This window comes from Amycolatopsis sp. NPDC039088 (assembly GCF_055598845.1).
In genome coordinates this window covers 55,612-113,282 of record NZ_JBVKAE010000006.1, presented here as the reverse complement: position 1 = coordinate 113,282, position 57,671 = coordinate 55,612, and the positions used below count along the sequence as shown (strand labels likewise).

48 protein-coding genes, 1 other RNA gene and 1 pseudogene (2 of these 50 only partly in view) are annotated in these 57,671 nt (G+C 68.6%); 15 read left to right on the top strand and 35 right to left on the bottom strand.

All coding sequences use genetic code 11. From position 1 onward, the window contains the following. The 3 genes from ACZ7KI_RS09850 to ACZ7KI_RS09840 all read right to left on the bottom strand — a co-directional run. On the bottom strand, positions 1-563 hold the beginning of the coding sequence (locus ACZ7KI_RS09850; protein ID WP_470272756.1) for an MFS transporter. It extends 700 nt beyond the left edge of the window; 563 of the gene's 1,263 nt are visible here — the first part of the coding sequence; its start codon is at positions 561-563; its stop codon lies beyond the left edge, outside the window. A 364-nt stretch (positions 564-927) separates the two neighbouring features. Beyond that, a complete protein-coding gene (locus ACZ7KI_RS09845) occupies positions 928-1,584 on the bottom strand; it encodes a hypothetical protein (protein WP_470272755.1) in 657 nt (218 codons plus the stop codon). A 131-nt stretch (positions 1,585-1,715) separates the two neighbouring features. Next, entirely contained in the window at positions 1,716-2,552 is an 837-nt protein-coding gene (locus ACZ7KI_RS09840; RefSeq protein WP_470272754.1) for an SDR family NAD(P)-dependent oxidoreductase, read from the bottom strand. Positions 2,553-2,703: 151 nt separating this feature from the next. Here ACZ7KI_RS09840 and ACZ7KI_RS09835 point away from each other — a divergent pair, with 151 nt between their 5' ends. Together ACZ7KI_RS09835 and ACZ7KI_RS09830 are read left to right on the top strand one after the other, a co-directional pair. Further along, positions 2,704-3,465, top strand: coding sequence for a trypsin-like serine peptidase (locus tag ACZ7KI_RS09835; protein WP_470272753.1), 762 nt, complete (start codon positions 2,704-2,706; stop codon positions 3,463-3,465). Between the two features lie 7 nt (positions 3,466-3,472). Next, positions 3,473-3,691 carry an RNA-binding S4 domain-containing protein gene (locus tag ACZ7KI_RS09830; RefSeq protein WP_005149665.1) on the top strand — a complete coding sequence of 73 codons (219 nt, stop codon included), beginning with the start codon at positions 3,473-3,475 and terminating at the stop codon, positions 3,689-3,691. Positions 3,692-4,643: 952 nt separating this feature from the next. On the opposite strand, the pseudogene ACZ7KI_RS09825 reads toward ACZ7KI_RS09830, so the two are convergent. The 5 genes and pseudogenes from ACZ7KI_RS09825 to ACZ7KI_RS09805 form a co-directional block, all read right to left on the bottom strand. Next, positions 4,644-5,560, bottom strand: a pseudogene (locus tag ACZ7KI_RS09825) (molybdenum cofactor biosynthesis protein MoaE). Then, positions 5,557-6,027, bottom strand: a complete 471-nt coding sequence (gene moaC / locus ACZ7KI_RS09820) for a cyclic pyranopterin monophosphate synthase MoaC (RefSeq protein ID WP_396563245.1) — start codon at positions 6,025-6,027, stop codon at positions 5,557-5,559. The pseudogene ACZ7KI_RS09825 and the gene moaC overlap by 4 nt, the downstream one beginning before the upstream one ends. Before the next feature lie 17 nt (positions 6,028-6,044). After that, on the bottom strand, positions 6,045-7,592 hold the full coding sequence (locus ACZ7KI_RS09815; protein ID WP_470272752.1) for an alpha/beta hydrolase: 1,548 nt from the start codon (positions 7,590-7,592) through the stop codon (positions 6,045-6,047). A gap of 150 nt (positions 7,593-7,742) precedes the next feature. Further along, positions 7,743-9,134, bottom strand: coding sequence for an NAD-dependent malic enzyme (locus tag ACZ7KI_RS09810; RefSeq protein WP_470272751.1), 1,392 nt, complete (start codon positions 9,132-9,134; stop codon positions 7,743-7,745). 101 nt (positions 9,135-9,235) lie between these two features. Beyond that, positions 9,236-9,418, bottom strand: a complete 183-nt coding sequence (locus ACZ7KI_RS09805; RefSeq protein ID WP_470224852.1) for a hypothetical protein — start codon at positions 9,416-9,418, stop codon at positions 9,236-9,238. 93 nt (positions 9,419-9,511) lie between these two features. Between ACZ7KI_RS09805 and ACZ7KI_RS09800 the strand changes: the two genes are divergently transcribed. Next, entirely contained in the window at positions 9,512-11,755 is a 2,244-nt protein-coding gene (locus ACZ7KI_RS09800) for a helicase-associated domain-containing protein (RefSeq protein ID WP_470272750.1), read from the top strand. Positions 11,756-12,039: 284 nt separating this feature from the next. On the opposite strand, the gene ACZ7KI_RS09795 is transcribed toward ACZ7KI_RS09800, so the two are convergent. The 7 genes from ACZ7KI_RS09795 to ACZ7KI_RS09765 form a co-directional block, all read right to left on the bottom strand. After that, the gene (locus ACZ7KI_RS09795; RefSeq protein ID WP_470272749.1) at positions 12,040-12,372 is read right to left on the bottom strand and encodes a hypothetical protein; all 333 of its coding nucleotides are present in this window, start codon (positions 12,370-12,372) and stop codon (positions 12,040-12,042) included. A gap of 467 nt (positions 12,373-12,839) precedes the next feature. After that, entirely contained in the window at positions 12,840-13,442 is a 603-nt protein-coding gene (locus tag ACZ7KI_RS09790; RefSeq protein ID WP_470272748.1) for a DUF742 domain-containing protein, read from the bottom strand. A 6-nt stretch (positions 13,443-13,448) separates the two neighbouring features. Then, a complete protein-coding gene (locus ACZ7KI_RS09785; RefSeq protein ID WP_037318050.1) occupies positions 13,449-13,871 on the bottom strand; it encodes a roadblock/LC7 domain-containing protein in 423 nt (140 codons plus the stop codon). Positions 13,872-14,287: 416 nt separating this feature from the next. Next, a complete protein-coding gene (locus ACZ7KI_RS09780; RefSeq protein WP_061985000.1) occupies positions 14,288-14,896 on the bottom strand; it encodes a GTP-binding protein in 609 nt (202 codons plus the stop codon). Beyond that, complete coding sequence (locus ACZ7KI_RS09775; RefSeq protein WP_470272747.1) at positions 14,877-15,656, bottom strand: DUF742 domain-containing protein; 780 nt, start codon at positions 15,654-15,656, stop codon at positions 14,877-14,879. Before ACZ7KI_RS09775 ends, ACZ7KI_RS09780 begins: the two co-directional genes overlap by 20 nt. 25 nt (positions 15,657-15,681) lie before the next feature. Then, complete coding sequence (locus ACZ7KI_RS09770) at positions 15,682-16,140, bottom strand: roadblock/LC7 domain-containing protein (RefSeq protein WP_470272910.1); 459 nt, start codon at positions 16,138-16,140, stop codon at positions 15,682-15,684. A 20-nt stretch (positions 16,141-16,160) separates the two neighbouring features. Continuing rightward, positions 16,161-19,277, bottom strand: coding sequence for a sensor histidine kinase (locus ACZ7KI_RS09765; RefSeq protein WP_470272909.1), 3,117 nt, complete (start codon positions 19,275-19,277; stop codon positions 16,161-16,163). A gap of 708 nt (positions 19,278-19,985) precedes the next feature. Here ACZ7KI_RS09765 and ACZ7KI_RS09760 point away from each other — a divergent pair. The 5 genes from ACZ7KI_RS09760 to ACZ7KI_RS09740 all read left to right on the top strand — a co-directional run bounded on the left by ACZ7KI_RS09760 (position 19,986) and on the right by ACZ7KI_RS09740 (position 24,681). Continuing rightward, positions 19,986-20,942 carry an ABC transporter substrate-binding protein gene (locus tag ACZ7KI_RS09760; RefSeq protein WP_470272908.1) on the top strand — a complete coding sequence of 319 codons (957 nt, stop codon included), beginning with the start codon at positions 19,986-19,988 and terminating at the stop codon, positions 20,940-20,942. A 246-nt stretch (positions 20,943-21,188) separates the two neighbouring features. Then, positions 21,189-22,193, top strand: a complete 1,005-nt coding sequence (locus ACZ7KI_RS09755) for an ABC transporter substrate-binding protein (RefSeq protein ID WP_470272746.1) — start codon at positions 21,189-21,191, stop codon at positions 22,191-22,193. Between the two features lie 8 nt (positions 22,194-22,201). Further along, on the top strand, positions 22,202-22,972 hold the full coding sequence (locus ACZ7KI_RS09750; RefSeq protein ID WP_465502378.1) for an ABC transporter permease: 771 nt from the start codon (positions 22,202-22,204) through the stop codon (positions 22,970-22,972). Continuing rightward, positions 22,969-23,802, top strand: coding sequence for an ABC transporter permease (locus tag ACZ7KI_RS09745; protein WP_470272745.1), 834 nt, complete (start codon positions 22,969-22,971; stop codon positions 23,800-23,802). The genes ACZ7KI_RS09750 and ACZ7KI_RS09745 overlap by 4 nt, the downstream gene beginning before the upstream one ends. A 24-nt stretch (positions 23,803-23,826) precedes the next feature. Then, complete coding sequence (locus tag ACZ7KI_RS09740) at positions 23,827-24,681, top strand: ABC transporter ATP-binding protein (protein WP_470272744.1); 855 nt, start codon at positions 23,827-23,829, stop codon at positions 24,679-24,681. Between the two features lie 366 nt (positions 24,682-25,047). Here the strand turns inward: ACZ7KI_RS09740 and mdlC are convergent, their stop codons facing one another. The 3 genes from mdlC to ACZ7KI_RS09725 form a co-directional block, all read right to left on the bottom strand. Beyond that, a complete protein-coding gene (mdlC, locus tag ACZ7KI_RS09735; RefSeq protein ID WP_470272743.1) occupies positions 25,048-26,631 on the bottom strand; it encodes a benzoylformate decarboxylase in 1,584 nt (527 codons plus the stop codon). Between the two features lie 90 nt (positions 26,632-26,721). Beyond that, complete coding sequence (locus tag ACZ7KI_RS09730) at positions 26,722-27,399, bottom strand: copper homeostasis protein CutC (protein ID WP_470272742.1); 678 nt, start codon at positions 27,397-27,399, stop codon at positions 26,722-26,724. A gap of 16 nt (positions 27,400-27,415) precedes the next feature. Further along, complete coding sequence (locus ACZ7KI_RS09725; protein WP_470272741.1) at positions 27,416-30,124, bottom strand: sensor histidine kinase; 2,709 nt, start codon at positions 30,122-30,124, stop codon at positions 27,416-27,418. 191 nt (positions 30,125-30,315) lie between these two features. Here ACZ7KI_RS09725 and ACZ7KI_RS09720 point away from each other — a divergent pair, with 191 nt between their 5' ends. Further along, positions 30,316-31,272: an ABC transporter substrate-binding protein gene (locus ACZ7KI_RS09720; RefSeq protein WP_470272740.1), complete on the top strand. Its 957-nt coding sequence runs from the start codon at positions 30,316-30,318 to the stop codon at positions 31,270-31,272. Here ACZ7KI_RS09720 and ACZ7KI_RS09715 read toward each other — a convergent pair. Then, a complete protein-coding gene (locus ACZ7KI_RS09715; protein WP_470272739.1) occupies positions 31,269-31,910 on the bottom strand; it encodes an LppU/SCO3897 family protein in 642 nt (213 codons plus the stop codon). The two genes, ACZ7KI_RS09720 and ACZ7KI_RS09715, sit on opposite strands and share 4 nt — an antisense overlap. Before the next feature lie 84 nt (positions 31,911-31,994). Between ACZ7KI_RS09715 and ACZ7KI_RS09710 the strand changes: the two genes are divergently transcribed. The 3 genes from ACZ7KI_RS09710 to ACZ7KI_RS09700 all read left to right on the top strand — a co-directional run bounded on the left by ACZ7KI_RS09710 (position 31,995) and on the right by ACZ7KI_RS09700 (position 35,392). Further along, entirely contained in the window at positions 31,995-33,641 is a 1,647-nt protein-coding gene (locus ACZ7KI_RS09710) for a DNA repair helicase XPB (RefSeq protein WP_470272907.1), read from the top strand. 127 nt (positions 33,642-33,768) lie between these two features. Continuing rightward, the gene (locus ACZ7KI_RS09705) at positions 33,769-34,524 is read left to right on the top strand and encodes a DUF4253 domain-containing protein (protein WP_470272738.1); all 756 of its coding nucleotides are present in this window, start codon (positions 33,769-33,771) and stop codon (positions 34,522-34,524) included. 52 nt (positions 34,525-34,576) lie between these two features. Then, entirely contained in the window at positions 34,577-35,392 is an 816-nt protein-coding gene (locus ACZ7KI_RS09700) for a DUF72 domain-containing protein (protein WP_470272737.1), read from the top strand. Between the two features lie 115 nt (positions 35,393-35,507). On the opposite strand, the gene ACZ7KI_RS09695 is transcribed toward ACZ7KI_RS09700, so the two are convergent. Continuing rightward, on the bottom strand, positions 35,508-38,339 hold the full coding sequence (locus tag ACZ7KI_RS09695; RefSeq protein ID WP_470272736.1) for an AfsR/SARP family transcriptional regulator: 2,832 nt from the start codon (positions 38,337-38,339) through the stop codon (positions 35,508-35,510). 66 nt (positions 38,340-38,405) lie between these two features. Between ACZ7KI_RS09695 and ACZ7KI_RS09690 the strand changes: the two genes are divergently transcribed. After that, entirely contained in the window at positions 38,406-39,350 is a 945-nt protein-coding gene (locus ACZ7KI_RS09690; protein WP_470272735.1) for an o-succinylbenzoate synthase, read from the top strand. Between the two features lie 59 nt (positions 39,351-39,409). On the opposite strand, the gene ACZ7KI_RS09685 is transcribed toward ACZ7KI_RS09690, so the two are convergent. The 3 genes from ACZ7KI_RS09685 to ACZ7KI_RS09675 form a co-directional block, all read right to left on the bottom strand. Continuing rightward, on the bottom strand, positions 39,410-40,318 hold the full coding sequence (locus tag ACZ7KI_RS09685) for a M23 family metallopeptidase (RefSeq protein WP_470272734.1): 909 nt from the start codon (positions 40,316-40,318) through the stop codon (positions 39,410-39,412). Between the two features lie 159 nt (positions 40,319-40,477). Beyond that, a complete protein-coding gene (locus ACZ7KI_RS09680) occupies positions 40,478-41,068 on the bottom strand; it encodes an RlpA-like double-psi beta-barrel domain-containing protein (RefSeq protein WP_470272733.1) in 591 nt (196 codons plus the stop codon). 78 nt (positions 41,069-41,146) lie between these two features. Further along, complete coding sequence (locus ACZ7KI_RS09675; protein WP_470272732.1) at positions 41,147-41,941, bottom strand: transporter substrate-binding domain-containing protein; 795 nt, start codon at positions 41,939-41,941, stop codon at positions 41,147-41,149. A 418-nt stretch (positions 41,942-42,359) separates the two neighbouring features. Here ACZ7KI_RS09675 and ACZ7KI_RS09670 point away from each other — a divergent pair, with 418 nt between their 5' ends. Both ACZ7KI_RS09670 and ACZ7KI_RS09665 read left to right on the top strand, forming a co-directional pair. Further along, positions 42,360-42,584 (top strand): PspC domain-containing protein, encoded by a 225-nt coding sequence (locus tag ACZ7KI_RS09670; RefSeq protein WP_061985027.1) that lies wholly within the window; start codon positions 42,360-42,362, stop codon positions 42,582-42,584. A gap of 219 nt (positions 42,585-42,803) precedes the next feature. Continuing rightward, positions 42,804-44,501: a hypothetical protein gene (locus ACZ7KI_RS09665; protein WP_470272731.1), complete on the top strand. Its 1,698-nt coding sequence runs from the start codon at positions 42,804-42,806 to the stop codon at positions 44,499-44,501. A 912-nt stretch (positions 44,502-45,413) separates the two neighbouring features. On the opposite strand, the gene ACZ7KI_RS09660 is transcribed toward ACZ7KI_RS09665, so the two are convergent. The 12 genes from ACZ7KI_RS09660 to ACZ7KI_RS09605 form a co-directional block, all read right to left on the bottom strand. Next, positions 45,414-45,611, bottom strand: coding sequence for a hypothetical protein (locus tag ACZ7KI_RS09660; RefSeq protein WP_061989146.1), 198 nt, complete (start codon positions 45,609-45,611; stop codon positions 45,414-45,416). 34 nt (positions 45,612-45,645) lie between these two features. Next, positions 45,646-46,770, bottom strand: a complete 1,125-nt coding sequence (locus ACZ7KI_RS09655; RefSeq protein ID WP_470272730.1) for a hypothetical protein — start codon at positions 46,768-46,770, stop codon at positions 45,646-45,648. A gap of 93 nt (positions 46,771-46,863) precedes the next feature. Next, positions 46,864-47,862, bottom strand: a complete 999-nt coding sequence (locus ACZ7KI_RS09650; protein ID WP_470272729.1) for a C40 family peptidase — start codon at positions 47,860-47,862, stop codon at positions 46,864-46,866. A 4-nt stretch (positions 47,863-47,866) separates the two neighbouring features. Next, complete coding sequence (locus ACZ7KI_RS09645) at positions 47,867-48,463, bottom strand: hypothetical protein (RefSeq protein ID WP_470272728.1); 597 nt, start codon at positions 48,461-48,463, stop codon at positions 47,867-47,869. Between the two features lie 3 nt (positions 48,464-48,466). Beyond that, positions 48,467-50,629, bottom strand: coding sequence for a magnesium transporter (locus tag ACZ7KI_RS09640; RefSeq protein WP_470272727.1), 2,163 nt, complete (start codon positions 50,627-50,629; stop codon positions 48,467-48,469). Further along, positions 50,626-53,589, bottom strand: coding sequence for an ATP-binding protein (locus tag ACZ7KI_RS09635; RefSeq protein WP_470272726.1), 2,964 nt, complete (start codon positions 53,587-53,589; stop codon positions 50,626-50,628). The genes ACZ7KI_RS09640 and ACZ7KI_RS09635 overlap by 4 nt, the downstream gene beginning before the upstream one ends. A 3-nt stretch (positions 53,590-53,592) precedes the next feature. Beyond that, entirely contained in the window at positions 53,593-54,069 is a 477-nt protein-coding gene (locus ACZ7KI_RS09630; RefSeq protein ID WP_074038315.1) for a hypothetical protein, read from the bottom strand. A 9-nt stretch (positions 54,070-54,078) separates the two neighbouring features. Then, on the bottom strand, positions 54,079-54,345 hold the full coding sequence (locus tag ACZ7KI_RS09625) for a hypothetical protein (RefSeq protein WP_005166545.1): 267 nt from the start codon (positions 54,343-54,345) through the stop codon (positions 54,079-54,081). A gap of 442 nt (positions 54,346-54,787) precedes the next feature. Then, the gene (locus tag ACZ7KI_RS09620) at positions 54,788-55,651 is read right to left on the bottom strand and encodes an SCO6745 family protein (protein WP_470272725.1); all 864 of its coding nucleotides are present in this window, start codon (positions 55,649-55,651) and stop codon (positions 54,788-54,790) included. A gap of 320 nt (positions 55,652-55,971) precedes the next feature. Next, positions 55,972-56,370: RNase P RNA component class A (rnpB, locus tag ACZ7KI_RS09615), an RNA gene on the bottom strand. 14 nt (positions 56,371-56,384) lie between these two features. Continuing rightward, complete coding sequence (locus ACZ7KI_RS09610) at positions 56,385-56,990, bottom strand: COG4315 family predicted lipoprotein (protein ID WP_470272724.1); 606 nt, start codon at positions 56,988-56,990, stop codon at positions 56,385-56,387. Continuing rightward, positions 56,911-57,671: the 3' portion of an NAD(P)/FAD-dependent oxidoreductase gene (locus ACZ7KI_RS09605; RefSeq protein WP_470272723.1), read on the bottom strand. Its footprint extends 523 nt past the window's final position; the window shows 761 of its 1,284 coding nt (coding positions 524-1,284); its start codon lies off the right edge, out of view; the stop codon is at positions 56,911-56,913. The genes ACZ7KI_RS09610 and ACZ7KI_RS09605 overlap by 80 nt, the downstream gene beginning before the upstream one ends.

Here is a 57,671-nt window from a genome sequence, read left to right as displayed (position 1 = left end):
GCCGAGACCACAAAGGTCACCGCGTCGATCACCAGTCCCCAGTAGGGCGTCACGAGCCCGATCACCAGTCCGCCACCGCCGAAGCCTGCCAGCTGTGCCGTTTGGATGGTGATCGTGCGCACCGCGAGCCCGGCGACGTACCGCTCGCCTTCGAGGACGTCCGGCAGCAACGCGAGCTGCGCCGCCCGGAACGGCCCGCCCGCCATCGTCAGGATCACCAGCAGCCCGGCCAGCACGAGCAGCGGTGTCCCGGGAACCGCCATCAGCGCGGCGATCGCCGCCCGCAGCAGATCGCAGACGATCATCACCGTCCGCCGCGAATACCGATCGGCCAGCCCGGCGAACAGGGTGCCGCCGATCAGCGTCGGCAGATACGTCAGGCCGTAGGTGAGCCCGGTCAGCCCCGCCGACGCCGTCCTTTCCCAGACCAGCACCGACAACGCGACCCTCGCCAGCTGGTCACCGGCCTGCGAAAGCGCCTCGGCCGCCCACAACGCACGGAACTCGCCGACCGCGAACGCGGCCTTGAACGCGGTACCCCGTGCGGAATCCCCCTTTTCCATGAGCCCCTCCCCTTGGCTCACGGTAGTCGATCAATTTCACTGTGTCAGCGTCCATCCGGCCCACGACGACGGTCAGTGTCCATTGTGGAGGATTGATTTCCGGGGTGCGCGCCGATCGGGTCGTGAGTGGCGATTCGGGTGAGAGCGAACCCTCTCTTAGGTACCTACTGGTGGCCTGCGGACTTGCTGGCGTGAGGTACATGATGGTCGCCCGCGACGGGTGAGGGGAACTTTGAGGGACTCTGGGTCCCTCAAGGAGTCCTTCACGGCCCGGCCGTCACCGGACCCACCCGCCGTAGGTACCTAAAACACCCTTGGTCAGAACCCGAAACCCCACTCACGACCAACCGGACCGCAAGAGGTCTCAGCGACCGGAACTGTAGGTCATCATCCCCTGCGCCATGCGCATCGCCAGCGAACTCGCCACGGTGGGATCCATCATGTTCCGCAGGTCCTCCGCGGCCTTGTCCGACGACCCGGTGTCGACGCGCGGCTGCTCCGACGCCTTCGGCTGGGCAGGCGGCAAGGCGACGACCTGTTCCTTCGCGGCCTTCTTCTTCGTCGTCGCGGGCACATGCTGCTTCACGGTGACCGGGACATAGACGGTCACCGGAGCCGGCTGCGGCGCGGGCTGCGCGGCGGGCGGCTGTGGCGCGGCCTGCTGAGTCGCCACGGCGGGCAGCGGCTGCTCGGACAGAGCGTCGTCTACCGGCGACGCGAGTGTGCTGATACCGGCGAGCCAGCCGATCGCGAGCAGCGCCACCCCGGCCCCGCCGACCAGCCACGACCTGGCCCGCCGATGGATGACGACGGCCTTGGGCCGCAGGTCCTTGTCGACGACCGGTTCACAGACCGGCGGCCGGATCGGCAGCGGCTCGGGCTCACTCGCGTTCTCCGGGCTGCGCCGCCGTTTCGGCAGGCTCGCCGCGATGATCCCCGTGCGGTCCAGCAATTCGACTGTCTCGACGGGCGCGCTGGAAGCGGCGTCGGCCGACGGACGGCGCTGGGCGGCGCGCGGCATGGGGACCTCCGGAAGGGGAATCACGAACGTGAGCATTGTGGTGCATTTCCGACGCCGCCGTAAGTAATGCACCCCGATCGAGTTATGCCCAGCCGTCCGGACCACGGAGGGTTACTCCGTTCAGAGGTCGCTCATTTCTGCACCCTCCGCATGCCCAACCGGCCCAGAAGTGCCAGCGGGCGCTGGTAAAAGGACCCGAGCACCCGGGGAATCGCGTCGATGACATAGGCGTCCGCGCCGATCAGGATGCGCGGCGTCCCCCGTTCGATACCACGCACGATGGTCTGCGCGGCCCGCTCCGGTGTCGTCCTCGCGATCTTTTCGAATCCCTCCGCGGCTTTGTCGAGGTTCTGCTCGGCGCCGCCTCGCGCGTCACGGGCGATATTCGTCTTGATGCCACCGGGATGCACGCAGCTGACCGCGACCGGATGCCGGGCGATCAGCATTTCCTGCCGTAGCGCCTCGGTGAACCCGCGCACCGCGAATTTCGCCGCGTTGTAGGCACTCTGCGTAGGCACGCCGATGAAGCCGAACACGCTCGAAAGATTGACGATGTGCCCGTCACCCGATGCGATCACATGCGGCAGAAAAGCCTTCGTGCCGTTGACCACACCGCCGAGATTGATCCCCATCAGCCAGTCGTAGTCGTCCCAGGTCATTTCCTCGACCGTCGCGCCGAGCGCGACCCCGGCGTTGTTCACCACGAGGTTGACACCCCCGAAATCGGCCGCGACCTCGTCGGCGTGCGCGAGAACGGCGTCACGGTCCGCGACGTCCAGTTCGTACGCTTTCGCGTCCGCTTTTCCGGAAGCGGTTTCACAGAGCGCGACGGTTTCGGCCGCGCGGAGGGCGTCGACGTCGGAAAGCGCCAACCTCGCCCCGCGCCCCGCCAGTTCGATCGCGAGCGCCCTGCCGATCCCCGAGCCCGCGCCCGTGATCACCGCGACCTTGTCCGTGAACGACTTCATGCCCGCTCCATCCCATCCCGCTCGACCGTTACCGGAAGTAACACATACTACGGCTGTGAGCTTGCTGTGCGTTGATCGATTCGGGCTGTGTTCATGGACCGCTTATGGTGATCTGTAACCGAGGCAGCCGTGGACGAGCGAAAGGAAGGCGATGCGCCGCGCCCTGTTGGTCGTGCTCTGTGTCGTTTTGACCGGTTGCTCCGCCGCGTCGGACCCCGGTGGCCCCGCGGCCGACGACGCCGCCGCGCCGGTGGAGGTCACCCCCGCCGCGCCGCGGTACAACCCGGCAATCGGCGCGCTCTTCCTCGACGGGTCGCACTTCTGCACGGCCAGCGTCGTCCACAGCGGCCCGGGCGATCTCCTGCTCACCGCGGCCCATTGCCTCCACGACGGCGAAGGCGGCGAATACGCGACGGGGATCTCGTTCGCGCCCGGCTATCACGACGGCGTCGCGCCTTACGGCTATTGGGAGGTCTCGGATCCGCAGGTCCCCGATGGCTGGGCCGATTCGTCCGATCCAGACCTCGATGTCGGGTTCGCGACCGCGCATCAGCCTGGCAACACGAAAACCCTCGAAAGCGTCACCGGCGCCAACACCCTGCTGGCGAGCGGCGGATTCGCCCACACCATCACGCTGACCGGTTATCCCGACGAGCGGGAAGCGCCGATCGTCTGCCACGGCGCCAGCAGCCAGGCCGACACCTACCAGATGCGCGTCGACTGCCCCGGCTTCACGACCGGCACCAGCGGCGGCCCGTGGGTGGTCGATCCCGACCCGGCGACCGAACTCGGCACGGTCGTCGGGGTGATCGGTGGCTACCTCTACGGCGGGGACGATCCGGACACGTCCTACAGCAGCTACTTCGACACCGACGTCGCCACCTTGTACCGGAAGATGGACGCACGGGGATGATCTCCCCATGAGCATCCACGACGTCCCGATCACCGGCGAGCCGATCCGCCTCGGCCAGTTCCTCAAACTGGCCAACCTGGCCGAAGACGGTTCACACGCCAAAGACCTCCTCGACGCCGAAGAGGTCACGGTCAACGGCGAGGTGGAGGTCCGGCGCGGCCGGCAGCTGACGAACGGCGACGTCGTGGAGGTCGGCGGCGAAGGCGGCCGCGTCGTCCTGGCCTAGCGGCCCTGCATTCGCGCCTTGAGTTCTTCTGCAGGTCTGGGCGTCCGTCCCGAGTGGTCGTCAAGTCCGTGAAGGACTCCTTTCCTACCGTGCGGGCAGGGGCCCGGCAAAGTCGTACAACTGCTGGTCCGTATCGCTCTTGGCGATCCGAAGGTCGTGCGCGGCTGCCTGATTCCGGGCTGGTCGGCGCACCCCGCGTGTCCACAAGGGACACCACCGCCGGACGCAATGCCCGATTTGAGTCGTGAGTGTTTTGTGTCGTTAGAACGAACCCTCTCTCACGTACCTACTCGTGGCCTGCGGGCTTGCTCGCGTGAAGTACATGATGGCCTCCTTGCTTGCGCCTGGCGCAGTGATGGGGGCCTTCATGTACTGGGTAGGCGTGAAGGACCCCTTTCCTCGGCTGAGCCCAGGTAAGGAGTCCTTCACGCGCCGCTGTTGTGACTGGTGGTGCTACTGGGGCTTGTGATGGCGTTCCGGGTCCGTGAAGGACTCCTTGGAGGACTTGCCTTTGTTTACCCACTGGTGTGGAGCTTGTGTGGGTTGCCGGTGTGGTCGGGTGGGGAAGATTCCGGCCGTTGGACGGCCGGAATCTTCCCCGCTCGGTCGCCGGTCCGCAGATCGGGAGGGACGCGAGCTTGATCAACGGAAGATCGGGGACGTTGAGTGTCCCGGATCTTCCGTTGATCAAGGTGTGAGACCGGGGCGACGACCACCACCCTCGTCCAGGTCAGAAGTAGGTACACAAATGCGGGTCCTCCTTGAGGGACCCAGAGTCCCTCAAGGAGTCCTTCACGGACCCAGCGCTACCCGGCTCACCCGCCGTAGGTAACCAAAACACCGTCGGCCAGAACGACACTCGCCACTCACGACCCCACGCCCCCAGAACTTCAGGATGGAAAGGCCCCTTCATTGCACGCGAGGGATGGGGCCCCAAGCGGGAGGAAGGGCGCTAAGGCGAGTTGACCCACTCGTCGCTGCCATCGGTGAAGTGCTGGTGCTTCCACACCGGCAGCCGGGCCTTGACCTCGTCCACCAGCTCCGAGCAGGCCGCGAAAGCCTGGCCGCGGTGCTCGGCGGCCACGGCGCAAGCCAGCGCGACGTCTCCGATCGCGAGCTCGCCCAGCCGATGACTGACCGCGACGGCCCGAACGCCGGTCCACTTCGCCGAGAGGTCCGCGACGACCTCCGCGAGCACCTCCGAAGCGGTGGGGTGTCCCTCGTAGGCGAGCCGTTCCACCGACCGCCCGCCGTCGTGGTCCCGCACGACCCCGCCGAAGGTGACGACGGCGCCCGCGGCCGCGTCGTCCACCAGCCGGGCGTGCTCCTCGACCGAAAGCGGCTCGTCGACCACCGCGACCCGTGCGACCCGAACGCTCATCGTGGTGCCTCCCGTGGGTGGTCGCCGCCCGCCAGCTGGTCGACGGCGTGGTCGAGGATCCCGTCCAGTACGCCCAGGCCGTCCTTGACGCCGCCGCGTGAGCCTGGGAGGTTCACCACCAGCGTCCGCCCGGCCACGCCGGCGACCCCGCGCGAGAGCACGGCCGTGGGCACAGCGGGCAATCCGGCGGCCCGGATCGCGTCCGCGACGCCGGGGAGCTCGTAGTCGAGGATCGCGCGTGTGACGTCCGGGGTGCGGTCGGTCGGCGAGATGCCGGTGCCGCCGGTCGTCACGATCACCTGGACCCTGGCCGCGACGGCCTCGCGCAAGGCCTCGCCGACGGGATCGCCGTCCTCGACGACGACGGGGTCCGGCACGTCCCAGCCCCGCTCGGCGAGCCAGGCCGTGATGACCGGACCGGTCTTGTCCTCGTAGACGCCCTTCGCGGCGCGATTGGACGCCACGATGACCCGCGCGGCCCGGCTCATGGCCGCTCCCAGGTCCCGGTCTTGCCGCCGTCCTTGCGGATCAGGCGGACGTCGTCGAGGGTCGCCGCGGGATCGACGGCCTTGATCATGTCGTGCAGGGTCAACCCGGCGACGGCGACGGCGGTCAGCGCCTCCATTTCGACGCCGGTCCGGTCGTTCGTCTTCGCGGTCGCGGTGATGTGCACGGCCGTCTCGGCGAGGGCGAATTCGACCTTCACCCCGGACAGCGCGATCTGGTGGCAGAGCGGGATCAGCTCGGGGACCTTCTTCGCGCCCATGATGCCCGCGATCCGCGCGGTGGCGAGGGCGTCGCCCTTGGGCAGGCCGTCCGTGGCCAGCAGGCCGAGCACCTCGGCCGTGGTGTGCACGGTGCCGCCGGCCAGCGCGGTGCGGGCGGTGGGCGTCTTGCCGGAAACGTCGACCATACGGGCGGCGCCCGTATGGTCGACGTGGCTGAGTTCACTCACGCTCAGCAGGTTAGTCCTCAGAACATCCGCTGCTTCGAGCGAACCTCGTCGAGTGCCTTCTCGCGGTCCTGCCGCTGTTGCGGTGACATCGAGTCGAACAGCCCGCCCTTGTCCACTCCGCAGGCCGTGTCGTGCGCCGGCCGCTTGCCTTCCACGAGGAACCGGTTGACGGCGTTGTTGCCGCAAGCGTTTTCGTCGGTCAGCCAGACCCCGTGCCCGCCCTCGTCCACGGTCACCATCCGCGCCCGGTCACCGAGCGCCCGGCGCATCTCCCTCGCACCGCTCAGCGGCGTCGCCGGGTCACGCAGGTTCTGCACCATCAGGATGTTCGACGGTCCCCGGTCGCCGATCCGCACCGGCGGCTCGATCGGCTCGGACGGCCAGAACGCGCAAGCCCAGATGTTCGCCCCTGCCGCGCCGAACATCGGGTACTTCACCCGATCCTTCGCGACATTGCGCTGATAGGTCGCGACGTCCTCCGGCCAGTTCGCGTCGTTGCAGACCACGTGCAGCTGCCCGGACAGCAGCTGCGCCACGTCGATCTGCGGTGCCTCGGCTGCCTGCTTCAAGACACCTTCGCCGTCGAGCCCCTGCCACTGCTGCGCGAGCAGGGGAAACGACCTCGTCGAGTACAGCGAGCCGAAGGTGCCGGCCCGGAACGTCGCGCCGTCGATCCCCGGCACCGCGCCGGTGTCGAGTTTGGCGGCCAGTTCGTAGAACTTCGCCGTCACCTGCTGCGGAGTACGGCCCAGTCCGTAACTGGCGTGCCGCGCCGCCGCCCATTTCGCGAAGTCCGGGAAGCGGTCCTCGAACCCCTCCGCCAGGCGACGCGAGGTGGCCGGATCGAGGCCGCCGGGGCCGGTCACGCTGTCGATCACGACGCGATCGGTCTGCTGTGGGAACAGCGTCGAGTACACGGCGCCGAGGTAGCTGCCGTACGAGACGCCGTAGTACGAGAGCTTCTTCTCGCCGAGGGCTTCCCGGATGCGGTCCATGTCGCGGGCGGTGTTGGCCGTGGTGATGTACGGCAGGTTCGCGGCGGTCTTCGACTCCCCGCACTGCTTCGCGATCCCGGCCACGTACGTCGCCCGCTCGGCCACCGCCGCCGCGTCACGCGCGTACGGCGGGACGTTGCTGGTCTGCTGCTCGGGTTTGAGATCGCAGGTGACCGGTGTGCTGCGGCCGATCCCGCGCGGGTCGAACCCGATGACGTCGTACGCGTCGAGCACACTCGACGGCATGCCCACCTTCCGCAACTCGGCGGGCATGGTCAGCCCCGGACCGCCGGGGCCGCCCGGGTTCGTCAGCATGATCCCGCGCCGCTTCGCCGGTTTGGTGCTGGCGAGCTTCGACACGGCGATGTCGATGGTGGCGCCGCCGGGGTTCCGGTAGTCGAGCGGGACCTTCAAGGTGCCGCATTCGACACCGGGCGCGGCCACGTCCTCCGGACACGGCCCCCAGTTGAAAGACGAAACCGCGGCGGACGCCGTGGCCGGTACGAGTACCGCCACGGTCACCGCCGCGGCCGTGAGTGTCCCGATTCTGCTCAGGACAGAGTGCTTCATGCCCAACCCCCGTCAAGATCGACTTCGTGGTCGAAATCGAGCCTATGAGCGGGCCAGGCGTGGAGTCGTCACCCTGAAGTCGGCCCCGGGGTCGGTCTCAGTGATGACTCCCGCACCCGAATGGAGCAAGGGACCTTTGGTATCGCTTGCTCAGCGCTCGGCTGCTTTTGCCGCCTTCTTGACGGCCTCGGCGACGGCGGGGGCGACGGCGCTGTCGAAGACGCTCGGCACGATGAACGACGCGTTGAGCTTGCCGTTGTCCACGACGTCCGCGATGGCGTCGGCCGCCGCGAGCAGCATCGAGTCGTCGATGTGGTGCGCGTGCGCGTCGAGCAGGCCGCGGAACACGCCGGGGAACGCGAGCACGTTGTTGATCTGGTTCGGGAAGTCGCTGCGGCCGGTGGCGACGACGGCGGCGTGCTTCTGCGCCTCCAGCGGGTCGATCTCCGGGTCCGGGTTCGCCAGCGCGAACACGACGGCGTCGGACTTCATGGTCGCGACCTGCTCGGCCCCGAACAGGTTCGGCGCGGAGACCCCGATGAACACGTCGGCGCCGACGAGCGCTTCGTGCAGGGTGCCCGCCTGCTGCTCCTTGTTGGTGTGCTCGGCGATCCAGGTGAGGTTCTCGTCGAGGTTGCCGCGCGCGGAGTGCACGATGCCGTCGATGTCGGCGGCCACGACGTCGCCGGGGTTCTTGCCCAGCAGCAGGCGGATGATCGCCGAACCGGCCGCGCCGACCCCGCTGACCACGATCTTGCAGTCCTCGATGTTCTTCCCGACCACGCGCAGCGCGTTGCGCAGCGCGGCGACCACGACGATCGCGGTGCCGTGCTGGTCGTCGTGGAACACCGGGATGTCGAGCTGGTCACGCAGGCGCTTCTCGATCTCGAAGCAGCGCGGCGCCGCGATGTCCTCGAGGTTGATGCCCGCGTAGACCGGGGCGATCGCCTTGACGATCTTGATGATCTCTTCGGTGTCCTGGGTGTCCAGGCACACCGGCCACGCGTCGACGTCGGCGAACTTCTTGAACAGCGCGGCCTTGCCCTCCATCACCGGGAGCGCGGCGGCCGGGCCGATGTTGCCCAGCCCCAGCACCGCCGAACCGTCGGTGACGACGGCGACGGTGTTGCGCTTGATGGTCAGGCGGCGCGCGTCCTCGGGGTTCGCGGCGATCGCCTGGCACACGCGGGCGACGCCGGGCGTGTACGCGCGGGAGAGGTCGTCACGGTTGCGGAGCGCGACCTTGGGGGTGACCTCGATCTTGCCGCCGAGGTGGATCAGGAACGTCCGGTCGGAGACCTTGCGGACCCGCACGCCCGGGAGCGAGTCCAGGGTCTGCGTGATGTCCTGCGCGTGATTCTCCGACAGGGCGTTGGCGCTGATGTCGACGACGATCGCGTCGGGGTGCGACTCGACGACGTCGAACGCGGTCAGCACGCCGCCGACCCGGCCGACGGCGGTCGTCAGATCACCCGCCGCGGTGGACGACGCGGGGGCCTCCACCCGGACGGTGATCGAATATCCGGGACCGGGAACCGGCATGGCACTACCCCCGCTGAGGAACGCTCGAATAGGTCGATCGAAAACCTACTCCCGTGACGACCGCCACGAAGCCCCGCAGGGGGTGACTGACCAGTAACTTCTTACCGGTTGATCTCGGTCTCGGGGTGCACGTAAGGCACGCTCTCGAGAGGAAAGGTCACGTCACCGAACGGGGACAGCGCACCCTGCCGGTCGGAAGCCAGCTCGGTGACGGGGTGCTCCCCGTCTTCACCGGGCCACGTCGGGTCGATTCCCGCGCGCTTCTTGTTCTCGCCCTTCGCCACAACGTCCTCCAGAGCATGCTCAAGCCGTTCTCGACGCACAGTCTGCCCGAACGCGGCTGCCGGTCCACCACCCGCCCGGTATCCTGGTCTTCTATGCCTGCGCCCTCCCTGGCGGACTGGCTGCGCCAGGAGTCCGACGACGCACTCGCCGCACTGCTGCGCACGCGTCGCGACCTGTCCACGCCACCACCGTCCGACACCATCGTGCTCGCCACCCGGGCCGGCACGCCGGGCTCCGTCGCGCGCGCCTGCGAAGACCTCGACACCTTCACCCTCGCCGTGCTCGACGCCCTGCTGCTGGCCGGAGCGGACACTGATCCGGTCACATCGGCCGAGGTCGCGCGGCTCGTGGGCACCGAGATCGACGAGGCGCTGACCCTGCTGCGCACCCGGGCGCTCGTCTGGGGCGAAGACGACGGACTGCGTGTCCCGCCGTCGGCCCGCGACGCGCTCGGACCGTTCCCCGCCGGGCTGGGCGCGTCGTCGTCCACGCTCGCCGGAACGGACATCGAGACCGCGCTCGCGGAGATCGGCGAGGACGAACGCGCCCTGCTGACGACGCTGGCCGCCGGGCCGCCGATCGGCCGCACCCGTGACGCCTCGGCCGACGTCCCGCTGGAGCGCGCGCAGAACCCGGTCCAGAAGCTGCTTGCCCGCGGGCTGCTGCTGCGCCGGGACGATCAGACCGTCGAACTGCCGCGCGAACTCGGGATCGCCCTGCGCGGCGGCTCGGTGTTCGACCCGGCGTCGCTGCGCGAACCGGCACTCCCCGTGCATCCGCACAATTTGTCTACAGTGGACGAGGCGGCGGCAGGCGAGGCGATGGAGTTCTTGCGCCAGACCGAAAACATGCTTCGCGCGTGGTCGGCGACGCCGCCGCCGGTGCTGAAGTCCGGCGGCCTCGGCGTCCGCGAACTGAAGAAGCTCGCCAAGGATCTCGACGCCGACGAGACCCGCGTGACCCTGCTGGCGGAGCTCGCGGTCGGCGCCGGGCTGGTCGCGGACAGCGAGACGACTTCACCGGAATGGGTGCCGACGACGCTCACGGACACGTGGCTCGCGTCACCGACGGCGCAGCGCTGGATGACGCTCGCGCAGGCTTGGCTCGAACTGCCCCGGCTGCCCGGCCTCGCCGGTGGGCGGGACGCGAAGGACAAGCCGATCGCGCCGCTTTCGGAAGACCTGCGACGGCCGCTGGCGCCGGTCTCGCGGCGGCGGATCCTCCTCGCCTTGGCCGCGCTGCCCGAAGGCGCCGGGGTGAAGAGCACCGACGAACTGGTCGCCGCGCTCGCCTGGCGCGCGCCGCGGCGGGGCGGGCGGCTGCGGGACGAGACCGTCCGCTGGACGATGGCCGAAGGGGCCGCCCTCGGCCTGATCGCGCTCGGCGGGCTCACGACGGCGACGCGGGCGCTGCTGGCCGAGGACCGGCCCGGCGCGGTCGAGGCGATGCTCGACGCGCTACCACGGCCGGTGGACCACGTCCTGGTCCAGGCCGACTTGACCGTCGTCGCGCCGGGGCCGCTGGAAGCCGAACTCGCGGCCGAGATGACCGCCGTCGCCGACATCGAATCGGCCGGGCACGCGACCGTCTACCGGATCACCGAGACCTCCGTGCGGCGCGCGCTCGACACCGGGCGGACCGCGGGCGAACTGCACCAGTTGTTCGCGTCACGGTCGGCGACGCCGGTCCCGCAGTCGCTGAGCTACCTGATCGACGACGTCGCCCGGCGGCACGGGCGGCTTCGCGGTGGCGCCGCCGAGTCGTTCCTGCGCTGTGACGACGCTTCGCTGCTCGCGGAGGTCATGGGCAGCCCGGTCGCGGCGGAGTACGGCCTGCGCATGATCGCGCCGACGGTACTCATCAGCGCGTACCCGCTTTCCGAGGTCCTCGACGCTCTTCGCGCCGCTGGGTTCGCTCCGGCCGCCGAAGGGCCCGATGGGCGCGTCATGGACATCAGGCCGTCTGGACGTCGGCTGCCCGCGAAGGCGCGTGCCGCGCGTCGCGCCCCTGGGGAACAGGCCGGGCTGACCGACGAACAGGTCGGCAAGATCGTCGCGCACGTCCGGGCCGGTGACGCCGCTTCGGCGCGTCGTCGCGGCGAGACGGTGCGCGCGCCGCAGGGCGGTGGCGCCGGGGACACCTCCGCGACGCTGGCGTTGCTGTCACAGGCGACCATGGAGCGTCGCGAGGTGTGGATCGGGTTCGTCGACTCACGCGGGACGTCGAGCCAGCGCGTGGTGCGGCCGATGCGGGTCGGGGGCGGGGTCCTCGAAGGGACCGACAACGAACGCTACCCACTGCACCGGATCACCTCGGCCGCCCTCGTCGAAGACTGACCCCGCCTTCAGACCTACGCATTTAGTCCTCTGAGTGCGGCCCTTGCACACGCGACGGCTGGGTCTATTCTGCGTTCGAAGCGTGACGTCGCGGACGCCGGGCGAGTCGCAAGGCCAGGTGCACCCGGGGCAGACCGGGACCCTGGCCTTACGCATGTTCAACAGTCGGTCTCGACCGCGATCTCACACACCCGGTCCTGGATCAGCCGTAGACATCCTGGTCGTCCGCACGCGGGCGAGTGACCACGCATTTAGTCCTCTGAATGCGGTCCTTGCACGCGCAACTAGACGAGCTGTTCAGTGCGGAGGTCTTTCAGCACCATCGACATGGCCTCGCCGTGAGTCGGCCAGTCCGGCGTTCCGATCCCGACCGAATGCAAGGCCGACCGAACAGCGGCATGACCTTCCGCGATGGCGTGGGAGAGGTCGTCGCCGGACACATCGGCCTCGATCTCCATCACCGCCCGCCCAGCGTCCGCGGAAACCGCGCTGTCGGCGAACCCGCCGAGGCATCGTTCCTGTTCGAGGAGCGCTCGCATCACTTTGTCGCAGTAATCGAAGAGATCACCGTCGCCGTCGGCGATGAATACCCAGTGCGCGTGAACCGTCACACTCATCGGGAACCCCCTTCGATCTCGTAGCAAGGCTGACGAAGCAACCAGGACACTGCGTTCTTCCCATAGTTGGCGCCGCTCGGCGTCAGGTGGATCCACCGCTGATGCTGCCCATAAGGGCAACGGACGGTGTAGTAGGTCGGCGGATCCAAGATCCTCCATCCTGCCCGATGGAAGTGTTCCAGAACAGCTTCCAGGTCCTTCCTAGGATGCTTTCTCCAGTACCCACCGACTACTCTCCTCGACCACGTTAACGCAGATCAGGAAGACCGGCGTCACGTTGAGATCCCGTTCACGGACGACCGAGGTGTCATCGGAGGCGGAGCGCATGTCATTACCCAAGGCAACTGACGTTGACTCTAAAGTAGTCAGCTGGTCTCGGGATTCCGCTGACGCATTTAGTCCTCTGGATGCGGTCGTTGCACCGCGCAAGGAACGCATTCAGAGGACTAAATGCGGAGGGGAAGGGGTCAGAGGGCGCGAAGGCCTTGAAGGACGCGTTCCATGAAGGCGCGCGAAGAGGAGTCCCCGAGGATCAGCTCCGTCTGGTGGATCAGCACCAGTCCCGCGTCCGCCATGTCGCCGACGAGCACCTTCACCACGCCCAGCGGCAGCCGCAGATGCGCGGCGATCTCCGCGATCGAGCGGGTGTCCAGGCAGATGTCGCAGATCTGCCGGTGCTCGGGGGTCCGCACGCCGCGATACCGGCGGCCGTCGTCGCTGGTCGAGACCAGCGCCTCCAGCGCCAGGTCGTGCGCGGTGCGGGTGCGCCCGCCGGTGCGCGTGTAGGGCCGGACACGAGAGCCAGAGGACGGCAGGTAGACCGAAGCGGGCGCGCTGCCCGCATAGCCTGGACCGCCGCTACCCGTGGAAGCGGGACGCGGGGGCGACTGGCGGATCGGCGAAGGGGCCGTCGAGACCGGTTCCGGCGGTGCGGGCGGACGCCGCGGCATGACCGTGCTGATCGAGCTCAGCTCGAACCGGCTCGGGGAGTCGAAGGCCTCGCGCTCGGTGCCTTGGTAAAGGGAGTCCCAGCCGGACGGTTCCGGCTCGGTGAATCCGGTGATCTTCATCGGCCGCTACCCACGGACGCCGCCCTGCAGCTGCGCCCGCAGCTCGGGGGTGATCTGCTGGCCGACCCGCTCGACGAGCAGGGTCATCTCGTAGGCCACGGTGCCGATGTCGCAGGTCGGCGCGGCCAGTACGGCGAGCGATGATCCGTCGGAGACCGACATGAGGAAGAGGTAGCCGCGTTCCATCTCGACGACGGTCTGGTTGACCCCGCCCGCGTCGAAGCAGCGCGCCGCGCCGGCGGTGAGGCTGATCAATCCGGAGGCGACCGCGGACAGCTGTTCGGCCCGCTCCTGCGGCAGCCCTTCCGACGGCGCGAGGAGAAGGCCGTCCGCAGAGACCAGCACGGCGTGCGCGGCACCGGGAACCCGGCGCGCGAAATCCGTGATGAGCCAACCGAACGAGCTCTGCTGCTGCCCGGATGCCGTCACAAGTCCCTCCTCGCTGCGTCAAGACCACCTGGGCGACGTGGTCCGGACGTCTCTCGCTGACCAGCACCGACAAGCCGAAAGACGCCTCCACCCAGCGTATTCGTCCCGTCGATCGTGTCGAGCCCGCCACCCGGCCGTAGATGTTCACCGAACGTAGGCGTCCGGCAGCTCACCGCGTCGACCCATCGCGAACCACGCATTCGTGGGTCACCCTGTGGTGAGGTCGCGCGACCGGGCGTGAATCGGTGTCCACGCAGGTCAGCGACGTGCATATCACCCGCCCGGGTGGTGCCACCACCGGATCGGCCGGAGGGATCGCCCCGTGTTCGATCCGGCCGGTGGCGCCGATCCCCGAAGCGGGTGAAGCCTGCGGAGTTCACTCCAACGGCCGCATCCGCTCCGGGCTTTCGTCCCTTTTACCCGGCGCGCAACGCCGAATCGTAGGCGATGGCGTGTTGCACGACCGAGATCAACACCTGCTTGGCGGACTCCCGCTCCCGAGCGTCACAGGCCATGATCGGCACGGACGGCGAGATCGTCAGCGCGTGCCGGACGTCCTCGATCTGGTGGTGCAGCAGCCGGTCGAAGCAGTTGATCGCCACGACGTACGGCAGCTTCCGGTTCTCGAAGAAGTCGATCGACGGGAACGCGTCGGCGAGCCTCCGCGTGTCGACCAGCACGACGGCGCCGATGGCACCGACCGCCAGGTCGTCCCACATGAACCAGAACCGGTGCTGGCCCGGCGTACCGAACACGTACAGCACCAGATCCGAGTCCAGCGAAATGCGCCCGAAGTCCATGGCAACGGTCGTCGTCGACTTGTTCGGGGTGGCCGAATTGTCGTCGACGCCGGTACTGGCCTCGGTCATCATGGCCTCGGTGGTCAGCGGATCGATCTCCGAAACCGCCCCGACCAGCGTGGTCTTCCCCGATCCGAATCCGCCAGCGACCACGATCTTGGCCGACGAAGTCGGCCCGGCCACCTGCGGCGCATTCGCGTCGGAGTCAAATTCTCCGAAGCCCACTGAGCACCCTCTCCATGAACTCGATACTGGGCCGGTCACCCACGTTCTGGCTGGCGGTGTGCACCAGGACCAGGCCGAGGCCGGCCACGTCTCCGATCAGCACCCGGACCACGCCGAGCGGCAGGCGCAACAGCGCCGCGACTTCGGCGACGGACCGGGTGTCCAGGCAAAGGTCGCAGATCGACCGGTGTTCGGGTACGCGCACCCGGTCGAGCACGCGTCCCTGTTCGCTGGTCGAGATCAACGCCTCGATGGCAAGGTCGTACGTCGGCTTGGTCCGTCCCCGCGTGCGGAAGTACGGCCGGACCAGGCCGGATGATTCGACGTCGGTGGTGTACGGCTCGTCGACGTACTCGTTCTGCGCCTGCTGCGGCAAGGCCGCGGCAAGCGGGTCGGCGGCCGCCGACCGGCGCTCCTCCTCCTTGTCGAAGGAGAACTTGGCGAACTCGCCCGAGTCGTACAGCGGACCGCTGCCACCACCGAACAGTTCGGCCCCGGGTCCGCCGAGCAGGCGTTCCCGGTAGTCCGTGACACTGAAATCGGCGGGTCCGGCTCCCGCGTTCGAATCGGTCAGCCAGCGGGAGGCCTCTTCCGGGGACACGGGGTCGTCGTCCGACCCCTGTGCCCGCCGCGATCGCCATTCCCGATCGACCCGGTCCCGGAAGGACGTCCAGTCCTCCCGGCCGTCGTCTCGTTCCGACCACCCGCCGGAGAAGTCGTCACCGAGCCGGCCATCGCCCCTCAAGCGCCCGTCGTCCACGGCATTCTCCTCGGTTCCCGGTCGCTCAGCGGCGGACCGACGCGCCCTGCAGCTGCGCGCGCATCTCCGGTGTCAGCTGTTGCCCCACCCGTTCCACCAGCAAGGTCATCTCGTAGACGACCAGGCCGATGTCGCTCTCCGGCGATCCGAGGACCGCCAGACAGGAACCGTCGGACACCGACATCAGGAAGAGGAAGCCGTTGGCCATCTCGACCACCGTCTGCGCGACCGTGCCGCCTTCGAACACCTTGGCCGCACCGCGCGCGAGGCTGGTGAGCCCCGACGAGACGGCGGCGAGTTGATCGGCCCTGTCCTTGGGAAGTCCCTTCGAGGAAGCCAGCAGCAAACCGTCCGCCGACACCACCACGGCATGCGCCGCGCCCGGGACCCGGTGCACGAAATCCGTGATCAGCCAGGCAAAGCTGCTCGTGTGTCCTTTACCCTGCGCCTGGCCGCCAGGCCGCGCCGGTCCCCCCGGCTGCATCGCACCCGCCCGTGTCACTTTCACTCCTTACTGCTGTCATCGGCAGGGGAACCCGCACCCCAGCCAGTCACCGGAACGCCGTTGTCATCCAGCGCATCGAGCGGGCGTTCCTTCAACGCGTGCCGTCCCGACGTGTAGCCCTTCTGGAAGCTTGCCATCCGACTGCGAGCCGCCGTCGCCGAGCGGGCGATCGCACCCGTGCCCGGCATTCCGGAGGTCTTGTCGGCGAACGAGTCTTCCTTCTTGGGCTCATCCCCGCCGATCGAGCCGGGGACGAGGTACTGATTCGGCACCCGTTTCGGCAAGCCTGCCGGGGTTATCTCGTCGTTCCGGTCTTCGTACAGGACCTGCGCCGCCTGCCAGCCGTCGTCGGACGCGCTCCGCCAGCCATTGTCCTGGAGCACCGTCTCCGGCGGAACACTCTGCGGGGTCCGAGTGGGCAATGCCTCTTCGGCGGGCTCCGCGGCGGGCTCATCGCCCTCGTCGATGCCGTGGCGGTCCTGCTCGGGCACGTCGGTCTCAGCGGTCTCGGTGCCCTCGGCGTGGGACGAGCCCGCGGGCTCACCGGCTTCGTCGCCTTCGCTGAACCAGCGCGAGAGCACCGACTGGTAGATCGGGAGCCGCCTGGTGGGGACGTCGTCCTCCAGCGCCGACTTACCCGAGTCCTCGGGCTCCTCCGGCTGCCGCGGCAACTCGACCGGGTTCACCGGCACGTACCTCGGCTCCCGTTTCGGCAGCACGAGCGACGCGAACTGGGTCTCCGTACCGCTGGAGGCCCCGTCGCCGTTCGCCGGCGAGATGTCCTCGGCCGTCGGCCACGCCGGGGTCTCCTCGGCGGGGGTCGCCGGGCTGAGGAACGGTCCGGCCGCGTTCTTGCCCGCGACCAGGTCGTCGAGGCTGATCGGCTGGTCAAGCGGGACGAGCCCGCCCTGCTGCGCGACCGGCTGGTGGGACGGCGGCTTCGACGGCGGCGGCGGAGTCATCTCCAGACCGCGGTCGGACGCCGGGATGCTGGGCAGCGAGGTCGACATCTCGGACATCGACGGCATCGACGTCTCCGAGCGGTTCGGCGGCGGCGGGGTGTTCCGCGAGGAACCCGGCCGCATCTGCGTGAGCAGTTCGGCGGGCACGACGACCCGCGCGATCACGCCGCCTTCGATGTCCTCGTTCTCCCGGAGCCGGACCTCGATGCCGTGACGGCGCGCCAGGCGCGCGACCACGTACAGGCCCATCCGCCTGGTCACCGAGACGTCCAGGTCCGGCGGGTCGGCGAGCCGCTGATTGACCTCGGCGAGCCGCTCCTCGGTCATGCCGACACCGTGGTCGGTGACCTGGATGGCGAGCGCCTTCTTGCGGGTGATCACCGCGCGGACGGTCACCTTCGTCTCCGGCTCGGAGAAGTAGGTGGCGTTGTCCAGCAGTTCCGCGAGCACGTGCACGAGGTCGTGGATCGTCAGGCCCTGGACGGCGACGTCGGGGACGATGCCGATCTCGATCCGGGCGTACTGCTCGATCTCCGAAACCGCGGCGCCGATGACGTCGGCGGCGGGCACCGGCTTGGGCACCGACTTCGCGAGGCCGGCGCCCGAGAGCACCAGGAGGCTTTCACCGTTGCGGCGCAGCCGCGTGGCGAGGTGGTCGAGCTCGAACAGGCTGGCCAAGTGGTCCGGGTCCTGCTCGTCGGCTTCGAGCCGGTCGATCACGCCGAGCTGGCGTTCCACCAGGCGCTGCGACCGGCGGGACAGGTTCACGAAGATGCCGTTGACGTTCTCGCGCAGGAGGGCCTGCTCGGCGGCCATCTTGACGGCCTGCGCGTGGACGACGTCGAACGAACGCGCCACTTCACCGATCTCGTCACGCGAAGTGACCGGCACCGGTTCGACCGACCGCTTCGAGGCGTTGACCGGGTCCGGGTCGTCCAGGATCGCTTGCACCGTTTCCGGCAATCGGGTGTAGGCGACGTCGAGCGCGGTCTTCCGCAGGATCCGCAGCGGGCGCAGCATCAGGCGGGCGATGACGAGCATCAGGGCGAGCGCCGCGAGCAGGGCCAGCAGCACGATCGCGCCGCCGATCCAGGCGCTGTTGATCGCCGAGGTGGCCAGGTCGTCGGCCTGTGCCCGCAGCTGGCCGAGCAGGTTGGTCTCGACCGCGCGCAGTTTGTCGAGCGCGACGCGGCTGTCGTTGCCGAGCGCGACGTTGTCGATGGCGGGCGGTTCGTTCTGCTGGTGCAGCGAGAACGCCATCGTGGTGATCCGGCGGCGGTCGTCGACCTCGGGGCCGGAGAAGGTGTCCGAGTAGAGCTGCCGCTGTTCGGGGTTGGCGTTCGCGAGGAAGGCCGCGGTCGAGGCGTCACCACTGGCCACCGCCGAACGGGCCTGGTCGAACAGGTCGCCGGGGAACGAGGAGCGGAAGGAGGCGATCAGCAGCGCCGCGTCACCGCGGGCGATGTACTCCTTGCTCTCACTGATGGCCTGCACCGTGGTGCCGAGCCGGAGCACGTCGCGGTTGGCCACCGCGGTCGTCACCTCACGGCCGAGCTGGACCAGCGAGTCGAGGATGCCGGAGTAGGCGATGAGGACCGGCGTGTCGCCCAGCAGCGAGGTGTTCATCGCGCCGCGCAGCGGGCGCAGGGCGTCGAGCCGCTGCAGACCACGCGAGTAGCGGTCCCTCGTGTCCTGGTCGTCCGGGTTGATCTGGTTCGCCGATGCACGGAGGTCGTCGACCGCGCGGTCGACCTTGGCGATCTGCGCGTCGAGACCGGTCTGGCGCGCTCCCTCACCGGAGGCGATCCTGGCGACGGCGAGCGCGCGTTCGCTCTGCAGTTCGTGCACCACGAGCGTGATCTTGTCGGCGAACGCGACCTGATCGGCCGTGTCCTGGAACCGGGTGGCCTCGCCGCTGTCGTCGATCACGCGCAGCGTGCCGAGCGCGAGCGCGGTCAGCGTCGGAATGATCAGGACGGCCGCGAGCTTGGATCGCAGACGCCAGTTACGCAGGCCCAGGAACGACCCGGCCTTCCCGCCAGGACCGTCTCCGGTATCCCGCGCAGGGGCCCCTCCCACCCCCGCGGTGTCTTCGTTCGGCACCGCCGCACCACCATCATCTTCATCCGGGCCGGGAAAGCCCATTTTGGACATGCCGTTCTCGAACTGGCCGTTCTGCTGTCTGCGTCGGTTGTCGGAGACCACTACCCGCACACTCCTGCCGCCCGGCAGGGATGGTCGCTCCTCCGAATGAGGGGGTCGTCTTCGACGCAGTCTCTCAGGTGCACTTGGCCGAAATCCCGCCTGGCGTCATTGGTCTTTTCGGCCTAACCCGCCAGTGCGCGAGTACGCACCAGTGAACCACGGTCGTGTTCACCGTGTTCGACACAGAGTGCCTTGCACCTCGGGAAAGGTCCAGAGCGTTCGGCCATCCAAGGCACTCTCTTTCACTACATCAGTGGTCCACACCTCACTACCGGTGCATGAGGGTAGCGAACGGCAGGCCCAGATGTAACCCTTCGGACAAGACCGAAGAGAAGCACCGTACGGGTCTTGACCTAAAGCCACTCAGTTGGCAAAGGACCCACGGAGGTGAACACGCCCCGTTGTGTTCACTTCTGACAAACAACCTGTTCGGGTGATCGTTACCACTTGGGATCATCGGATGACCACCCATTGTGAGCGCTGTGTCCGTTCTCTACAGTGGGCCCGTGACTCGACAAAGAGTCCCTTCCGAATTCCGCATCCGGCCACGTCATCACGTGTCCCTCCCTTGATCAGGAGCATCACTTGCTTGGCTCTGCAAGCTCGAAGAAGGCCTTGAGCGTCAGCCGGGGTAGGCGTGGAGCCCTCGCCTTCGCGATGGCGGCCGTCGTTTCGGTATCGATCAGCGGCTGCGGCCTGCTCGGCGGAGACGACTCGTCCTCTTCCGGCGGCTCGGGGAACCTCGAGAAGTCGAAGATCAAGGTCGCGGTGATGTCGACCATCGACCTGGCCCCGCTGCGGCTCGCGCAGGACGGCGGCTACTTCAAGAACGAAGGCCTCGACGTCGAGGCCATCGAAGCGGCGACCGGTCAGGTCTCGCTGACCAAGCTGATCGGCGGCGAGGTCGACATCGCGTACGCGAGCTACACGCCGTTCTTCATCGCGGCGAGCAAGGGCACCGCGGACATCAAGCTGGTCGCGGACGCCTCCTCCGCGGGCCCGAAGAGCACGATGCTGGTCACACTGCCGACGTCGTCGGTGAAGAGCGTCGCCGACCTGGCAGGCAAGAAGATCGGCATCACCGCGCCGAACACGGTGTCCGACACGCTGTCCAAATCGGTCATGAAGGACCACGGCGTCGACGCCAGCAAGGTCCAGTGGGTGCCGGTCCCCCTGCCGAACATCGGGAACGCGCTCAAGAACGGCGACATCGACGCCGGCTTCCTGACCGAGCCGTTCATCACCCAGACCGCGAAGCAGGCGGGCACCGTCCCGGTCGTGGACACCGCCACCGGCGCCACCCAGGACTTCCCCACCGCGGGTTACGGCTCGCTCGGCAAGTTCGTCTCGGAGAACCCGAAGACCGTGGCCGCCTTCCAGCGCGCCATGCAGAAGGCCACCCGGGACGCGGCGGACCGCTCCAAGATCGAGCCGCTGCTGGTCAAGTACGCCAAGATCGACCAGGACACCGCGGCGCTGACCACGCTGCTGACCTTCCAGTCCACCCTGGACCCCCGCCGGATCCAGCGGGTCCCGGACCTGCTGCTGCAGATGGGCGCCATCCAGACCAAGATCGACGTCGGCCCGATGATCGCGCCGCAGACCACCAGTTGATGACTCGCGGTTACCTCGAATTGTCGTTTCACCCGAAATTCGATCACTAAAAGTAGCGATGTCCAAGCGGGTGATCAGGTAATAGGGCGAATGGCCTAAAATGATCACCCGCTCACGACACCCATTGTGAGCGGGTGGGCAAATCTCTAAGGTGACCGCGTGCCTGGCGAAATAAAGCCAAGACACGGATGAAACCCCAAACGGTGATTCATTGTTTCCGAGGAGCTGGCTTTGTTTCGAAACGCCATGAGCAAGAGTGGTGCACGCAGGGGACGGGGTGCCATCGGTGTCGCGCTGAGCGCGCTCATGCTGGCCACGTTGGGCGCCTGTGGTGCCCTCGGAGGCGATGACTCGTCCAAAGCGTCCGGTGGCGACGGCGCGCTGGAGAAGCCGAAGATCAAGGTGGCCCTGCTGCCGGTCGTCGACCTCGCACCGCTGCGCCTGGCGCAGGAAGGCGGCTACTTCAAGGCCGAGGGTCTCGAGGTCGAAGCCGTCGACGCCCCCAGTGGTCAGGCGTCGATGACCAAGATGATCGGTGGCGAGGTCGACATCGCCTTCTCCACCTACATGCCGTTCTTCGTCGCGAAGAGCAAGGGCGCGGCCGACATCCGGCTCGTCGCCGACTCCGTGTCGGCCAGCCCGAAGAGCAACGCGGTGGTCACCGTCCCGAGGTCGCCGGTCAAGACGATCAACGACCTCGCGGGCAAGAAGATCGCGATCACCGACAAGAACACCGCCTCCCACCTGCTCACCGTCTCGGTGATGAAGGACCACGGCGTCGACACCAGCAAGGTCCAGTGGGTGCCGATGGCGCTGCCCAACATCGCCGCCGCGCTCGCGTCGGGTCAGGTCGACGCGGGCTACCTGCCCGAGCCGTTCCTGACACAGGCCTCCAAGGTCGCGGGCGCGACCCCGGTCGTCGACATCGCGACCGGTGCCACCCAGGACTTCCCCCTGGCCGGCTTCGGTGCTCTCGGCTCCTTCGTGGACAAGAACCCGAAGACCCTCGCGGCGTTCCAGCGTGCGCTGGCCAAAGCCGTGCGTGATTCGGCCGACCGCTCCAAGATCGAACCGCTGATCGTGAAGTACGCCAAGGTCGACGCCGAGACCGCGTCACTGCTCACGCTGCCGACGTTCGGGGCCACCCTGGACCCCCGTCGCCTGCAGCGCGTGCCGGACCTGCTGCTGCAGACCGGCGTGCTGACCGCGAAGCTCGACGCCGCTCCGATGCTCGCCCCTCAAGCTGGATAAAGGTAAAGGTGCCACGACTTCTCCGTGCCCTGGCCGGTCTGGCCGGTTTCTTCCTCATCTGGGAAGTGATCGTCCAGGCCGGCCTGGTCCGCAAAGAGTTCCTCCCCCCGCCGTCCGTCGTCCTCGTGACGATCTTCGAACAGTTCGGCGAGGTGCAGTTCATCCGCGACCTGATCGCCACGTTCCTCGCGTGGGCGATCGCCCTGCTCATCGCGGTCGCCGTCGCCGTACCCGCGGGGCTGCTGCTGGGCAGCGTCCCCGGGCTGCGCACCGCGACCGCGGTGATCATCGAGTTCCTGCGGCCGATCCCCGCCGTCGCGCTGATCCCGCTGGTGCTCCTGCTGATCGGTGGCGGCCCCGAAGCGAAGATCACGCTCGCCGTGTACGCCTCGTTGTGGCCGATCATGTTCAACACGATCTACGCGCTCGGCGAGATCGACCCCGTGCTGATGGAAACCGCGAAAGCCTGCGGTACCGGCAAGTTCCGGACGATGACGTCGGTGGCGCTGCCGCATACCGCGCCGTTCGTGTTCACCGGGGTCCGGCTGTCCGCCAACATCGCGCTGATCGCGGTGGTCAGCACCGAGTTCCTGGCCGGCGCCAAACTCGGCATCGGCAACTTCATCATGCAGGCCAGTACCGGTTCCACCAGGTTCGACCTCGTGCTCGCCGGCACCGTGGTGGTCGGCGTACTCGGCTTCCTCATCAACGGCGGGCTGGAAATGATCGGCAGGCGGGTCTTCCGCTGGAGCACGGTCGATCGGGAGGCTGTCTCGTGACGACCCTCACGCTGTCCAGCCGCGTCGGCAGGCGCGTCGGCCGGGGCATCGGCATCCTGGTCCGCAACTGGCTGCTGTTCTTCGCGCTGGTCGGGATCTGGGAGCTGTCGACCCGGCTCGCGGAGAGCCCGTTCTTCCCGCCGCCGTCCGAAATCATGGCCACCTCGGTGAAGCTGTGGTTCAGCGGTCCGGCGTCCCAGCTGTTCTTGACCGACACCGTGTTCGACAACGTCCTGCCGAGTCTCGGCCGGACGCTCGGCGGCTGGCTACTCGCGGGCGTCGTCGGCGTCGCGCTGGGTGTCGCGTTAGGACGGTCCAAGACCGGGATGGACTACGTCGGCCCGCTTTTCGCCTTCTTCCGCTCGGTGCCGCCGCCCGCGCTGATCCCGGTGTTCATCGTCCTTTTCGGACTCGGGCCGGGGATGCAGACCGGGTCGATCATCTTCGGCGCAATCTGGCCGGTGCTGCTCAACACCGTCGACGGCGTCCGGTCGGTCGACCAGGTGAAGGTCGACACCGCGAAGTCGTTCCGGACCCCTCGGTCGTACTGGGTGCGCTCGGTCGTCCTGCCGGCCGCCGGGCCGAAGATCTTCGCGGGTCTGCGGCTGAGCCTGTCCATTTCCCTGCTGCTGATGGTGATCTCGGAACTGGTCGGCTCCTACAACGGCATCGGCCGGTCACTGATGGACGCCCAGCAGGCGTTCGACTTCCCGCTCATGTGGTCGTGGCTGGTCCTGCTGGGCCTGCTCGGCTTCGGGTTCAACGCGGCCTTCCTCGCGGTGGAGCAGAGAGTGCTTCGCTGGCAGCCCACCCGCAACGGCCGTATCTAGTCTTTCTTTCGAAGGGTCAGCAAGATGTCAACCATGCTCGAAGTCTCCGGGCTGAACCACCGGTACGGCGCGGGAGAAAAGGCGCACGTCGCGGTCAACGACCTGTCGTTCACCGTGGAAGCCGGTCAGCTCGCGAGCATCGTGGGCCCGTCGGGCTGCGGCAAGTCGACGCTGCTGCGTTGCATCGCCGGGCTGATCAAGCCGACGTCCGGCCGGGTCAGCCTGCACGGCGACGACGTCTCCGGTGTGCCGGAGGATCTGGCCGTGGTGTTCCAGGACTACAGCCGCTCGCTGTTCCCCTGGCTCTCGGTCGCGAAGAACGTCGAGTTTCCCCTGCGGTGGCGTAACTTGAGCCGCTCGGAGCGGCGTACGCGGGCGCAGGAGGCGCTGGAGTCGGTCGGCCTGTCCGGCGTCGGCTCGAAGTTCCCGTGGCAGCTCTCGGGCGGTATGCAGCAGCGTGTGTCGATCGCGCGGGCGCTCGCGAGCCGTCCCGCCCTGCTGCTGATGGACGAGCCGTTCGCGTCGGTCGACGCGCAGACGCGGTTCGAGCTCGAGGACCTCACCCGGCGTGTGCAGCGTGAGAACGGGAGCACGGTTCTCGTGGTCACGCACGACATCGACGAGAGCGTCTACCTGTCGGACCGGGTGCTGGTGCTGTCGAAGTCGCCCGCCACGATCGTCGCGGACCTGCCGGTGGGGCTGCCCGCGGAACGGGACCAGATCACCACGCGCGAGTCCTCCGAGTTCGTGACGCTGCGCGGTGAGGTTGCGCGACTGCTGCACGGCGGCGCTCCCGAGGCGGTTACTGCCGCTGCCGACGCCGCCGAATACGAACTGGCGCAGCAGGACGCCGCTGCCGAGGCCCGTACGAAGAGCTGAAGCCCCGCTGGTCGCTGGTCGCTGGTCGCTATGCCGTGAAGGACTCCTTGAGGGACCCAGAGTCCCTCGAAGTTCCCCTCACCCATCGGGAAGACCATCACAAGTCTCAGCAGCACCACCAGTCACAACGGCTGCGCGTGAAGGCCCCCTTCACGCGTTCCCCAGTACATGAAGGCCCCCATCACTGCGCTAGGCGCAAGGAAGGGAGCCATCATGTACTTCCCGCGAGCAAAGCCGCAGACCACGCGTAGCACTCACGACCGTGTTCGGAGCCCCGGAGCCCCCGGAGCCCAGGTGGCCCCTACGGGCGCCATGAAAGGACCTTTTCTTGCAAATTTTGCAAGAAAAGAGCCTTTCCTGGCGCGCTCAGTACAGCTTGCGCGGGTTCGCGTCGATGCGGACGTGCACCAGATGGGGCCGCTCGTCCGGCAGCGCGGCCTCCAGCGTGGGCTTGAGGTCCTCGGCGCGCTCGACGACCGACGTCCGCAGGCCGAGACTCTTCGCCAGCGCGGGGAAATCGATGCCGCCGAGGTCGACGCCCGGCACCTTCTCGCCGCCCGCCGCCTCGCCGAGGATGCGCACGGCGGCATACTGCGCATTGTCGAAGATCACGAACGTGATCGGCAGGTTGTGCTGCGCCGCCGTCCACAGGGCCTGGACGCAGTACATGCTCGACCCGTCGCCGAGGATGGCGACGACCTTGCGGTCCGGGCGGGCCAGCGCCGCGCCGACGGCGGCCGGGAGACCGTAGCCGAGGGTGCCGCTGGCGACGGTGAGAAAACCCGTGTCGGTGGCCGTGATCGGCAGGTGGTCGTGCAGTTCGTTGCGGTGGCTGGGCGTCTCTTCGACGACGATCGCGTTGTCCGGCAGGACTTCCGCGATCGTGGCGTAGGCGAAGTCCGGCGCGATGGGGGTGACCGCGGCGGGCTTTTCCAACCGGGTACGGGGTTTCGGTGCTTCCCGCGGCGCGGCGCGGGCCAGCAGCGCGCGGATCGCGAGCTTCGGGGTCGCGCGGATCCCGGTACCCACCGCGGCCCTGGCCAGGATCTGGTCGTCGTCGCTGACCAGGAACAGCGGCGGCAGCGAAATCTCCGACTCGCCCCGGTACACGTGATAGGTGAACGCCGGGGCGCCGATGACGACCACGAGGTCGTGCTCGGTCAGCGCGTTCGCGACCGATTTCCGTTCCGGCTGCAGGAAACCGAAGAACTGCGGGTGGTTCTCGGGGAAGGAACAGCGGGCGGCCATCGGCGACGCCCAGACCCCGGCGCCCACCTTCTCGGCCAGTTCGACGACGTCCGGCACCGCGGCGTCGTCGTCGACGCCCGCGCCGACCACGATCGCCGGGCGCTCGGCGGCGTCCAATGCGGACACCAGTTCGTCCAAAACGGACGGGTCGGGCGCGAAGCCGGGGATCCGCGGCCGGGAGATGATGGGCTTCGTGGTCTCGACGTCCCAGTCGTCGACGGGCACCGAGACGAACACCGGACCCATGGGTGCCTGCGTCGCCATGTGATACGCCCGCGCCAGCGCCGCCGGGACGTCCTCGGCGCTGGCCGGTTCACAGCTCCACTTGACGTACGGCTTGGGGAAATTCGTTGCTTCGACGGCACCGAGGAACGGTTCGTCCGGCAGCAGTGACCGGGTCTGCTGGCCGGCGACGATGATCAGCGGGGCGTTGTTGCGGTAGGCGGTGAAGACGTGGCCCAGCGCGTGGCCGACCCCGCCCGCGGAATGCAGGTTGACCAGCACCGGCCGCCGTGACGCGCGCGCGTACCCGTCGGCCATCGCGACGACGGACGCCTCATGGAGCGCGAGGACGTAGGTGAAGTCGTCCGGCCAATCCGTGAGGAAGGCGATCTCTGTCGTCCCGGGATTGCCGAAGACCGTGGTCAGGCCCAGTTCACGCAACAGTTCCCTGGTCGCGTCACGTACGGTGCGGATAGCCATGCCCCCACGCTAGCCGGTCCGATCCCGGTGGTTGAAGATGCAACCGTCAAATCACCGTATGTGGTCTGGACCTGACCCCCCGCGTCCGGCCTAGTCCTTGACCAGCGCCGCCCATTCGCGAACGGCCGCGACGTCCACATCGGACTCCCAGCCGCCCGGCCGGACCGCGCTGCCGACGTGGAACTCACGCACCCCGCCCGCCCGCAGCAGATGCACCTGCTGTGCCCGCAGACCGCCACCGACCAGCAGCCGCGGACCGTCCGATCGGCGGGCGAGCCGCTGCAGTACCGAAAGGCCGTGCGCGACCCCGTGCGGATGCCCGGCCGCGAGCACCGTGTCGCAGCCGAGCGCGGCGAGCTGGTCGTAGGCGCGCAGCGGATCCCGTGCGCGGTCGATGGCCCGGTGGAACGTCCACGGCAGACCGTCGAGTTCCTTGGCCAGCGTCTCGCAGGCGTCGATGTCGATTTCGCTGTCCATGTCCAGGAAACCGAAGACGAACTCCCGTGCGCCCGCGTCGATCAGCCGGCCGGTGTCCGCGCGGAGCTCGTCGAGGTCGCCGGCCGCGAAGGACAGGTTGTCGCGCAGCATGACCCGCACCGGGAGGTCGGTGGCGGCGAGTACGTCACGCAGCGTCTCGACCGACGGCGAAAGTCCGTCGCTGGCCATGTCGCTGACCAGTTCGAGGCGATCGGCCCCGCCATCCTGTGCGCGCTCCGCGTCCGCCGCGGTCAGCGCGATCACTTCCAGCAGGCCGGTTTTCGAACTCATGGACCTTCCAATTCGCTTAAGCCGAGGGGTTGTCTTCACCCCGGGCGTGGCGACCGCGCCGGAACCCGCCTTGCAGGCTGGTCATCCGTTCGCGGACCGCTTCAGGGGAAAGTGAGAGTATCGGCCTCTCCCCTCGCGGCTTCTCCGGCCTGTCGTCCTGCGACCGCGCTTCGGGAACTACGGCGGGCAGCACCGGCCAAGTGTCCTCCGCGCCGTCCTCCTGCTCCAGCTCGGCGGACGTCGGCCAGGCGGGCTCAGGCTCGGGATCCGGCGCGGGCTCGGGTTCCGGCGCCTTTTCCTTCGGTGTCACCGGCTTCAGCGTCGGCTCGGTCGGCTCGTCCGGATCCTGGGTGGTTTCATCGACGGCGGCAGCCTCTTCAGCCGCCTTCACCGGCTCGAACGAGGGCAGGGACGGCGGGCCGGGTTCGGCGGGCGAAGGCCCTTCGCGCGGGCCGCCGTGGTCGAACCACTGCGAAAGCACGCTCTGGTACTTCGGCATCCGCTCGGTCGGCGAGTCCAGTTCGAGGTGGTTGCCCGCGTCGTCGTCCGAAGACGGCCACTCCGGCGCGGTCTCGCGTTCGACGACGGGCGCGCGCCGCGGCGGCCCGGCGTCCAGCACGGGCGCGAACCGCGACTCCTCGGCGCTTTCCTCCGGCTCGGGCAGCGGCGGGACTTCCAACGGTGGTTCGGGTTCCGGCTCGGGCACCACGGCGGCGGGCGATGGTTCCGGCATCGGAGCGGGCTGCGGCGCTTCGACGATGAGCCCGGCCGGCACGACGACCACCGCGGTGATCCCGCCACCGTCGGCCGACCTCAGCCGGACGTCGATGCGATGCCGGACGGCCAGCGTCGCGACCACGAACAGGCCCATCCGCCGCGAAACCTCGACGTCGACGTCCGGCGGATTCGCCAGCCGCGCGTTGGTCCGGTCGATCTCGGCCTGCGGCATCCCGGCGCCGTGGTCGGTGATCTCGATCTGCCATTCGCCGCGTTCGGTGGTGTGCCCCTCGACCTGCACCATCGTGCTCTGGTCCGAGTAGCGGGTCGCGTTCTCCAGCAACTCGGAGACCACGTGCACGAGGTCGTTCACGGCCTCGCCGCGTACCGCGATCCGCGGTGCCGCACCGAGTTCGATGCGCTGGTAGTGCTCGACCTCCGAAAGCGCCGCGCCGATGATCTCGTCGGCGACGACCGCGCCGCTGTCCTCGCGGACGACGTCGGTTCCGGAGAGCACCAGCAGGTTCTCGCTGTTGCGCCGCATCCGCGTCGCGAGGTGGTCGAGTTCGAAGAGGCCGGCGAGGGTGTCGGGATCCTGTTCGTCGGCCTCCATGCGGTCCAGCACGGAAAGCTGCCGCTCGACGAGATCCTGGCTCCGCTGCGACAGGTTCACGAACATCGCGTTGATGTTCTCCCGCAGCATGGCCTGTTCCCCGGCCAGCCGGACGGCCTCGCCGTGCACCGCGTCGAACGCCCGCGCCACCTGACCGAGTTCCTCCCGGCTGAAGACCGGGACCGGCGCGACGGCCAGCCGTCGTCGCAGGTTCTCCGGCTGCGGCTCGGGATCGCTGAGCAGACCTTCGACGGCCGCGGGCAACTGGTGTTCGGCGACCTGGAGCGCGCTGCGGCGCAGGATCCTCAGCGGCCGCAACAGCGAACGCGCGATGATCACCGACAGCACCCCTGCGACGACGAGCACCGCGAGCACGATGCCGCCGTCCCAGATCGCGGACGTTCTCGCTTGTGCGGCAAGGGTGTCCGTGCGTTCCTGCAACTGGACGAGCACCGCCTGCTGCACCTGGTGGGCCAGATTGACCGTGTACGTGGCGGCGGTGTCCCACTGGTTCGGGTCCAGCCCGCCGAGCCCCTGGTCGTTCTCGGCGCGGATGAGCGCCGATTCCACCATGTCGTTGCCGATGTCGACGATCAGGCCGATCACCGTGTCGTCGTACATCCGTTGTTGTTCGGGAGTCGCGAAGGTGCGGTAGTCGTTGCGGGCGGCGGCGAGTTCGGCCTCCGCGCCGAGCAGTGCGCGCGTCCGGTCCCGGTTGAGGCTGCCCTGTGCGAGCGCGGCCGCCATGATCGCGCGTTTGACCGACATCTGGTCCTTGACCCGCGCGAGCGCGTTGCCCGCGAGACGCAGCTTCCCGAGGTCCGGATCGGACACGTCGGCGGCGGTGGAATCGCTGATGTCGAGCAGACCGGAGATCAGTTCGCTGTAGGAGCGCAGGACCGCGTCGGCGGGAAATGCGGAGTGTTCCGCGGAAAACCGCAGTCCGGTGAGCACACGCAACCGGTCACTGGTGAGCTGCAGACTGGTCGCGGCCTTGTCGTCGAGCCTGCTCTTGCTCTCGCCGAGCGTGCGATCGAACGTGCCGATGGCATCGTCGACGCGCTTGCGCTGCTCGGTCAGTTCGGAGACGTCGCCCTTGCGATCGCCCGCCACGAACCGGACGGTGAGGTCTCGTTCGCGCTGAAGCTGATGCACCGCTTCGGCGACGGTGCTGTCGACCCGGCCGCGGGTGGCGAATTCGGCCAGCTGCCGGGCATCGCGCAGATCCGAGTTGACCCGGAGCCCGACGAGGGCGACCACCGCGAGCGCGGGGATCAGCAGCACCACGAAGAGTTTGGTACGCAGGTGCCAGTTCCGCAGCCGCCAGCGTCCTCCGACACGGGGATGCCGTTCCGCCGCGTCGCCCCCACGGGGACGCTTGTCGCGACGGGCCACCTGGTTTCCTTTTCCCACCACGGGACCCTTTCCCATGGCTGACATCGGGGACGAGAGCCCGAACCTACTGTAGAGTAACAAGGTTCGAGAACGATCGAAAGCCGCGCAATCCGGCGTCTCCCGCACGCGATCGTATGGGGCCCGGACCATACGATCCAGAAGGAGGAGCACATTCTCTCGGTAGGTGAGCGGTGGCGATGATGCGCGTCTTGGCGATTCCGCTGGTAGGAGCTCTGCTGGCGATGGCCGGTTGCGGAGTGTTTTCCGGTGGTGACCGCGGTTCCGACGCCCCGCTCGAACGGACCGAACTGCGTGTCGGCGTCGGAAGCCCCATCGACACGGCTCCGTTGAGGGTCGCCGTCGCCGGCGGGAAGTTCACCGCCGCCGGTCTTGCCGTGACCCTCGTCGACACCCCTGCCGACCAGGCGATCGCCAAACTTTCCGCGGGCGAGATCGACATCGCGTTCGCCAGCGACGTCTCCATCTTCCGCGCCGCCGCGGCCGGGACGGCACTGCAGTTGCAGGGCGAGGCCTACACCGCGGGCCGCAACACCATGGCGCTCGTCACACTCCCCGGCTCCGCGTACACCGAACCGACGCAGAAGAAGTCACCGAAGATCGCGGTGAACATGCTCGACGACGTCGGCGTGCTCGCGGCCCGCGCGGTACTCGGCACCGCGGGCGTCGACGTGAACAGGATTCAGTTCAAGCAGCACGCGTTCGACCGGATGCCGCAGGCGCTGCAGGCAGGCGACGCGGACGCGGCCTGGATGATCGAGCCGTACATCACCAGGGCCGAGAAGGAACTCGGCGCGAGCATCCTCGCCGACGGCGCACGCGGCGCGACACTGGACTTCCCGATGTCGTCCTACGTCTCGACCGGCGCCTTCGGCCAGGGCAACACGCGCACGCTCACGGCCTTCCGGAAGGTGCTCGGCGAAGCGCAGGTGCGGGCGGGCGACCCGGCCATCGTCCGCGACGCGCTGCCGACGTTCTCCGACATCGACCGGACCACGGCGTCGCTGATCTCACTCGGCACGTACCCGGTCTCCCTCAACGGCATCCGGCTGCAACGCGTCGCCGACCTGATGCACAACTCCGGGATGATCGGAGCGCGGCTCGACGTCCAGGCGATGGTGCCGCGCTAGATGTTCTCCCCGGTCGGCCGCAGGCACACAGTGCGCTCGGGCGGCCCGGAGTAGTGCAGCGCGGTGTCGTCCGACGAGCAGACGCTCTCCGAGGATCCCCGCATCACGAGCACCCGCGCCTCCGCGCCGATGTCGGTGCAGCGGACCTTCGCGATCCGCGTCTCGTGGACGACGTCGCGCAGGCAGTCCCCGGTCTCGACGTTCAGCGCCAGGCAGAGCGTCTTTTCGGCCTTCCGGCTGGAAGAACCGCCGTACAGCTCGAACTGGACGTAGTCCGAGCCACGGCATTCGGACGAGCCGGTGCGGACGTCGTCGATGCGGAAGGTCGCGCGGCTCGACGTGCAACTGGCCGTCGTGTAGCTCTGGGTGCCACCCGCCTCGTCGGTCAGGTACAGGCATTTGCCCGCCTCCACCGAGGAGAACCGGCCCGCCTGTGAGATCCCCCATGCGGCCAGGCTCCCCAGGCCCAGCGCGGCGACGACGCCCAGCACGATCGAGACCTTGGCCAGGACGCTGATCGGCGGCGGCTTGGGGAACGGCGTCGGCGGCCCCACCTCCGGCATCGAGGGCGCCTGCGGCAGGGCGGGCGCGGTGAACGGGTCGTATTCGGGCGCGCCGCCGGTCGGTGTAGTCGTCAAGGTCCCCTCCAGTCACCTGGCGTCCATCCTTCCACCAGCGGTGCCGCGACGGGAGCCGGTGTGGCCGGAACGTATAAAGGGAAGGTGACCGATGGCCCGCTGATCGTCCAGTCCGACAAGACCGTGCTCCTCGAGGTCGACAACAGCCAGGCCGACGACGCGCGGATCGCCATCGCGCCGTTCGCCGAACTGGAACGCGCGCCCGAGCACGTCCACACCTACCGGATCACGCCGCTGGCGTTGTGGAACGCCCGTGCGGCCGGCCACGACGCCGAACAGGTCGTCGACGCGCTGACGACGTACTCGCGGTTCCCCGTCCCCCAGCCCCTGCTCATCGACATCGTGGACACGATGGGCCGGTTCGGGCGGCTGCAGATCGCCAACCACCCGGCGCACGGCCTGGTCATGTCGACCATCGACCGCGCGGTGCTGGAGGAGATCCTCCGACACAAGAAGATCAGCCCGATGCTGGGCGCGCGGATCGACGAGGACACCGTCATCGTGCATCCGTCCGAACGCGGTCGGCTCAAGCAGGCGTTGCTGAAGGTCGGCTGGCCCGCGGAGGACCTCGCCGGCTACGTCGACGGTGAGGCGCATCCGATCGAACTCGACGAGGCCGACTGGGAGCTGCGTGACTACCAGCGCAAGGCCGCCGAGGCGTTCTGGGCCGGTGGGTCCGGCGTCGTGGTGCTGCCCTGCGGCGCGGGCAAGACGCTGGTCGGCGCCGCGGCCATGGCGCACGCGAAGGCGACGACGCTGATCCTGGTGACGAACACCGTCGCCGGGCGGCAGTGGAAGCGGGAACTCATCGCGCGGACCTCGCTGACCGAGGAGGAGATCGGCGAGTACTCCGGCGAGAAGAAGGAGATCCGGCCGGTCACCATCGCGACGTACCAGGTGGTCACGCGCAAGACCAAGGGCGAGTACCGGCATCTCGACCTGTTCGACTCGCGTGACTGGGGCCTGGTGGTCTACGACGAGGTCCACCTGCTGCCCGCGCCGGTCTTCCGGATGACCGCGGACCTGCAGTCGCGGCGGCGGCTCGGGCTGACCGCGACCCTGGTGCGCGAGGACGGCCGCGAGGGCGACGTGTTCTCCCTGATCGGCCCGAAGCGGTACGACGTCCCCTGGCGTGACATCGAGGCGCAGGGCTGGATCGCACCGGCGGAATGCACCGAGGTCCGGGTGACGCTGACCGACGCCGAGCGGCTCGCGTATGCGACGGCCGAGGCCGAGGAGCGGTACAAGCTGGCGGCGACCGCGGACACCAAGACAAAGGTGATCAAGTCGCTGGTCGACCGGCATCCCGGCGAGCCGACGCTGGTCATCGGGGCCTACCTCGATCAGCTGGAGATGATCGGCGACGAACTGGACGCGCCGGTGATCCAGGGCGCGACACGGAACAAGGAACGCGAAAAGCTGTTCGACGAGTTCCGGCGCGGGGAGATCAAGACGCTCGTCGTGTCGAAGGTCGCGAACTTCTCGATCGATCTGCCGGAGGCGTCGGTGGCGATCCAGATCTCCGGCACGTTCGGCTCGCGGCAGGAGGAGGCGCAGCGCCTCGGACGCCTGCTGCGGCCGAAGGGCGACGGACGGCAGGCGCACTTCTACTCGGTCGTCTCCCGGGACACCGTCGACACGGAGTACGCGGCGCACCGGCAGCGCTTCCTGGCCGAACAGGGCTACGCGTACCGGATCGTGGACGCGGACGACCTGCTCCGCCCCCTGTGACGCGTCGCGTTTAGCCCGCTAAACGCGATCCTGTGGGCGGGTCCCGCGAACGGGGTATCGAAAACTGTCGGTGCTTCGAACTAGTGTTCGGGTAGAGTTGACCGAACACCAGTTCGAGGGGAAGCCGATGACGATCGCACCGTTCCGCCAAGGCACGCCGCCCGTCCAGACCCTGCCGCCCGGCCGATGGCATGGCCGGATCTGGGTTTCGGATCTGCCTTTGGCCAGGCCGGAGCGCTACACCGGCTGCGTCGCGGAGTTCGACCGCTCCGGGCTGTGGCCGGTGCTGATCCCGCACGACCAGCGGTTCGCGGCCAACGGCGAGGACTGGATCGACGACCGCGGCAGGCTCGCCCCGGCCGACCACCGGATCGCCTCGGTGGACCCGGCCGAGGTGCTGGCCCGCTGGTGGGACACGTCGTGCTGTGACGGCGCCTGCCTGCGCCCGTTCGGCGCGAAGTTCCCCGGTCTCGCCCGCCGTCCGTCGCGCCGGGCGGATCCGCTGGCCGAGGCGGGCAACACGGGGTCGATCCTGGCCGCGCGCGCCCCGCACCGGCTCGCGCTGGTGCAGACCGAACGGCCCGCCGACATCCCGGCGATCCTGGGCTGGACGGGCATGATCAAGGCGACCGACCAGGTCCACGAGCTCTCCGCGGTCCTGCGCAGCTGGGAAGACCGCTTCGGCGCGACGCTCACGGTGCTGGGCTTCGACTCGATGGAGCTGTCGGTGGCCGCGCCGCCGCGCACCCAGGGCCGCGCGCTCACGGTCGCCGCCGAGCATCGCTCGTTCTGCCTGCCCTCGTTCGCCGGCCAGCCGGGCAATCTGCGCGAGTTCGCCTCCAGCCTCGTCCAGACCCGCCGGTGGCGGTTCTCGTGGGCCTGAGCGGGCGTTTGCGCCGGATAGAGAGGGGGAATCACCGCAGCGCGGAAAGGTGGTGATCGACGTCGCCGAGATCAGGATCGGTACCTCGGGCTGGCGCTATCCGCCGTGGCGCGGGGACTTCTACCCTCGCGGCCTGGTGCAGCGGCGCGAGCTGGAATACCTGTCCAGCCGGATGAACTCGGCGGAGATCAACGGCTCGTTCTACTCGCTGCAGCGTCCCGAGCGATACCGCGCGTGGGTCGAGCAGACACCGGACGACTTCGTCTTCGCTGTGAAGGGCGGCCGCTTCATCACGCATATGAAGCAGCTGCGTGACGTCGAGACGCCGCTGGCGAACTTCTTCGCGTCCGGGGTGCTGGCGCTCGGCAGGAAGCTGGGACCGTTCCTCTGGCAACTGCCACCACGGCTGGCGTTCGACGCCGAACGCGTCGAGAAGTTCTTCAAGCTGTTGCCGCGCACCAGCCACGCCGCCGCCAAGCTCGCGCGCGAACACGACGACAAACTCAAGGGCGAACCGCACACCGACCCGAAACCGCGCCGGAAGCTCCGGCACGCCGTCGAAGTACGGCATCCGAGTTTCGCCGAGCCGGAAAGCCTCGAACTGTTCCGCGAGCACGGCATCGCGCTAGTGGTCGCCGACACCGCGGGCAAATTCCCGTTCGTCGAAGAGATGACGAGTGACGAGTTCGCCTACGTCCGCCTGCACGGCGACGAGGAGCTGTACGTCAGCGGGTACAGCGACAAGGTCCTCGAAGAGTGGGCCCGCAAGATCGAACGCTGGGATCGCGACACATACGTCTACTTCGACAACGACGTCAAGGTCGAGGCACCGAAGAACGCCATCACGCTGGCGAATCTCCTGGCGTGAGCCGCTCACGCTGCACAGTCAGCGCACAGTGAGCGGTGTGCTGTTAAGTGAGGCATGAGGTCACGGGCGTACTCGCGTGCTGCGACTGGGGGTCGGCACGCCGGGCGCCCGTGCCTCACCAATCCTGCTCTGTTCTGACCCCGTCGCCCACGAGCGAGGCCAGTTTCGTCCGGACGTCCTCGGCGTCCGGATGCGAAAGCTCGGTCAGCACCCGGACCGAACGCAGCCAGCAGTCACGCGCCGCCGAGGGATCACCGTGCCGCAGAAGGATTCCGCCGAGCTGGGCCAGCACGTCGGCCGCCTCGTAGAGCTCGCCGTGGGCGAAGAACATCTCGACGGCCCGCCGCATGCAGGCGATGCCCTCGTCGCTCCTGCCGAGTCCGACGAGCGCGATTCCCTTGGTGTGCAAGGCGAATCGGGCCTCGTCCGGCAGGGCGTGCGCCCGCAGGGCCAGCGCCCGGTCGGCGAGCTCCAGCGCCTGCTCATGCCGTCCGTCGTCGGTACAGATGTCTCCGAGCGCCTGCAGCGCGTCGGCCTCCATGCCGTCGCCGACGTTGTACTCCCGGATGCACCGCAGAGCCTCGGTCCCGAACTCCCACGCGACCTGGGAGCTCTCACAGTTCCGGCTGGCCAGCGTGAGGTTGTACAGGGCACGCGCCTCACCCTCGCGGTCGCCGAGCTGCCGCTGCAGTTCGACCACCTGCTTCAGATAGCCGACGCTGTCCTCGTACTGGCGGCCCACGCCGCAAGCGACGCCGAGCCCGCTCAGTATCACGGCCTCACCGGTCCGGTCCCCCGCTTCGCGCGCGGCACGCAAGGCGACGTCGAACACCGAGCGCCAGTCCTCCAGCCGTGCCCGCACGATGAAGAACGACTGCAGGAGCCACGCCAGCCGCCAGCAGTCCCGGTGCCGCCGTTCCCGGTACGCGACGTTCACTACGGCGATGAGGTTGCCGCACTCCTCGTCGAACCAGTCCAGAGCCTGGTCGTAATGGCCGAACTTCACCCCCGCGCCGTCGAAACGTCCGGGCTCGATGACCCGGTAGTGCCGTTGCGGCCGCAAGAGCCGGGACGCGTTCAACGCCGACGCCAGCGACGCGTGGAGCAGTCTGTCCAGCACCTCGGCCCACACTTCGGGCCCGTCCACCTTCGCCGAAAGTTCGGCCGCGTACGCGCGGATGAGGTCGTGGAACTGGTACCGGCCGGGCCTGGACCGCGCGATCAGGTGCGCGGAAGCCAGTTTCGCCAGGTCTTCGTGCGCTTCCGTGATGTCGGCCCCGGCCACCGCCGCGGCCGCGGGCGCGCTGAAGTCGCCGCCGGTGAGCAGGCCGAGCAGCCGCAGCATCCGCGCGGCGCGTTCGTCGAGCGCCCGGTACGAATACGAGAAGACGGCCCGGATGTTCGTCTCGTCGCCGTCGGCGAGGTCGAACGAGCCCAGTCTGTCCTGTTCGGTGTCGAGCAGCCGGACGAACTCCCGGAGTGCGAGGTCCGGGAACTGCGCCGCCCGCACGGCGAGGATCCGGATGGCCAGCGGCAGACCGCCGCAGTACCGGACGAACCGTTCGGCGGCCTCGGGATCCTCGGTGACCCGGTCCAGCCCGATCGTCGAAGCGACGAGGGCGATCGCGTCCTCGTCCGGCAGCTCCTCCAGCGCGACGCGGCGCGCGCCATGGGTCGCCACGAGCGCCTGCAACTGCCAGCGGCTGGTCACCACCACCAGGCAGCCGGGGCCGGGCAGCAGCGGCCGGACCTGCTCGGTGCTCGCGGCGTTGTCGAGCAGGATCAGCATCCGGCGGCCGGCGCTGTAGGTACGCCAGGTGGCCGCGCGGCCGTCGACGTCGGCGGGGATCCGGTCTGCCGGGACACCGACCGAGACGAGCATCGTTTCGAGCGCGGTCGCGGGTTCGACCCGGTCACCGGGGCCGTATCCGCGCAGGTTGAGGTACACCTGCCCGCCGGGGAACTGCTCGCCGACCTCGTGCGCGAAATGGACGGCGAGCGTCGTCTTGCCGATGCCGCCCATGCCTTCGATCGACGCGATGGGCGTCGATCTCTCGGTGTCGAGCGCCTCCGGGACCAGTTCGTGCAGTGCCTTGATATCGCGCTGGCGGCCGGAGAAGACCCGGAGATCCGTCGGAAGCTGGCGCGGGATCAGCGGCTCGGCGCCGAGGCGATACCGCGTCAGCTCGGAGTCCAATGTGGTCTCGACGGACTCTTCGCCGGTCAGGATCGCCAGGTGCGCGCGCTGCAGTGAGGCGCCGGGGTCCAGGCCGAGCTCTTCGGCCAGCACCGAGCCGATCCGGCGGTAGACGTTGAGCGCCTCGGCCTGCCTGCCCGAGCGGTACAGCGCGATCATCAGCTGTTCGTGCAGCCGCTCCCGCAGCGGATGCTCGCGGCACAGCCTGGTCAGCTCGGGAACGACGGTGGCGTGATCGCCGAGGGCGATGAGCGCGTCGGCCCACTGCTCACGGACGCGAAGACGCTCCTCACTCAGCTGGTCGGCTTCGTCCCGAAGCAGCGCTTCGGAATGGACATTCTGCAGCGCCGGGCCGCGCCATTCGGACAGCGCGGCGGCGAATTTCGCCGCGGCTTGACGCAGGTCGCCGTCTCGCGCGGCGCTCGCTCCCGCCGAGGCGAGCGCGCGGAAGCGGGCGAGGTCGAGCAGGTTCTCGTCGAGTTCGAGCAGGTAGCCGCCGCGTTCGGTGCGGATGGTGACCTCGTCGCCGAGCGCGCGCCGGACCCGCAGGATGTAGGTCTGCAAGGCACCTTTGGACCGCCGCCGGTCGTCGGGCCACAGCCAGCGGCTCAGTTCCTCGACCGGCACCACGCTGTTCGCGCGCAGCAGGAGGCCGGCCAGCACGATGAGCGGTCTGCTGCCGCCAAGGGGCACCGGCAGCCCGTCCGCCGTGACCTCGGTGGGCCCCAGCACGCGAAAGTCGAGTGCCACGTCGCTCATTCTGTCCGGGATCGGGCGAAACGGCACGCGATCGAGGCGGTGGCATGATCGGCGTCGATGGACGTCTACGCGATCCCCCTGCGCACGCGGTTCCGCGGCATCACGGTCCGTGAAGGACTGCTGATCCACGGTGAAGCGGGCTGGGGCGAGTTCTGCCCGTTCTCCGACTACTCGGACGCCGAAAGCGCGCCGTGGCTCGCGTCCGCGCTGGAGGCGAGCGAGCGCGGATGGCCGTCACCGGTGCGGGACAGCGTCGAGGTGAACGCGACCGTCCCGGTGGTGTCGCCGGGCAAGGCGTACGAACTCGTCTCCGCGTCGGGCTGCCGCACCGCGAAGGTGAAGGTCGCCGACCCGAGGGTGAGCCTCGCCGAGGACTGCGCCCGGGTGGAGGCGGTGCGTGCCGCGCTGGGCCCGTCGGGCGCGGTCCGCGTCGACGCGAACATGGCCTGGGACGTGGACACCGCGGTCAAGGCCATCGGGGAACTGGACCGCGCGGCGGGCGGCCTGGAATACGTCGAGCAGCCGTGCCCGTCGATCGGGGAACTGGCCGACGTCCGGCGCCGGGTCGAGGTCCGGATCGCCGCCGACGAATCCATCCGCCGGGCCGAGGACCCGCTCAAGGTGGCCGTGGCGGGGGCCGCCGACGTGGCGGTGCTGAAGGTCGCGCCGCTGGGCGGGGTCCGGCGCGCGCTGGAGGTCGCCGAAGCCTGCGGTCTGCCGTGCGTGGTGTCCTCCGCCGTCGAAACGAGCGTCGGGCTCGCCGCCGGACTGGCGCTCGCGGGCGCACTGCCCACTTTGGACTTCGCGTGCGGACTGGGCACGATGTCGTTGCTGACCGGGGATGTCTGCGGCGCTTCACTGTCCCCTGTGGACGGTCACCTGCCGGTCCCACGCCAGGCGCCGGAACCGGATCTGTTCTCCGCGCACGCCGCTTCTCCGGACGTCCGGTCGGCCTGGGAAGCCCGCTTCACTCGCGTCCGCGCCCACCTCCCGACGCCATGAAAGGTCCTTTCCTTGCGAAATTCGCGAGGAAAGGACCTTTCATGGCACTCGTCGCAAGATCAGCCGCAGTGCTCCAGCGGGGATTCGTAGCTGACGGAGCCGGCCGAACCGCCCCACCTGACGCACTTGGCGCCGGCGGCCGCGCTCACCGGACCGGCGTAGTACTCGAAGCTGCCGGAGTCGGTCTTCCGTGCCGAACCTTCCACTTCGAGGAAGGCCGAAACCGCGCTGCCGGTGCCGACCGACGTCGCCTTGATGGTGGTGACGCAGTTGGCCTTGGTCGTGCCGTTGTACAGCAGGTACGCGGTCCCGGCGCTGCCGAGGGCCTGCGAGTCGATCACCTTGTAGTCGTCGCCGCACACCTCGACGGCGTCGTACGGGTTGGGGTTCCCGGTGCCGCTGCAGGTGTTCTTCGAAGTCACGTTGGCGTTGGGGTAGCCGAATTTCACGCCGTTGAAGTAGGCGGGCTTGATGTTGTCCGGCCACGAGGCGTCGTTGGTGCGGACTTCGTAGTGCAGGTGGGGGCTGATGTTGTTGCCCGGCTTGGAGGTGTTGCCGACCTCGCCGATCTTCTGGCCCTGCGCGACCTGCGCGCCTGCCGCGACCGAGCGGACCTTCAGATGCGCGTAGTAGGTCGACCATCCCCCACCGTGGTCGATCTTCACCAGGTTGCCGAAGCCGTTCGCCGAACCCTGGTGCGCCGAGGTGACCACCTTGCCGGCGGCCGCGGCGACGACCGTGTCGCCGAGGTCCGCGTCCGCGGAACCACCGCGGTTGAAGTCGATTTCGTACGCCCGGTGCGCACTGCTGTTGTCGTTGTCGCCGTTCCACACCTGGTTGCAGGGGAACGGGAGCTGGAAGTTGGGACGCGGGCCGACGGCGGCTTCGGCCGACGTCGCGGTGATCGCCAGCCCGGCCATGCCCAGCAACGCGGTGGCGGCCGCGGTGACCACTCGTCTGAATCTCATCGGATGTCCTTTCTCGGCGTTTCGTGAGAAGCGTCCCGAAAGGGCGTACAAGTGAGATACAAACGAACACGAGTCCTCCTGGCCGAGGGGCCGCCAGGAGGACTCGTGTCGCCGCCGCACCGGATCCGTCCGCGTCTTCCCCGAACCGGTGCGGGTGTCTCAGCCGACCCGCTCGACGACCGCGCGGCGGATCAAGAACTTCCCTGGTTCGCGGACCTGTTCGAAGGCCGCGTCGTTCAGGAGCGCGCAGCTGCCGGAGACCCTGGTGACCTCGACGGTCGTGGACTTGTCGTTGTCCAGGTTCGTCACCTTCAGCTTGGTGCCTTCCGGGAACTCGCTGCTGGACGCGGCCGGTGCACCACCCTCGCCGGACAGCGTCACCGTGGAACCCTGGCAGACGACCTCGCCGCCCGCCGCACCCTGCTCGACCGCCTCGTTCTGCTCCTGCTTCCCACCGTCGGCCCGCACGTCCTCGGTGCACCCCGCCGCCTGGCGGCGCTGCTGGATGAGGTCGACCACGGCCTGCCGGTTCGCGATCCGCGCCGCGGAGAGGGCGTCCGGGTCCGCCTGCTGCCCGTCGATGAAGTTCAGGTTGTTCCGGAGGGCCGTGTCCAGTCCCTGACAGCTTTCCGCCGCTTGCCCGTCCGGGGTGCTCACCGCGAACATCACCGCGGCGATGGCGGCCACCCCGAGTACGGACGCAAAGCCGATCGTCGCGCGCTTGCGGTGTTTCCCGGCGCTCTTCGTCATCCGTGTTTCCTCCGGTCCGGTTCCTCCTCACCCACATCTGGAGATACGGTCGGATAACGAAAGTGGTTCAAACCGATTTCAGCCGAGCCAAGGCTTAGCGATCCTCGCGTAGGTGCCGTCGTTCAGCGCCAGGTGCAGCCACTGGTCGATCCATTCCTTGAACACGACGTCGCGCGGCAGGAGGTACGCCTTCTCCGAGAAGGTGAACGGCTCGTCGGGGTGCACCGCGCACAGTCGCGGGTTCTGCTTCGCCTGCCAACGGGTCTCGGTGGCGTCGGTGATCATCAGGTCGGCGCGGCCTGCCATGATCTCGGCGAAGATGGTGTTGTTGTCCGGATGCCGCACGATGGTCGCCTGCTTGAGCTTGGCGTCGGCGAACTGTTCGTTGGTACCGCCCGGATTCACGATCACCCGCACCCCCGGCCGGTCGATCTGTTCCAGGGTTGCGAACCGCTTTTCGTTCTCGCACAAGGTGATCGGTGTCTTGCCGTCACGAAGATAGGGAGCCGTGTAGAAACCCTTCTTGGCGCGATCCAGCGTGACCGAAACACCGCCCATCGCCAGATCGCATTTCCGGCCCACGTCGTCGGCGATCACCTTCCAGGTGGTCTGCACCAGCTGAAGCCGGACACCGAGCCGCTGCGCGAGGTCACCCGCGAGGTCGATGTCGATCCCGCTCCACGCACCGGCCGCGTCCCGGTAGGTGAACGGGCGGTAGTCCCCCGTCGAGCACACGCGGAGCTCGCCGCGGGCTTGGACGACGTCGAGCCTGCTCTGTGCGCCATGCCCCTCGGGCGCGGCACTGGCCGTGCCGATTCCCAGCACGGTCAGCACCGCGATTCCGAAGGTGAGTGTCTTCGCCTTGATCGTCATCAAGGCATTTTCCACGCCCTGAGGTAGGCGTGCACCAGCCAAGCGTCGGCCCATTCGGCGTCCGGCAGCTCCGGCCGCCCCGCCTCGCCACGCAGCCCCAGCATCCGTTCGCGCTGCGCACGCGAGTAGCCGAGGAACCGCAGGCCCGCGCGGCGCGAGACGGAGCCACTTGCGCAGCGAGTAGACGGTCAGGTCGAGGTCGCCGGGACCCGACCGGACGCCTTCGGGCTGCGTCCGGAAGATGTACTGTTCGAACCGCTTCAGGCCGATCACGTGGTCCGGCGGCTCGACGCAAGTTGTACCCGCCGAGTTGCCTGCCGGGCATCCGGTTTTACCGACCCTCAGGGGTTCCATTCCAGGGTCGGCTCCGGGCCGTTCCCCGATGCGCCAAGGGTCGTTCCGAGGCGAACATTGAGCCATGACCAACAGCGTGTACACCCCCCAGGCCACCAAGAAGCTCTACCGCAGCCGCACCGACAAGATGCTCGCGGGCGTCGCCGGCGGCTGGGCCGCCTACCTCGGCGTCGACGCCGCGATCCTGCGCATCGCCCTCGTGGCGAGCGTGTTCTTCACCGCCGGATTCGCGATCCCCGTCTACGCCGCCGCGTGGCTCCTGACTCCGGAGCAGGCCGAAGACTCCTGAACGCGGGCTGCCGCCGCGCGCAGGGGACGCGGCGGCAGTCGGATCGCGTTTAGCGGGCTGAACGCGATCCGGGGCCGGGGGCACAGGGGAACAGGGGGATCAGGTGAGGGGCCCGGACATGGGGATGTCCGGGCTTTTCGCTTTTCGGCCGCGCGATCACCCGAGCCACCGTTACACTCCCCCTGACTTTGTCACAGGGAGCGGGAAGCGGGGGCCGCCATGGCCGACAGGTATCTGAGCCTCAGCCAGTACAAGAAGATGCTCGACGACGCGATCGACGACTTCCACAAGGCGCTCACCAAGCGCTGGATGGAAGACGCCGTCGACGCCATGACGCATCTCTCGACCGCCGTCCCGTGCTCGACGGAGGCCTGGGCCTGGCAGTGGCCGGTCGAATCGTACGGCCACCTCTCGGGCGCGGACGATGTCTGCGGCTACCTGACCTGGGTCGAGGACGGCATGCTCGGCCATTACAAGGACGTCCATTGCCAGGGCTGGAATCCGCAGACCCAGAAGTACGTCGAGTGCCATGTCGAACGGAACCTGGCCCAGATCGAGCGGCTGGCCTGGAACCGGCGCCAGGAAGTCGTCAAGTTCGTCCCGCAGCTGGAGGGCCCCGACCTCTCGAAGCTGGAGGCCGCCCACAACACGTTCCTGAACGTCGCGGGCAACCTCGGCTTCCAGGACAAGAACGGGCGGGTGACCGCACTGCTCGGGCAGGGCGAGGTCGTCCGGAACGTCGAGTGGCTGGACGGTACGACCAGCGAGAACGAGGAATGGTTCATCGAGTGGACCGGACTCGCCGCCAAGGCCTTCCGTGACGGATTCTTCGCCTCGATCGCGCCGACCATGCTGAACCAGGCACTCATCCTCGCCAGCCTGTCCACCCTGTACTCCACGCGCGCCACGACGATCCAGGTGACCCGGCTCAACATCATCAAACGCCTCAACTGGGCCACCAAGAAGATGGACGAAAAGATCACCCTCAAGACCTTCACCGCGGACTCGATCCTGGAGAAGGTCGATCGGGTGCAAGCGGTCCACGGGGTCGTGACCAATCTGCTGGCCGCGGGGGCGAAACTCAGCAAGACCGTCGGCACCGTCAACAAGGCGGCAGGGCAGGCCCTCGGCCCGGCAGGCGCCGTCCTCACCCTGGTCGGCTTCGTCGGCGGGGTCATCAGGGACAGCACCTACGAGCGGAACGCCATGTCCCTCCAGGACATCCTGCAGAGCCTCACCACCTCGATCCAAGACGAACACAACGCGCTGACCGGTCTCGAAGCCGACTTCGGCGAGGACGTGCTGGCGCTGCAAAAGGCGATCGCGGGGGTGCACAGCTACAACCTCGAACTCTACGACCTCACGGCGAACACGCTGCCGAACCAGACCGACCGCGCGAAGTACAAGGGGATCAGGGTCGAGGTCCACTTCCTGCTGAGGGTGGCGCAAGCCTGTTTCGAAGCGGCCGACGCCTATTCGGCACAACTGCGGATTCTCGCCCATGCCGATGTCGCCGACCGGCACCTCGCGGGCCGTGACGGGCAGACCTGCACAGGCGACGACTCGACACTGGAGATCCGCGACGCCGTCGAACAGTTCATGCGGACGAGCTGCGCTCGATTCCTCCTCGCCGGTGAGCAGCTCAGGAAGGCGGCCGAAGCCTACGCGAAAACGGACGGCGAACTTTCGGACGATCTCAAGAAGCTGTTCTCCGACTGGGAAAGCGCCAACAAGAACCGGCGAAAAATCGACCCCAATCCCGAGACGGTGGAAGTGGAAGGCGCGGCCGGGGAGGCGGGCAAGACCGACCGGACGGGCCTCGAACCGAGGAAGCCTTCGGAGCCGACATCCATCGACCCGTACGAGAAGGACCGCCGCCTGCAAGGCGGGAAGTACATAGTGGACGGTCAACGCTAGGCCCACGCGAAGGTGGCGCGCCACGGCACGGGTCCGGATTGGCCAGTTTGCGCGGCGTCGGCACAGCGGGTCGCGAGTGGCGATTCGTGTTCTATTGAGGGGTAAGGCAAACGTGGCGCGGTCGGCTCGCTGTCTGGCGGCAGGCGAGAAGCTCCCCGCTGAGGCGGGGCGCGTCGCGCGACTGTCCACAAGGGACGCCTTTCGAAGAATCGGTGTCCGATTGATGACGCCATGCACGGTTCCGCGTGGGGGTCGTGAGTGGCAAATAGGGTTATTGAGGGGAAAGTCAAACGTGTCGTGTCGCGGGCTGTGGTCGCTGCTGCCTACGCGTTTCCCTGGTGGTGAAGGCTTCCTTGCCTACGCTGACGGTAGTGAAGGAGCCCTTCACTACCGTCAGGCGTGATCCCTGGTGACAGTGGGACGGCTGTGACATCAACGTCCCGTCTTGAAGTCCGTGAAGGCCTCCTTGAGGGACCCAGAGTCCCTCAAGGAGGCCTTCACGGACTTACCACCCACCACGCCACCTTTACCTTACCCCTCAATAACCCTCATGATCACTCACGACCCCACGCAGAAACGTACATAGCGGCATCAATCGGACATCTAATCGCCCGGTGGTGTCCCTTGTGGACAGTGAAACCTCTCCGGCGTCCAGAATCAGGCCTGCCCTACCTCGGCTCGCCCCTGACCTTCCGTTGATCAAGCTCCACCACCGATGCGTGCGGCCCCGCGACAGTGCAGAAATAGTCGACCGACCAGCAAGACTTCGACTTTGCCGGGCCTAAGCGATAGCAAAGGTCCCTTGCTCTCTTCCCTGGCTGGGGCAGGGCACCTCGCGGTCGACGATGGAGGATTGGGGACGTTCAGTGTCCCCAATCCTCCATCGTCGCGCTGGTCTCGGCGGGACGCCGCTCAGTCGCCGCTCCACTTGGCGTCTTCGGCGTCGGCCTGCCGCGTGCGTTCCTTGGCGATCTCCAGTGCCCGCCGGGCCGTCGCCTCGTCGGGGTACGGGCCGAGGAGGTCGATGCTCCGGCCGCGTTCCAGGTGCTCGACCTGGTTCGTCTTGGTGTTGAAGTACCAGCCCTGATCCGGGTTCGGGTCGCTCGACATGCGTCTAGCGTGACATCACCAGGACGTCCTGTCATCACTTGCGGTAGCGGTAGGGGATCTCCGTCGGCTCACCGGTCGGGCCGAACTCCCCGCCCTCGGGCGGGTCCACCTTCGAGCTTTCCGGCACGTTGTCGGCGAGTTCGTCGAACCATCCGCGGTGCATCGGCACGCCGCGCGGCGGGGTGGCGGGCTCCGGCGCGGCCGGGGTGCCCGGCGGTGGCGAACCGGGCGACGCCGGTTGCGGCAAGGGGCCCGGCGGCGGGCCGGTCACCGGAGGGGTCGCGGATGGCGTCACCGGCGGAGCAGCGGCAGGCGGTACCGAAGAAGGCGGTGGCGGCGGACTCGCGGCCTGCGGCGGCTCAGGCTGCGGCTCGGCCTGTGACGGCGCGGCGGATCGCGGTGCTTCCGGTGTCGCCGGAGGCACGCTCACCGCCGGAGGCGGCCCCTGAGCGACAGGAGGTTGCGCAACAGGAGGCGGCCCGGCCTGCGACTGCGCGGGCGGCGGTGGCTGCGGTGCCGGGTGACCGCCCGGCAGCGGCGGCGCGGGCGGCCCGGCCGGCGGGGCGACCGTGCGCCACACGGGAGCGGGCCCGATGTTCATCGGCGCCGGAGCCCGCGGCGGCTGACCGGTCGACGGCGGTGCCGCCTGCGACGGCGGCGGCGCCTGGCGCTGCGCGGGCTTCGGGATCGGGTCGAGGCAGGAGACGAGCACCGTGGTGTTCGCCGGGTCCTCGATCTTCCGCCCGCTGCGCTCCCGGTAGACCATCTCGCCTTCGGTGTCCATCTCGACCAGGTAACCGGCCTCCGCCAGCTGCTCTTCGTCGAGATCGACGAGCTTTTCATACCGCGAAGGGACGACCCGGTAGATCGGCCAGGCGAGGTGGCCGTTCTCGTGGTGGAACTGGGCCAGCAGGGCGGCCATCTGCTGCTGCCACGGCAGCGACATCCCCTCGGCCAGCGAACGCGGCAGCACGACGTAACCGGGGTCGACACCCGGCCAGCCTTGGTTGAGATGGTCGGCCAGCGGCGTGCTCGACGCCGGCCTCGCCGCCTGCCGCGCGGGCTGCGGAGTACCGAAAAGATCGCGGGGATCGACCTCCGGGCCGACTCCCGCCGCGGGCTTGCCTCGCCTTCCGAATTTCCGTGCCACGTTCTTCATCCTCTGCCAGTGCGCGGCCGCTCGCCGGTGGACAGGCCGCCACTTCGGGTGAATCCGATGGTCCCGCGGTCGCGAAACCACCCTTTCACCATGCTAAACGCCAGGACGGACCGCCTGCGCGACCACTTCGGCCTCATCGAAGGAGAAGTCGCGGATGTGCACCGGCACCCCGGTCTGCTGCGCTTCGACGATCTTGCCGTCTCCCAGGTACATCGCCACGTGGTGGATGGTCGCCGGGTTCGACGGGACGGTGGCCAGGAACAGCAGGTCACCCGGCTGCGCCTGCCGGACCGGCAGCATCGCGCCCGCCTTGTACTGGTCGCGGGAAACCCGCGGCAGGATGATTCCGGCGGACTCGTAGGCCCGCAGCATCAGCCCGGAGCAGTCGTAGGAATTCGGTCCGGTGGCGCCCCACACATACGGCTTGCCCTGCTCGGCGAGGGCGAACTTGATGGCCTGCGCGGCGGCCTGGCTCGGCGGCACGACGCTGCCGACACTCGAACCGCAGCCGACGACGTCGACGATCTGGCCCTCGTTCTGCACGAGGAGCGCCGCCATCGGCTCCCAGCTGTGATACCGGTCGGGGAAGCCGGACCGCTCCACCCGCTGCGCGGCGTCACCGGGCCGCAGGTTCTCCCAGTCCGGCACCGCGAGCAGCACGTCGTAGAACTTGTTGACCTGGTACGGCGGGTTGGTGACCTCCGCGACGGTGCCCCAGCCCATCGACGGCCGCATCTGGAAGATGCCGAGCGAGTCGCGGTCACCGTAGGTCAGGTTCCGCAGCTTGGACTCGGTCATCCCGGCCTGGATCGCCACCTGCCACGCGCGGGGCGAAAGCGACCGCTGCTTGCCGATCGAGATGATCAGCGCGACGATCCCCTTCTGTTCGTCGTCGAGCTTGTTGATGTCCGAAGCACCGCGATCGACCTGGCCGGGCAGGGTCGGCCCGATCGACGCGTCGCATGAGGTCTTGACGACGCCGCCGGCCTGCGCCTCCAGATGGTCGGTCACCACCTTGGTGACCGTGCCCGTGGTGACCACCGCGGCGAAGACCGCGGCGATCAGCACGCCGACGATGATCCCGATCTTCATCGGGTCAGCTCGCTTGAGTGAATTTGGTGACCCGCCACCCGAAGTTCCGTTGGGTGACGGTGACCCGGACCTTGGGCCCGTCCGTCGGGACGTCCACCTCCATCGAGCCGGCGAGCGAGGACACCACCTGCGGCTCCCCGGTCACCTTCGTGGCGGTGATGTTCGCGGGATCCACCGTCGTCAGTTCCCCGGCCAGGTATTCCTCGGTGGTGTACGGCTTCAATCCGTTCAGCCATTGCTCGGCCGTCGTACCGTCGGGATGGTTCGCCCATGCCGTCACCCACTCCTTGGCGACCCGGACACCGCTCTGGTCAGGTGGCGCGGAAGACGGTGGCGGCTGGGTGGTCAGCCTCGGCGGCAACGTCGACGTCACGGTCACCGGCGCCGCGACGCCCGGACGCGAGGTACTGGTCGCCGAAGAGCCCGGCCCGCCGGCCGTCTGCCCCGGTTTTTCGATGGCCTTGGGCAGCATGATGCCCACCGCGGTGAGCACCACCGCGAGGACGACCAGCGTGCCGATGAGGTGCCGGGGCGAGCGCAGCGGCCAGCCCCACAGTCTGCGGTAGACCGCGGTACGCCCGCGGTTGGTCCGGATCGGCATGGGTCACCGACCCATCGCGCGGTCGGTGTCCCGAACTTCCTCGCGGACTTCGAGCCCGCGCGAAGGCCGGTACAGCACGAAGACCGGTTTGCCCGCGACGACCTCGGGATCGACGCGGCGAGGACGCGGTGTCGACGGCCCGGCTTGCACCGGCACGGTGCCCGACTGATCGGGGATGGCGTAGCCGCCACCGGCGGAATTCATCCGCGACGGCACCACGACCGGCTCCGGTTCGTCGCTCCAGCGCCGGTCGGCGACCGGCGAGGTGTCGACGCGGCGGCTCGGTACCTGGATCGGGCTCCGCCCGCCGGAGGTGAACATGGAGTCACCCGGGTTGCCGACGGACGGGTTGTACTGGCCGAACACCGGAACGCCGCCGCCACCGGCGGGGAGCGCGGGCATGCCGCCACCACCGCCGACCGCGCCCGGCCACGGCGCGCCGGACCAGGCCGCGGCGGGCCTGATCGCACCGGAACCGTTGTCGAGCCGCTGGGAGCTGGCGAAGATCGTCGCTTCCGGCCGGAAGCGGCCGCCGCCGACCGTCGCGCCGACAGGACCGCGGAGGTCACCGTCGACGACGTCGTCGGTGTCGCGGACGTTCTGCCAGAACGCGTCCTGCGGGGTCGGCTCGTTGTTCTTCCTGCGGAAGCGGGAGAAGAGCCCGCCGCGCGGCGAAGGCACCGCGCCGCCGACCATGCCGACCGACATCTCGACCATCTGCCACAGCCGCCGCACGGGACGGCCGACCATGAACAGCAGCACGGTGATGATGGCGGCCAGCGCCATCTTCGTCAGCAAGGAAAGCGAGTTCCCCGCGGTGAAGATGGCCTCCAGCAAGAGGGTGTGCACGCCGGCCAGCACCGAGAGCACCATGAGGTTGAAGGCGACCGCGCCGACGACCTTGAGAATGCGCTGCATGATCTGCGGCTGAAGCAACGCGATCAGGCCGATCAACGGGGCCGTCAGGACGAAGATCCTGATCAGCACCTGCGCGAGCAGCACCGTGGCCTTGGCCAGCAACTGGAACAGCGAGTAGAAGATGCCCTGGCCGAGGGAAAGGAAACCGGCGCCGACGCGGCTGCCGTCCTCACCCGTGAAATAGCCCGTCGCCGGGCCGAGTTTGGTGGAGATGTCCTTGAACGCCGCCTTCTTGGAATCCACCAGCGCGGGGTCGGCGTCCCCACCCTGCTGGATCTGGCCCCAGGTGAAGGCGCGCGCGTCCAACAGGGCCGGACCGTACTGCAGTGCCTGCGGCGAGTCCGGGCTGCCGAACTCTCCCCGCAGCCAGTTGTCGTAGACGACCCGGCAATGCAGTTCCGTCGGGACCCGGTCCCAGGGCTGGCGGGCGGCCACGGCTTCCGGGGTCGCCTGGCACGGCTGTGCCGTGGGCGGCTGCGGCTGGGTCGACGGAGGGGTCTTGGGCTCGTCGATGAAGCCGGCCTGGATGTTGGTCGTGGTCTGCACGATCGCGTTGTCGATCGGATCGAGGAAACGCAGGAGTGCCAAGGAAGACGCGGCCAGCCAGACCGCGGCCAGCCCGTACAGCGCCCGTTTGCTGACCGCCGCGAGATCGCCACGCCAGATGTTGCGGAACAACATGATCGACATGATCAGCGCGGCAAGGCCGAACAACTGGGCGTAGATGTTGTTGTAGACCTTCTCGGCCCCGGCCTTGACGGCGTTGTACAGCGGGCTGAGGAGACTGCCCTGCAACACGGTGTAGTGCAGGGAGTTCGTGGCACCGACGAGGTTCTTGCCGATGTTGAAGAGCTGGTTGCCCGCCCAGGTGTCGATCGTCGAGTTCGGTGAGGTGATCCCCGCCAGCGGGCCACAGTCGGTTTCGTAGGTGTCCCACACGTGTCCCGCGTACCCGTACACGTTGTACGGGCTGCCGCCTTCACCGCGGGCAGTCGCGGGCGGGTCGAGAGCGCCGACCATGCCGGCACCGGGCCGTTCCGGGTTCGGCGCTTCACCACACGCCGCGGCCGACGCCGCCGGAGCGGTCGCCACGGCCTGCAAGCCGAGGATCAGCACGACGACGAACATCGTCGCGCGACGGCTGGGCATGCCCTTACCCGGCCGCGGCCCCTCTTTGAGGCGGCGGCGCAGCGCGTGCCAGCCGGCGGCGAACGCGAGCACGCACGCCAGCGTGATCACCGTGTTCATGCGGCATCCCTGCCGGTGCCACCCTTGCCGGCCCGCGCGTGCTGCTCGCCCTTTTCCCCGTTCCCATTGTGTCCATTTTGGACGCTGCCCTGTACTTCGCCGGTCTCGGCGGCCAGCGGGTCCGGCGCGCCGAGCATCTGCTCGTCGGTGAGCCCGACCTCGAGTTCGGCCGCGAGTTCGAGATCCTCTTCCAGCTCGAAGTCGTCTTCCTCCGGTGGCGACGCCACGAACTGCTTCTCCGCCGGGACCGCGAGTTCGTTGCCGGGCCGGGACGGTTTGGCGTCGGGCGAGCCCGGCGTGGTGTCCATGACCCGGCGCAGGTGTTCCAGGTGCGGACCGGAGAAGTCGACCCGGATCCGCTCGACGCCACCGGCACCGTCGCCGAAGATGAACTGGCGAGGCTCGACGTCGCGCTGGAGATCGCGGGACGAGCCGGGACGGCGGCCCAGCGCCGCGACGACCTGTTCGTAGCCGACGCCGACCGGGACCTTCAGCAGGCGCAGCGCGTCGGCCTGCGCGTCGTCGTCGTCGAGACGGCCGACGAACACCGAGTCCAGCAGCGCCACGAAACCCTGGATCTTCAGGAAGTCCGCGGGGATCTGCGAGGACAGGAGCACCCGGACGTTCCATTTACGCGAGTCACGCGCGAAGCGGTTCATCAGCACGCGGCCGGTCGGGACCTCGGAAAGGAAGAACGCCTCGTCGATCCAGACGCCCTTGCGCAGCTCCTTCGGCTTCTCGTACACCGACCGCTGCGTCAGCCACGCGGCGAGGTTCAGCATCTCGACGCCGAGGGATTCCGCGTCCGTCCAGTACTCGCGCGGGACACCGTCCTTGGGCAGGGTCAGTCCCGCCATGGTCAGCACGGTCATCCGGTCGTCGCGGGTCTCGGCGTACGGGTCCGCGTCGGTCTCCGGGATGAGCAGCGCCATCCGCTCGCGCATCTCGTCGAGGAAGTCCGCGACGACGACGGCGTGCTCGTGGTGCTCGCTGGAGTCCCGGCGCAACGCGTCGATGACCTGGCCGGGGTCGGCTTCGAACCGGCCACCGACCGCGCGGACGGCGCGCAGCAGCACGATCCGGGTCTGCGCCATCCGCGAGACCTCGTACGGCAGGACCCCGGTGAGGACGTCGAGCACGAGACGGCGTCGCGTCGCGCCCGCGAGGGCCTTCTCCCGCCGCCAGGAGCGCTCGGGGTCGTCCTCGTCCATGAAATGTTCGAGCTGCGGCTCGGCGACCACGCGGTACGGGTTGAGGATGCCGGGCTGCGCGTTGAGCAGGTTGATGTTCCGCGCGTACGGCCGCAGTTCGGGCAGGTCGCACAGCCGCGAGAGCGGGCCGGACGGGTCGAGGATCGTCCAGTGCGCACCCGCGCGAAGCGTCTTGTAGACGATGCCCCCGCCGAGGAACGACTTACCGCCACCGAGTCCGGCGACCATCGCGGTCAGGCCCGAACCGTCGCGGATCTCCTGCGCCATCCACGGATCCCACGCCACCGGGCGCCGGGTCGCGGTGACGGTCTCGCCGAGCAGGATGCCGCGGCGGTCGCCCACCTCGGCCGTCGCCGTCGGCACCGACGAGGACGCCCACACGACCGAACCGCGGCGCATGTACGCCGCCGAGGCCAGCGGCTCGCCGGGGATGAACTCCCTGGCCAGCGCGTACTGGGCCTCAGGATGTTCGACGGCGATCTTCGGCTTGTAGAGGTCGAGCAGCTGCTGGGCGAGGCGCAGCGCGTCGCGCTCGGTCGGGCCGGACACCGCCAGCCGCCACCAGGAACGCACCCGGGTGGCCAGCGCGGTGAAGCCCGACGTCATCTCGTCGTCGATCTCCAGCACCCGGCCCGCCTGGCGCGCCAGTGACTGCGGCGGTTCCAGTTCGTGTTCGTCGGTGTAGTGCTTGACCTGCGAACGCACCTTGTTCATCTGACGCTGCAGCTCACCGGCGACCTCTTCGGGGCGCCGGACGTAGATCCGCGCGGACACCTCGACGGCGGCGGGCAGCCGGTCCGCGTGCTGGATCCACGGGTCGTCGACCTCGGGGATCTGCAGGCCGTGCATCTGGCCGACGGTGAGGACGGCGAGATGCCGCGAGACTCCGGCGTTCGACCCGGTGCGGCCGCGTACGGTGACCGTCGGCGCGTACGGCTCGGCGTGGAAGTCCGCCGCGTCGGTGAAGCTGGCGAGGTCTTCCGGCTCCCAGGCCGCGCCGGGAACGGCGGGCATGTTGCGCGGCGCGGGCAGCCCCAGCGAGCACGAGCGGTGCATCAGCCAGGACATCTCTTCGGCGTGCACCGGACGGCCTTCGAGGCCTGCCGAGCCGATCACCTGGTCGAGGTGCTCGACCTCGGAGTCGAGCGCGGCCAGTTCGGCGTCGACGGCCTCCGGCAGGATCTTGCGCAGCACCGGGGCGGCGCTCTCGACCGCGCGGTCGATCATCCGCCGCGTCTGCACCTGGACGCCGAGATAGACCTCTTTTTCGGCCATCGAGCGGCCCATCAGCTGCTGCTGCTCACCGATGAGGTAGTCGTCGAAGGACAGCGCGCCCGGCACGTCCTGCGGACGGCCGACGGCGTTGTGCACGTGGGCCTCGGCCCACATCCGGATCGGGTACGGACGGTTGGTCACGCGCAGGTGCAGCCAGCGGCCCTGGAGTTCCGCGTACTGGCCGGCGATGGCCGCGATCAGGTCGCGGCGCTGGGAGTCCGACCGGAACGACCAGCGCTGCGGCGCGAGCCGGTACCAGGCGTAGACCTCATAACCGGTGCGTAACAGGTGCCCGTCGATGCTTCGCGCGGCGATCGACGGGGTATAGGTAGGTATGGCCGCTTCGCCGGGCAGCCGCCTACCCTTGCCCGAAGCCTTTTTGGGTTGCGCGGAGCGAACCTGCTGGGGCTGGCTCCAGGCCCCTTGATGCAGGTCACGTTCACGTTTTCCTCGGCTTCCGCCGCGACCGAACAACGACTACCTCCCGGCCCGAGCCGCAGTGCGGCTCCGGCGCGCTCGTGGTGTTCCCTGAGCTCCGGCGCCGCCGCCGTAGCCGTGGTGCTGGTACTGCCGTCTCCTGCGGTGCTTCGGCAACGGGCGCGTCGCCCGCACCCGGACGCGGGAGGCGCTGGCTGCGCCCCCGGTGCCCGTGGTCCGTTCTCTTGGTGTGTTGAGCTCTTTCGCCGCCATCCCGGCCACAGCGCCCAGCGGGCGCTCGTGGCTGATCTTGGACGTGATCAATCTGGTGATCACGATTGTGGCGACGAAAGCCCAGGCGGTCGAGAAGAACCCGAAGCTCCAGCCCGCCCACCGTTCGACGGTGAGCACGAGCAGGAAGACCGGGATACCGACGAGCCACGCGACGTAGCGGGCTCTCCAGGGAAAAGTCGCTTTCGGCGGGCCGAGCCAAACGGCGTCGACCCGGTAAACCTCGTCATCGGTCCGGATACGCAACGCGAGCCCTCAGCCTGTGAAGAGGCCGGCGATCCACTGGCCCACGTTGACTCCGGCGCCGCTCACCGCGAGGCCGATGATCGCCAGCGCGATCACGACACCGGCGAGACGACGCATGACACCGGCGTTGTCCCCTTTGCCGCCGCCCAGCCACAGGAGCAGGAGCGCGACGGCCAGCAGCACCAGGGGGATGATGTTGTCGATCAGCCAGGTGCGGACGTTGCCGGTGCCGAGCTCTCCGGCGGCCAGCGTGTCGAGGGTGGTCAAGGTCATCATCGCATTACTCCCGGTGCGCGGAGAGGGGGTTCGCGCGGTTCTGGCTCGGTGGTGCTTCGAACATCATGGCGTCACGAGGCGTAGTGGTCAAAGCGCGCTCTGTAGATATCGGTTTGTCTACTAATCACAGAGCGCGGCACAGCACCACGACCATCCTCGGTCTCCATCATCGTTGCAAGGGTCGTCAGGATTAACCCCGGCCACCCGTATTTCGCAGTGTGCTGATGGACTCACCCGGTTGCGAGGATGCTGCTCACTGTAAGTACGGGTCGACCGACGAGAAGTTGGCCGCGACCAGTGTGACATGACTCGTTCGGTGGCTTCTCGCGAGTCCGCTGGGTGAGCACGCATTCGACAAAAATCATGGAGGCCGATCAAGGGAAAGTCACGCTTCCGTTACCCAACGCGAAATCCGGACCCGCATTTTCACTACATAGCGTGATTATCTGCCCGTAGAGAACACATTCGCGGGAAAAGCACCCGCCGCGATGGCCTGACGACTCAACGGCCCGCACAGCTCGTGAAGCCGCGTGGTCTTCTCCTCGCCGAGGTGCTCCCACGGCCCGGTCGACGCCGCGTTGGTGGCGGCTTCGATCCGCTCACGAAGATCGTTCCCGGCCTCGGTCAGACCGCCGTCGGCGTCGAGGAGGCCCTTCTCGCGGAGCGCGTCGGCCGCCGCGTCCCACTGCTCGTCGCTCCACCCGCGGGACGCCTTGGCCGCCTCGGGCAGGAAACCCTTGCCGGTGGCGGTGTGCGTGACGAGGGCTTCGAGCCCGCTGAGGCCGTGGACGACGAGGGCGGCGATGTGGCCGTCGCCGCGGTGCTCGCGCAACAGCGTGATGGCGTGCCAGAGGACGAGATGCGGCTCGCTCGGCCAGTCGATGTCGGCGTGCCCGGCGTAGAGCGGACGGCCGTCCACCTGGCAGCCCGCGGTCGCCTCCCGGGCGAGTTCGGCGGCTTCGGCGACCTCTTCGGAGTCCAGGACGTCCTTGCCGAGCAGCCGGGTCAGCGTCGCGTCGACCGCTTCGAACCGGGCCTCGATGATCCGGTCGGGACTGGCCAGCGTCCATGCGCGCGGGATGTGGCGGGCGACCAGTTCCGGATTGAAGTTGTAGAACGTGGCGGCGACGACACCGGGGCTGACCGCGCCCATCGGTGCCGCCCGGCCCGCGAAGTAGGTCATGCGCCCCGGCCGGAGGCCCGCGTCGGTGAGCGCGGCTTCCGTTTCGGGTGCGAAGTAGGTGAGGGAATGCAGTACATCGAACGTCCCGCGGAACCGTCCCGAGACCCGACTTGCTTCGCCCATGAGGGCACCCTACCGGCAAGTAGACATGGTGTGCAGCGTCCGAAGGGGCCGAGTTGGGAGCAAGGGACCTTTGCTATCGCGCCGCGTGGCCGACGGCGGGAGCAAGGGACCTTTGCTATCACTTCCCAGGTCGGCGGCAGGTTCGTGGTGGTCCCGAGTGCTACTCGTGGCCTGCGGTCTTGCTCGCGGGAGGTACGTGGCGACTGGTGGTGCGCCTGGGGCGACCGTGGCGTTTATCGAGTCCGTGAAGGACTCCTTGAGGGACTCTGGGTCCCTCAAGGAGTCCTTCACGGACCGGCCGCTATGCCGAGGAAGAAGTACGGACGAGTCGGCGTGTAAGCCGGATCCTGTCCCCGCCCCACCTTGCGGCGGAGCGAGTGGCGGCCATCCATCTAGGCCCGCCGTCGCCGACGGGCTCGAGCGGCCTACCCGCAGGCTCGGGCGGGCAGCCCTCGATCGCCTGCGCAGGAGCCTCGCGGCTCCCTCTTGGCCTTGCTCCGGGTGGGGTTTACCTAGCCATCCTGGTCACCCAGGACGCTGGTGGTCTCTTACACCACCGTTTCACCCTTACCTCCGCCCGCGAAGCGCACGGAGGCGGTCTGTTTTCTGTGGCACTTTCCCGCGGGTCGCCCCGGGTTGCCGTTAACAACCACCCTGCCCTGTGGAGTCCGGACTTTCCTCGAACCGGTCTCCCGGCTCGCGGCCGCCCCGCCGACTCGTCCGTCGGCGAATCCTACTGCACGGGTGCGGGCAGGCAGTTCAGGTTGCGCTGCCCGTCGGGTTTGACGACGAACCACACGTGGTCGGTGCCCTGTCCGGTCCATTCCCCCGGCCGCGCGTTGGCGAATTTGTAGAGCGGCCAGCCTGCCAAAGTCACCTGTTTGGCGCCTTCGGGACGTTTGACGGTGCCGACGAGCGCGGGATCGATGCCGGTCACCCTCGGTGTGCCCGCGGTCGTGACGGGGATCCACACCGCGGCGCAGTCCCCGAGGCAGGTGGAGCGGGCCTTGTGCGGGTTGTCGTGCTCGTAGCGGAAGAGGACGGCGCCGGTGTCGTCGAGGACGGCCTGCCCCATGTTCGTCATGTAGACGGCCGTGAGCTGCGTACCGGGCGGAGCCTCCGAAGTAGCCGATGTGGCCGAAGTGGCCGGAGGAGTGCTCGTGCCGGTCCGCCGTGGAGTGCTGGTCTGCGGCGTACGCGGGCTGGGGAGGGCTTCGGTGACCGGAGCCCCGGCCGTCAGCGCCGCCTGGTCCCCGGAATCAGCCGCCTGCCACCACATCGCGGCGCCCACGACGAGCGCCGCGATGACGAGGAGCATGGTCAACCGCGATCGGCGCATCCGACTTCTCCGTTTCTCCTGGGTGGCTGACGGGGTTCTGCTCCGCGATCTCGTTGGTCCAATGCAGGACTGCGGACGGGCTGTCGAGGCCGACGACGCCGACGAGCCGCCCCTTGCGCACGAAGCCGGTGACGGGTTTCTCGCCGCCGACGGGCGAGGCGAGCGCGACGGTGTCGGTGCCGAGCTTGGGGATGCCGCCCGCCTGGATCCGCACGCCGTGCTGTTCGGACCAGAACCGCGGCACCGGCGCGAACGGCCGCGCGGCCTGTGGCCCGGCGAGGAGGTTCTCCGCGGCCGCCCGGCCCATCTCGACGGCGTTGAGCCAGTGCTCGACCCGCCTCGGCGTCTCGTCGAAACGCAGGTTCGGCCACTGCGCGACATCGCCCGCGGCCACGATGTTGTCCATCCCCAGCACGTGACAGGTGGGTGAGCAGACGACGCCGTCGTCGAGCGGCAGTTTGGACCCGCGCAGCCACGAGATCGACGGCACGGTCCCGACGGCGACGACGACGCAGGACACGTCGAGGATCCAGCCGTCGGACGACCGCAGCCGCAGCCCGTTCGCCGTCGTCTGCCAGTCCTCGATGGACGCGCCCAGCCGCAGCCGCACCGCCCGCGCCCGGTGCAGCGCCGAGAGTTTCTGTCCGATGTGCTTGCCGACGGCCTCGCCGAGCAGATTCG

What these genes read in the sequence shown, in the direction of transcription:
- ACZ7KI_RS09845 (WP_470272755.1), bottom strand. Translation starts at nt 1,584, where the DNA reads ATGCCGCGCGCCGCCCAGCGCCGTCCGTCGGCCGACGCCGCTTCCAGC.
- ACZ7KI_RS09840 (WP_470272754.1), bottom strand. Translation starts at nt 2,552, where the DNA reads ATGAAGTCGTTCACGGACAAGGTCGCGGTGATCACGGGCGCGGGCTCG.
- ACZ7KI_RS09835 (WP_470272753.1), top strand. Translation starts at nt 2,704, where the DNA reads ATGCGCCGCGCCCTGTTGGTCGTGCTCTGTGTCGTTTTGACCGGTTGC.
- ACZ7KI_RS09830 (WP_005149665.1), top strand. Translation starts at nt 3,473, where the DNA reads ATGAGCATCCACGACGTCCCGATCACCGGCGAGCCGATCCGCCTCGGC.
- ACZ7KI_RS09815 (WP_470272752.1), bottom strand. Translation starts at nt 7,592, where the DNA reads ATGAAGCACTCTGTCCTGAGCAGAATCGGGACACTCACGGCCGCGGCG.
- ACZ7KI_RS09810 (WP_470272751.1), bottom strand. Translation starts at nt 9,134, where the DNA reads ATGCCGGTTCCCGGTCCCGGATATTCGATCACCGTCCGGGTGGAGGCC.
- ACZ7KI_RS09800 (WP_470272750.1), top strand. Translation starts at nt 9,512, where the DNA reads ATGCCTGCGCCCTCCCTGGCGGACTGGCTGCGCCAGGAGTCCGACGAC.
- ACZ7KI_RS09795 (WP_470272749.1), bottom strand. Translation starts at nt 12,372, where the DNA reads ATGAGTGTGACGGTTCACGCGCACTGGGTATTCATCGCCGACGGCGAC.
- ACZ7KI_RS09790 (WP_470272748.1), bottom strand. Translation starts at nt 13,442, where the DNA reads ATGAAGATCACCGGATTCACCGAGCCGGAACCGTCCGGCTGGGACTCC.
- ACZ7KI_RS09770 (WP_470272910.1), bottom strand. Translation starts at nt 16,140, where the DNA reads ATGCAGCCGGGGGGACCGGCGCGGCCTGGCGGCCAGGCGCAGGGTAAA.
- ACZ7KI_RS09765 (WP_470272909.1), bottom strand. Translation starts at nt 19,277, where the DNA reads ATGTCCAAAATGGGCTTTCCCGGCCCGGATGAAGATGATGGTGGTGCG.
- ACZ7KI_RS09760 (WP_470272908.1), top strand. Translation starts at nt 19,986, where the DNA reads ATGGCGGCCGTCGTTTCGGTATCGATCAGCGGCTGCGGCCTGCTCGGC.
- ACZ7KI_RS09755 (WP_470272746.1), top strand. Translation starts at nt 21,189, where the DNA reads ATGAGCAAGAGTGGTGCACGCAGGGGACGGGGTGCCATCGGTGTCGCG.
- ACZ7KI_RS09740 (WP_470272744.1), top strand. Translation starts at nt 23,827, where the DNA reads ATGTCAACCATGCTCGAAGTCTCCGGGCTGAACCACCGGTACGGCGCG.
- mdlC (WP_470272743.1), bottom strand. Translation starts at nt 26,631, where the DNA reads ATGGCTATCCGCACCGTACGTGACGCGACCAGGGAACTGTTGCGTGAA.
- ACZ7KI_RS09730 (WP_470272742.1), bottom strand. Translation starts at nt 27,399, where the DNA reads ATGAGTTCGAAAACCGGCCTGCTGGAAGTGATCGCGCTGACCGCGGCG.
- ACZ7KI_RS09705 (WP_470272738.1), top strand. Translation starts at nt 33,769, where the DNA reads ATGACGATCGCACCGTTCCGCCAAGGCACGCCGCCCGTCCAGACCCTG.
- ACZ7KI_RS09690 (WP_470272735.1), top strand. Translation starts at nt 38,406, where the DNA reads ATGGACGTCTACGCGATCCCCCTGCGCACGCGGTTCCGCGGCATCACG.
- ACZ7KI_RS09685 (WP_470272734.1), bottom strand. Translation starts at nt 40,318, where the DNA reads ATGAGATTCAGACGAGTGGTCACCGCGGCCGCCACCGCGTTGCTGGGC.
- ACZ7KI_RS09680 (WP_470272733.1), bottom strand. Translation starts at nt 41,068, where the DNA reads ATGACGAAGAGCGCCGGGAAACACCGCAAGCGCGCGACGATCGGCTTT.
- ACZ7KI_RS09675 (WP_470272732.1), bottom strand. Translation starts at nt 41,941, where the DNA reads ATGACGATCAAGGCGAAGACACTCACCTTCGGAATCGCGGTGCTGACC.
- ACZ7KI_RS09670 (WP_061985027.1), top strand. Translation starts at nt 42,360, where the DNA reads ATGACCAACAGCGTGTACACCCCCCAGGCCACCAAGAAGCTCTACCGC.
- ACZ7KI_RS09665 (WP_470272731.1), top strand. Translation starts at nt 42,804, where the DNA reads ATGGCCGACAGGTATCTGAGCCTCAGCCAGTACAAGAAGATGCTCGAC.
- ACZ7KI_RS09660 (WP_061989146.1), bottom strand. Translation starts at nt 45,611, where the DNA reads ATGTCGAGCGACCCGAACCCGGATCAGGGCTGGTACTTCAACACCAAG.
- ACZ7KI_RS09655 (WP_470272730.1), bottom strand. Translation starts at nt 46,770, where the DNA reads ATGAAGAACGTGGCACGGAAATTCGGAAGGCGAGGCAAGCCCGCGGCG.
- ACZ7KI_RS09650 (WP_470272729.1), bottom strand. Translation starts at nt 47,862, where the DNA reads ATGAAGATCGGGATCATCGTCGGCGTGCTGATCGCCGCGGTCTTCGCC.
- ACZ7KI_RS09645 (WP_470272728.1), bottom strand. Translation starts at nt 48,463, where the DNA reads ATGCCGATCCGGACCAACCGCGGGCGTACCGCGGTCTACCGCAGACTG.
- ACZ7KI_RS09640 (WP_470272727.1), bottom strand. Translation starts at nt 50,629, where the DNA reads ATGAACACGGTGATCACGCTGGCGTGCGTGCTCGCGTTCGCCGCCGGC.
- ACZ7KI_RS09625 (WP_005166545.1), bottom strand. Translation starts at nt 54,345, where the DNA reads ATGATGACCTTGACCACCCTCGACACGCTGGCCGCCGGAGAGCTCGGC.
- ACZ7KI_RS09620 (WP_470272725.1), bottom strand. Translation starts at nt 55,651, where the DNA reads ATGGGCGAAGCAAGTCGGGTCTCGGGACGGTTCCGCGGGACGTTCGAT.
- ACZ7KI_RS09610 (WP_470272724.1), bottom strand. Translation starts at nt 56,990, where the DNA reads ATGCGCCGATCGCGGTTGACCATGCTCCTCGTCATCGCGGCGCTCGTC.